The sequence below is a fragment of the Intrasporangium flavum genome, from assembly GCF_001956915.1.
In the GTDB taxonomy this organism is placed as follows: Bacteria; Actinomycetota; Actinomycetes; order Actinomycetales; family Dermatophilaceae; genus Monashia; species Monashia flava.
Genome location: NZ_MLJO01000008.1, coordinates 56439 through 111998, shown reverse-complemented (window position 1 = coordinate 111998; position 55560 = coordinate 56439). Strand labels below are relative to the sequence as shown.

General features: G+C 73.5%; 56 protein-coding genes and 1 pseudogene (1 of these 57 cut by a window edge). 34 read left to right on the top strand and 23 right to left on the bottom strand.

What is annotated here, in order from left to right; genetic code table 11:
* From BIV28_RS07145 to BIV28_RS07135, 3 genes are all read left to right on the top strand, one after another.
* A protein-coding gene (locus BIV28_RS07145; RefSeq protein WP_083707120.1) for an MFS transporter crosses the window boundary here: on the top strand, positions 1-1106 show its 3' portion. It extends 277 nt beyond the left edge of the window; only the last 1106 of its 1383 coding nucleotides appear in the window; the start codon falls outside the window, past its left edge; the stop codon is at positions 1104-1106.
* Complete coding sequence (locus tag BIV28_RS07140) at positions 1103-2308, top strand: cytochrome P450 (RefSeq protein WP_076260537.1); 1206 nt, start codon at positions 1103-1105, stop codon at positions 2306-2308. Before BIV28_RS07145 ends, BIV28_RS07140 begins: the two co-directional genes overlap by 4 nt.
* Positions 2309-2432: 124 nt before the next feature.
* Positions 2433-2819: a VOC family protein gene (locus BIV28_RS07135; RefSeq protein ID WP_076260535.1), complete on the top strand. Its 387-nt coding sequence runs from the start codon at positions 2433-2435 to the stop codon at positions 2817-2819.
* 7 nt (positions 2820-2826) lie between these two features.
* Here the strand turns inward: BIV28_RS07135 and BIV28_RS07130 are convergent, their stop codons facing one another.
* Complete coding sequence (locus BIV28_RS07130) at positions 2827-3390, bottom strand: copper resistance CopC family protein (RefSeq protein ID WP_076260534.1); 564 nt, start codon at positions 3388-3390, stop codon at positions 2827-2829.
* A gap of 5 nt (positions 3391-3395) precedes the next feature.
* Positions 3396-4391: an SAM-dependent methyltransferase gene (locus BIV28_RS07125; protein ID WP_207555826.1), complete on the bottom strand. Its 996-nt coding sequence runs from the start codon at positions 4389-4391 to the stop codon at positions 3396-3398.
* A gap of 31 nt (positions 4392-4422) precedes the next feature.
* Here BIV28_RS07125 and BIV28_RS07120 point away from each other — a divergent pair, with 31 nt between their 5' ends.
* The 5 genes from BIV28_RS07120 to nadC all read left to right on the top strand — a co-directional run bounded on the left by BIV28_RS07120 (position 4423) and on the right by nadC (position 9495).
* Positions 4423-5334, top strand: coding sequence for a Rossmann-like and DUF2520 domain-containing protein (locus tag BIV28_RS07120; RefSeq protein ID WP_076260532.1), 912 nt, complete (start codon positions 4423-4425; stop codon positions 5332-5334).
* Positions 5331-6218: a pantoate--beta-alanine ligase gene (gene panC / locus BIV28_RS07115; RefSeq protein ID WP_076260531.1), complete on the top strand. Its 888-nt coding sequence runs from the start codon at positions 5331-5333 to the stop codon at positions 6216-6218. The genes BIV28_RS07120 and panC overlap by 4 nt, the downstream gene beginning before the upstream one ends.
* A gap of 74 nt (positions 6219-6292) precedes the next feature.
* The gene (panD, locus tag BIV28_RS07110; protein ID WP_076260529.1) at positions 6293-6727 is read left to right on the top strand and encodes an aspartate 1-decarboxylase; all 435 of its coding nucleotides are present in this window, start codon (positions 6293-6295) and stop codon (positions 6725-6727) included.
* A 72-nt stretch (positions 6728-6799) separates the two neighbouring features.
* A complete protein-coding gene (locus BIV28_RS07105; RefSeq protein ID WP_083707119.1) occupies positions 6800-8590 on the top strand; it encodes an L-aspartate oxidase in 1791 nt (596 codons plus the stop codon).
* Complete coding sequence (gene nadC, locus BIV28_RS07100) at positions 8587-9495, top strand: carboxylating nicotinate-nucleotide diphosphorylase (protein ID WP_423221532.1); 909 nt, start codon at positions 8587-8589, stop codon at positions 9493-9495. The genes BIV28_RS07105 and nadC overlap by 4 nt, the downstream gene beginning before the upstream one ends.
* 93 nt (positions 9496-9588) lie before the next feature.
* Here the strand turns inward: nadC and BIV28_RS07095 are convergent, their stop codons facing one another.
* From BIV28_RS07095 to BIV28_RS07085, 3 genes and pseudogenes are all read right to left on the bottom strand, one after another.
* The gene (locus tag BIV28_RS07095) at positions 9589-10578 is read right to left on the bottom strand and encodes a type IV toxin-antitoxin system AbiEi family antitoxin domain-containing protein (RefSeq protein ID WP_076260527.1); all 990 of its coding nucleotides are present in this window, start codon (positions 10576-10578) and stop codon (positions 9589-9591) included.
* A gap of 143 nt (positions 10579-10721) precedes the next feature.
* Positions 10722-11411: a class I SAM-dependent methyltransferase gene (locus tag BIV28_RS07090; protein WP_076260525.1), complete on the bottom strand. Its 690-nt coding sequence runs from the start codon at positions 11409-11411 to the stop codon at positions 10722-10724.
* Between the two features lie 170 nt (positions 11412-11581).
* A pseudogene (locus tag BIV28_RS07085) lies at positions 11582-12376 on the bottom strand (DUF3109 family protein); the annotation flags it as partial.
* Positions 12377-12551: 175 nt separating this feature from the next.
* On the opposite strand from BIV28_RS07085, the gene BIV28_RS07080 reads away from it, so the two are divergent.
* The 6 genes from BIV28_RS07080 to BIV28_RS07055 all read left to right on the top strand — a co-directional run bounded on the left by BIV28_RS07080 (position 12552) and on the right by BIV28_RS07055 (position 17762).
* Entirely contained in the window at positions 12552-13784 is a 1233-nt protein-coding gene (locus BIV28_RS07080) for an ankyrin repeat domain-containing protein (RefSeq protein ID WP_076260524.1), read from the top strand.
* 9 nt (positions 13785-13793) lie between these two features.
* Positions 13794-14453, top strand: a complete 660-nt coding sequence (locus BIV28_RS07075; protein ID WP_076260522.1) for a TetR/AcrR family transcriptional regulator — start codon at positions 13794-13796, stop codon at positions 14451-14453.
* 10 nt (positions 14454-14463) lie between these two features.
* A complete protein-coding gene (locus BIV28_RS07070) occupies positions 14464-15222 on the top strand; it encodes an ABC transporter ATP-binding protein (protein WP_076260520.1) in 759 nt (252 codons plus the stop codon).
* Positions 15219-15953, top strand: coding sequence for an ABC transporter permease (locus BIV28_RS07065; RefSeq protein ID WP_076260519.1), 735 nt, complete (start codon positions 15219-15221; stop codon positions 15951-15953). The genes BIV28_RS07070 and BIV28_RS07065 overlap by 4 nt, the downstream gene beginning before the upstream one ends.
* A gap of 65 nt (positions 15954-16018) precedes the next feature.
* On the top strand, positions 16019-16948 hold the full coding sequence (locus tag BIV28_RS07060) for a Ppx/GppA phosphatase family protein (protein WP_076260517.1): 930 nt from the start codon (positions 16019-16021) through the stop codon (positions 16946-16948).
* A 16-nt stretch (positions 16949-16964) separates the two neighbouring features.
* Positions 16965-17762, top strand: a complete 798-nt coding sequence (locus BIV28_RS07055) for a sugar phosphate isomerase/epimerase family protein (protein ID WP_076260515.1) — start codon at positions 16965-16967, stop codon at positions 17760-17762.
* A gap of 64 nt (positions 17763-17826) precedes the next feature.
* Here the strand turns inward: BIV28_RS07055 and BIV28_RS07050 are convergent, their stop codons facing one another.
* The 3 genes from BIV28_RS07050 to ku all read right to left on the bottom strand — a co-directional run bounded on the left by BIV28_RS07050 (position 17827) and on the right by ku (position 20875).
* Positions 17827-18555 (bottom strand): SDR family oxidoreductase, encoded by a 729-nt coding sequence (locus BIV28_RS07050; RefSeq protein ID WP_076260513.1) that lies wholly within the window; start codon positions 18553-18555, stop codon positions 17827-17829.
* A 36-nt stretch (positions 18556-18591) separates the two neighbouring features.
* On the bottom strand, positions 18592-19818 hold the full coding sequence (locus BIV28_RS07045) for an acetyl-CoA hydrolase/transferase family protein (protein WP_076260511.1): 1227 nt from the start codon (positions 19816-19818) through the stop codon (positions 18592-18594).
* A gap of 109 nt (positions 19819-19927) precedes the next feature.
* Complete coding sequence (gene ku, locus BIV28_RS07040; protein WP_076260510.1) at positions 19928-20875, bottom strand: non-homologous end joining protein Ku; 948 nt, start codon at positions 20873-20875, stop codon at positions 19928-19930.
* A gap of 18 nt (positions 20876-20893) precedes the next feature.
* On the opposite strand from ku, the gene ligD (BIV28_RS07035) reads away from it, so the two are divergent.
* Together ligD (BIV28_RS07035) and ligD (BIV28_RS07030) are read left to right on the top strand one after the other, a co-directional pair.
* Positions 20894-21841, top strand: coding sequence for a non-homologous end-joining DNA ligase (gene ligD / locus BIV28_RS07035; protein ID WP_076260508.1), 948 nt, complete (start codon positions 20894-20896; stop codon positions 21839-21841).
* Positions 21841-22728 carry a non-homologous end-joining DNA ligase gene (ligD, locus tag BIV28_RS07030; protein WP_076260506.1) on the top strand — a complete coding sequence of 296 codons (888 nt, stop codon included), beginning with the start codon at positions 21841-21843 and terminating at the stop codon, positions 22726-22728. Before ligD (BIV28_RS07035) ends, ligD (BIV28_RS07030) begins: the two co-directional genes overlap by 1 nt.
* A 123-nt stretch (positions 22729-22851) precedes the next feature.
* On the opposite strand, the gene BIV28_RS07025 is transcribed toward ligD (BIV28_RS07030), so the two are convergent.
* Both BIV28_RS07025 and BIV28_RS07020 read right to left on the bottom strand, forming a co-directional pair.
* Positions 22852-23184 carry a histone-like nucleoid-structuring protein Lsr2 gene (locus BIV28_RS07025; RefSeq protein ID WP_076260505.1) on the bottom strand — a complete coding sequence of 111 codons (333 nt, stop codon included), beginning with the start codon at positions 23182-23184 and terminating at the stop codon, positions 22852-22854.
* 240 nt (positions 23185-23424) lie between these two features.
* Positions 23425-23697 (bottom strand): hypothetical protein, encoded by a 273-nt coding sequence (locus BIV28_RS07020; protein WP_207555833.1) that lies wholly within the window; start codon positions 23695-23697, stop codon positions 23425-23427.
* A gap of 94 nt (positions 23698-23791) precedes the next feature.
* Here BIV28_RS07020 and radA point away from each other — a divergent pair, with 94 nt between their 5' ends.
* The 3 genes from radA to BIV28_RS07005 are packed head-to-tail and all read left to right on the top strand — an operon-like array spanning position 23792 to position 27316.
* Positions 23792-25222 (top strand): DNA repair protein RadA, encoded by a 1431-nt coding sequence (gene radA, locus BIV28_RS07015; protein WP_076260502.1) that lies wholly within the window; start codon positions 23792-23794, stop codon positions 25220-25222.
* A 55-nt stretch (positions 25223-25277) separates the two neighbouring features.
* On the top strand, positions 25278-26354 hold the full coding sequence (disA, locus tag BIV28_RS07010) for a DNA integrity scanning diadenylate cyclase DisA (protein ID WP_076260500.1): 1077 nt from the start codon (positions 25278-25280) through the stop codon (positions 26352-26354).
* A 59-nt stretch (positions 26355-26413) separates the two neighbouring features.
* Entirely contained in the window at positions 26414-27316 is a 903-nt protein-coding gene (locus BIV28_RS07005) for an HhH-GPD family protein (protein ID WP_076260634.1), read from the top strand.
* 16 nt (positions 27317-27332) lie between these two features.
* Here the strand turns inward: BIV28_RS07005 and BIV28_RS07000 are convergent, their stop codons facing one another.
* Positions 27333-27722 (bottom strand): pyridoxamine 5'-phosphate oxidase family protein, encoded by a 390-nt coding sequence (locus BIV28_RS07000; RefSeq protein ID WP_076260499.1) that lies wholly within the window; start codon positions 27720-27722, stop codon positions 27333-27335.
* A 148-nt stretch (positions 27723-27870) separates the two neighbouring features.
* Between BIV28_RS07000 and BIV28_RS06995 the strand changes: the two genes are divergently transcribed.
* The 3 genes from BIV28_RS06995 to BIV28_RS06985 are packed head-to-tail and all read left to right on the top strand — an operon-like array spanning position 27871 to position 30453.
* Positions 27871-28665 carry an ABC transporter permease gene (locus BIV28_RS06995; RefSeq protein WP_076260497.1) on the top strand — a complete coding sequence of 265 codons (795 nt, stop codon included), beginning with the start codon at positions 27871-27873 and terminating at the stop codon, positions 28663-28665.
* On the top strand, positions 28658-29524 hold the full coding sequence (locus BIV28_RS06990) for an ABC transporter permease (RefSeq protein WP_341350202.1): 867 nt from the start codon (positions 28658-28660) through the stop codon (positions 29522-29524). Before BIV28_RS06995 ends, BIV28_RS06990 begins: the two co-directional genes overlap by 8 nt.
* Positions 29521-30453: an ABC transporter ATP-binding protein gene (locus tag BIV28_RS06985; protein WP_076260495.1), complete on the top strand. Its 933-nt coding sequence runs from the start codon at positions 29521-29523 to the stop codon at positions 30451-30453. Before BIV28_RS06990 ends, BIV28_RS06985 begins: the two co-directional genes overlap by 4 nt.
* 13 nt (positions 30454-30466) lie before the next feature.
* On the opposite strand, the gene BIV28_RS06980 is transcribed toward BIV28_RS06985, so the two are convergent.
* The 8 genes from BIV28_RS06980 to BIV28_RS06945 form a co-directional block, all read right to left on the bottom strand.
* Complete coding sequence (locus tag BIV28_RS06980) at positions 30467-30955, bottom strand: amino-acid N-acetyltransferase (protein WP_076260631.1); 489 nt, start codon at positions 30953-30955, stop codon at positions 30467-30469.
* A 59-nt stretch (positions 30956-31014) separates the two neighbouring features.
* Positions 31015-32232: an LCP family protein gene (locus BIV28_RS06975; protein WP_207555825.1), complete on the bottom strand. Its 1218-nt coding sequence runs from the start codon at positions 32230-32232 to the stop codon at positions 31015-31017.
* A 22-nt stretch (positions 32233-32254) separates the two neighbouring features.
* Positions 32255-33589 (bottom strand): FtsX-like permease family protein, encoded by a 1335-nt coding sequence (locus BIV28_RS06970; RefSeq protein WP_076260492.1) that lies wholly within the window; start codon positions 33587-33589, stop codon positions 32255-32257.
* Positions 33586-34350: an ABC transporter ATP-binding protein gene (locus BIV28_RS06965; RefSeq protein ID WP_076260490.1), complete on the bottom strand. Its 765-nt coding sequence runs from the start codon at positions 34348-34350 to the stop codon at positions 33586-33588. The genes BIV28_RS06970 and BIV28_RS06965 overlap by 4 nt, the downstream gene beginning before the upstream one ends.
* A gap of 202 nt (positions 34351-34552) precedes the next feature.
* On the bottom strand, positions 34553-37171 hold the full coding sequence (locus BIV28_RS06960; RefSeq protein ID WP_076260489.1) for an ATP-dependent Clp protease ATP-binding subunit: 2619 nt from the start codon (positions 37169-37171) through the stop codon (positions 34553-34555).
* A gap of 255 nt (positions 37172-37426) precedes the next feature.
* Positions 37427-38356: a hypothetical protein gene (locus BIV28_RS06955; RefSeq protein WP_076260487.1), complete on the bottom strand. Its 930-nt coding sequence runs from the start codon at positions 38354-38356 to the stop codon at positions 37427-37429.
* A gap of 227 nt (positions 38357-38583) precedes the next feature.
* Positions 38584-39162 (bottom strand): nucleoside deaminase, encoded by a 579-nt coding sequence (locus BIV28_RS06950; protein WP_083707116.1) that lies wholly within the window; start codon positions 39160-39162, stop codon positions 38584-38586.
* Positions 39159-39911, bottom strand: a complete 753-nt coding sequence (locus BIV28_RS06945) for an SAM-dependent methyltransferase (RefSeq protein ID WP_076260486.1) — start codon at positions 39909-39911, stop codon at positions 39159-39161. Before BIV28_RS06945 ends, BIV28_RS06950 begins: the two co-directional genes overlap by 4 nt.
* Before the next feature lie 97 nt (positions 39912-40008).
* On the opposite strand from BIV28_RS06945, the gene BIV28_RS06940 reads away from it, so the two are divergent.
* Complete coding sequence (locus tag BIV28_RS06940) at positions 40009-41112, top strand: hypothetical protein (RefSeq protein WP_076260484.1); 1104 nt, start codon at positions 40009-40011, stop codon at positions 41110-41112.
* Here the strand turns inward: BIV28_RS06940 and BIV28_RS06935 are convergent.
* Together BIV28_RS06935 and BIV28_RS06930 are read right to left on the bottom strand one after the other, a co-directional pair.
* The gene (locus tag BIV28_RS06935) at positions 41109-42413 is read right to left on the bottom strand and encodes an alpha-hydroxy-acid oxidizing protein (RefSeq protein ID WP_076260483.1); all 1305 of its coding nucleotides are present in this window, start codon (positions 42411-42413) and stop codon (positions 41109-41111) included. The two genes, BIV28_RS06940 and BIV28_RS06935, sit on opposite strands and share 4 nt — an antisense overlap.
* Before the next feature lie 26 nt (positions 42414-42439).
* Positions 42440-43255 carry a maleylpyruvate isomerase N-terminal domain-containing protein gene (locus BIV28_RS06930; protein WP_242652813.1) on the bottom strand — a complete coding sequence of 272 codons (816 nt, stop codon included), beginning with the start codon at positions 43253-43255 and terminating at the stop codon, positions 42440-42442.
* Between the two features lie 170 nt (positions 43256-43425).
* Between BIV28_RS06930 and BIV28_RS06925 the strand changes: the two genes are divergently transcribed.
* The 4 genes from BIV28_RS06925 to BIV28_RS06910 all read left to right on the top strand — a co-directional run bounded on the left by BIV28_RS06925 (position 43426) and on the right by BIV28_RS06910 (position 46421).
* The gene (locus tag BIV28_RS06925; protein ID WP_207555824.1) at positions 43426-44376 is read left to right on the top strand and encodes a proline dehydrogenase family protein; all 951 of its coding nucleotides are present in this window, start codon (positions 43426-43428) and stop codon (positions 44374-44376) included.
* A gap of 68 nt (positions 44377-44444) precedes the next feature.
* Positions 44445-45251, top strand: coding sequence for a pyrroline-5-carboxylate reductase (proC, locus tag BIV28_RS06920; RefSeq protein ID WP_076260481.1), 807 nt, complete (start codon positions 44445-44447; stop codon positions 45249-45251).
* Between the two features lie 15 nt (positions 45252-45266).
* Positions 45267-45779, top strand: coding sequence for a GNAT family N-acetyltransferase (locus tag BIV28_RS06915; RefSeq protein ID WP_076260479.1), 513 nt, complete (start codon positions 45267-45269; stop codon positions 45777-45779).
* Between the two features lie 111 nt (positions 45780-45890).
* On the top strand, positions 45891-46421 hold the full coding sequence (locus BIV28_RS06910; RefSeq protein ID WP_076260477.1) for a GNAT family N-acetyltransferase: 531 nt from the start codon (positions 45891-45893) through the stop codon (positions 46419-46421).
* 63 nt (positions 46422-46484) lie between these two features.
* Here BIV28_RS06910 and BIV28_RS06905 read toward each other — a convergent pair whose 3' ends face one another.
* Both BIV28_RS06905 and BIV28_RS06900 read right to left on the bottom strand, forming a co-directional pair.
* Entirely contained in the window at positions 46485-46886 is a 402-nt protein-coding gene (locus BIV28_RS06905) for a YrdB family protein (RefSeq protein ID WP_083707115.1), read from the bottom strand.
* Entirely contained in the window at positions 46883-47551 is a 669-nt protein-coding gene (locus BIV28_RS06900) for a potassium channel family protein (protein ID WP_076260475.1), read from the bottom strand. The genes BIV28_RS06905 and BIV28_RS06900 overlap by 4 nt, the downstream gene beginning before the upstream one ends.
* Positions 47552-47607: 56 nt before the next feature.
* Between BIV28_RS06900 and BIV28_RS06895 the strand changes: the two genes are divergently transcribed.
* From BIV28_RS06895 to BIV28_RS20230, 7 genes are all read left to right on the top strand, one after another.
* Positions 47608-48804, top strand: a complete 1197-nt coding sequence (locus BIV28_RS06895; protein ID WP_076260473.1) for an acetoin utilization protein AcuC — start codon at positions 47608-47610, stop codon at positions 48802-48804.
* 222 nt (positions 48805-49026) lie between these two features.
* Positions 49027-49842, top strand: coding sequence for a hypothetical protein (locus BIV28_RS06890; protein WP_076260471.1), 816 nt, complete (start codon positions 49027-49029; stop codon positions 49840-49842).
* 184 nt (positions 49843-50026) lie between these two features.
* Positions 50027-51379, top strand: coding sequence for an aspartate--tRNA(Asn) ligase (gene aspS, locus BIV28_RS06885; RefSeq protein ID WP_083707114.1), 1353 nt, complete (start codon positions 50027-50029; stop codon positions 51377-51379).
* A 204-nt stretch (positions 51380-51583) separates the two neighbouring features.
* Entirely contained in the window at positions 51584-51784 is a 201-nt protein-coding gene (locus BIV28_RS06880; RefSeq protein WP_013491514.1) for a helix-turn-helix domain-containing protein, read from the top strand.
* A gap of 342 nt (positions 51785-52126) precedes the next feature.
* Positions 52127-52225 carry a 30S ribosomal protein bS22 gene (locus tag BIV28_RS06875; protein ID WP_003792170.1) on the top strand — a complete coding sequence of 33 codons (99 nt, stop codon included), beginning with the start codon at positions 52127-52129 and terminating at the stop codon, positions 52223-52225.
* 310 nt (positions 52226-52535) lie between these two features.
* Positions 52536-53582 (top strand): NAD-dependent epimerase/dehydratase family protein, encoded by a 1047-nt coding sequence (locus BIV28_RS06870; protein ID WP_076260469.1) that lies wholly within the window; start codon positions 52536-52538, stop codon positions 53580-53582.
* Complete coding sequence (locus BIV28_RS20230; protein ID WP_242652812.1) at positions 53579-55462, top strand: 1-acyl-sn-glycerol-3-phosphate acyltransferase; 1884 nt, start codon at positions 53579-53581, stop codon at positions 55460-55462. The genes BIV28_RS06870 and BIV28_RS20230 overlap by 4 nt, the downstream gene beginning before the upstream one ends.
* Positions 55463-55560: the final 98 nt, after the last annotated feature.

The window sequence follows — 55560 nt, the reverse complement described above, 5'->3', positions numbered from 1 at the left end:
ACCTCGCCTACCCGGTCATCCACGGCTTCGCCGCCTACGTCGCGGTCATCACCGTCATCGAGCTCATCGGCGCCGCCGCGGGCGCCGGTCGTGGTGCGTACACGCTCGACGTGTTCTCGCGGGAGGAGCGCGTCCGCTCGCTGGCCTTCATGCGCAGCGCCCTCAACATCGGCTTCACGCTCGGTGCCCTCCTCGGCGGCGTGGCCCTCGCCACGGGCAGCGACGCCGTCATCACGGCCGTGCCGCTGCTCACCGCGGCCATCCTCGCGGTCAACGCCCTGCTCATCACGCGGCTGCCCGATGCCGTCCAGGGCGGCGCCGGCACGGTCCCGCTCGAGGTCGAGGAGGCGCTCGAGCAGCCCGGGGCGGCCGAGGTCGCGGGCACGCCCGCCAGGGGCGGCACCGACGCGCCCGACGCGTCGGGACCCGGGGCACCGGCGTCGGCACCCACACCGGCGTCGGGGCGCGGTGGCGCCCTGCGCAACGTCGGGTTCCTGCTGACCAAGCTGTGCCAGGGCGTCCTGTCGACCAACCAGGTGCTGCTCAACGTCGTCATCCCGCTCTGGCTCGTCGAGGAGACCGACGCCCCACGGGTGCTGCTGGCCTGGCTCTTCGGCACCAACACCGTCCTGGCCGTGCTGCTGCAGGTCGCCGCCGCGCGCGGGGCCGACACGGTGCCGGGCGCCTTGCGCGCGAGCCGTGTGTCCGGGGCGTTCTTCGTCGCGTCGTGCGCCATCGTCGCCGTCACCCACGACACCGTCGGCTGGGTCACGGTCGTGCTCGTGTGGGTCGGGCACGTCACCGTCACCGGCGCCGAGCTGTTCCAGTCCGCCTCCGACTGGGGCCTGACGGCCGAGCTGTCCGACCCCGAGCGCCGCGGCGAGTACCAGGGCGCCGGCCGGCTCGGGCAGACCGTCGGCAACGTGTGGGCGCCCGCGGCCTACACCTACCTCGCGATGGAGTGGGGCGGTCCCGGCTGGGCGGTCATCGGCGGCATCGTCGTGCTCGCCGTCATCGGCATCCACCCCGCCGCCCGGATGGCCCAGCGCCACCTGGTGACCCCCACCTCCCGGGAGGCGCTGCCGTCGGGCACAGTGGCCTCGTGAGCCAGTCCCTCGACCTGTCCGCCGAGGCGTTCGTCGCCGACCCCTACCCGACGCTCGCGCAGCTGCGGTCGGTGGCCCCGATCGTCCGGCACGACGACCTCGGCCTGTGGCTCACGACGACCCACGCCGCCGCCAACGACGTGCTGCGCGACCGGCGCCTGGGCCGCATCTTCCGGCCGCGTGCGGCGTCCGACGACGACCCGTGGACGGTGTTCGACTGGCTGCACGCCGACTCCATCCTCGACTCCGAGCCGCCGAAGCACACCCGGCTGCGCCGCCTCGTCGCCGGCGCCTTCAACCGCGGGCACATCGAGCGGCTGCGCCCACGCGTCGAGCAGATCGCGGGCGAGCTGCTCAGCGGCCTGGAGGCGCGTCTCGACGCCGACGAGCGCGTCGACGTCATCGAGACCTACGCCGAGCCGCTGCCCGTCCTCGTCATCTGCGAGCTGCTCGGGGCACCGACCTCCGACTGGAAGCGCCTGCGCGACTGGTCGCAGGCCATCGTCCGGATGTACGAGGTGGCGCCGTCCGCGGAGGCGCAGGCCGAGGCCCAGCGCGCGTGCGCCGAATTCGCCGCCTACGTCGAGGCGCTCGCGGCCGAACGGGTCGAGCACCCGGGCGACGACCTGCTCACCGCGCTCGTCGAGGAGCGCGACGGCGGCGACCGGCTCTCGCGGCGCGAGCTCGTCGCCACGGTCGTGCTGCTGCTCAACGCCGGCCACGAGGCCAGCGTCAACGGCTTCGGCAACGGCCTGGCGTCCCTGCTGGCGGACCCGGAGCAGCTGGCGGCCGTGATCGACTCGCTCGACGATGACGCCGCGGTCGCCCGGCTCGTCGAGGAGATGCTGCGCCACGACTCGCCGCTGCACCTGTTCGAGCGCACCGCCACCGCCGACGTCGAGCTGCACGGCGTGACGATCCGCGAGGGGCAGAAGGTCGCGGCCCTGCTCGGCGCCGCCAACCGCGACCCGGCCGTCTTCACCGACCCCGACCGCTTCGACGCCGCCCGCGAGCCCAACCCGCACCTGGCCTTCGGCGCCGGCATCCACTTCTGCCTCGGCGCCCCGCTGGCCCGGATGGAGCTGCAGATCTCGGTGCGCGCGCTGCTCCGGCGGCTCGGCCCCGTCCGCGTCGTCGAGGAGCACCGGCGCCCGACGTTCGTCCTGCGCGGCTACGAGCGGCTCGTCCTCGAACGCGCCTAGAGCGCCCAGCGCGTCCGGCGCGTCGACTGGTTCTGACCGCCGGCGTCGCCTGATCGGCCGGGCACCGAGCCCCCGGCGGGCCGCCCGACGTGGTCGACTGGGGGGACCGACCGAGGAGGAGCCGATGAGCGAGCTGACCCCGTACATCTGCGTCGAGGACTCCCGCGCCGCGATCGAGTGGTACTCGCGGGTGCTCGGGGCACGCGTCACCGTCGAGCCGATCGTCATGGACGACGGCCGCGTCGGTCACTGCGAGCTCGACGTCGACGGCGCGCGGTGGATGATGTCCGACGCCTTCGACTCCGCGGGCGTCGCGCCACCCGAGCCGGGCCGCGGCAATCCGGTCTCGCTGCACCTCACGGTGGCCGACTGCGACGCCGTGGCCGCGTCGGCGGTGGACGCCGGGGCCGCCCTCGACCGGGGACCGGAGGACAACCCGGGGCTGGGCCGCGTGGCCGTCTTCCACGACCCGTTCGGGCACCGCTGGTTCGTGCACCAGCCGGAGGCCTGAGCGCCGGCTACGGGCGGTCGGCGTCCTTCGTCGGCCGGCTGCGCAGCACGAGGAAGCCGCCGACCCCGAGCAGCACGCAGGTGCCGACGATGGTGAGCAGGACCGGGACGAACACCGACGACGAGTCGTCGGCAGCCGGATCGGCCTGTCGCACGTGGACGCTCGGCCCCGCGGTGGCGGTCGACCCGTCGAGCCCGACCATCGCGTGGAAGGAGAAGGAGCCGGTCACCGGGTGCCCGTCGTCGGAGGTGACGCGGTAGGTGACCGTGTAGTCGCCGCCGGGGGCGGTCGCCGCGAGCTTCTGGCGCACGATCGAGCCCTCGATGGTCGGGCTGCCCTCGGCCACGTTGCCCGTCGGACCGGTGACCACGATCTGCGTGCCGACGGCGAGCGGCGCCTCGGCGAAGGAGAGCTCGACGGCGTCCGGCAGGGTGTTGACGGCGGCGCCGTCGGAGGGGTTGCTGCGCTCGAGGACGTCGTGGGCCGAGGCGACGGTCGGCGCCCCGACGATGCCGAGGACGACCCCGGCGGCGAGTCCCAGGGCGAGCAGGAGTGAGGGCACACGACGCATGCCGATCAGCGTACGTCGCCGTCGCGGACCCGCTTCACCGCCCACCGGAACCCACCGAAGCCGGCGGGGTCGACGAGCCTCGCCTCCGCCCCCGTGCGCTCGAGGGCGGCGAGGTAGCCGAGCGGGTCCTGGGTCGCGAGCGCGTGCGGCGGGACGGTCGCCGTGACGCCGAGCCGGCGCAGGGCCTCGCGTTGGGTGGGCGTCTCGTCGGCGTCGAGGGTGTCGACGGCGACGTGCGCCGTGACGTCGCACGAGCCGTCGGGCACCGGCGCCGTCAGGTGGCCGGACGCGTAGCCGACGAGCGTGCCGTGCGTTGGCCGGGCGCCGCGGGTGTGGGCGTAGTCGACGGCGACCAGGGTGCCCGAGCGGACCCGTGCGACCAGCCCGGCCCAGGCGAGGTCGCGGTCGCGGCCCACCTCGACCCGGTCGCCCCGCGCCGACGCCGGCCAGTGCTCGAGGGCCCAGTCGAGGTCGGGTCCGCCGAGCGGGTCGCCGAGGCGCTCCTGCCCGGTCGCTGGATCGACGAGGACGACGCGCAGCACGCCGGACGCGTCGACCTCGGCCACCGTGCACGGCACGACGTCGAGCCACTCGTGCGCGACGACGAGGCAGTCCTCGAGGTCGTCGAGCCCCGGCGGGAGCTCGGCGCCGCCGGGGGAGCGGACCCACTCGATGCGCTCGTCGAGGCCGGCCGGCCGGTCGACGACGTCGACGGCCACGACACGCACCGACGACCCCTCATCGGACGCGTCGGACGCGTCGGTCTCGTCGAGGGCCGCGCGCAGCTGCGCCGCGAGCTCGCCGCGCCCCGCGCCGACGTCGACGACGAGCCGCACGGGATGCTGCGGCAGGGCGAGCAGGGCCCGCGCGAGCGCGGCTCCCGGGGGCCCGTGCGTCGCGGTCGTGAAGTGCTCGGCCGGGCCGCCCCCGGACACGTAGAACCCGCGTCCGGGCGCATACAGCGCCGCGTGCCAGGCCTCGCGCCACGGAAGGGCATCCACGGCGCCCGACTGTAGGCGATACCGTGCGCGGGTGAGCAGCCCCACCGGCGACCCCCACGAGCGACCCGCCCGTTTCGACGTCGGCGTGGTCGGTGCCGGACGCGTCGGAGCCGTGCTCGGCGCGGCCCTCGCGCGGGCCGGGCACCACGTCACCGGCGTCTCGGCCGTCAGCGAGGCGAGCCTCGAGCGCGCCGAGCGGATGCTGCCGGGCGTGCCGGTCAAGCCGATCCCCGACGTCGTCGCCGGCGCGCACCTCGTCGTGCTCGCGGTGCCCGACGACGCGCTGGCCGACCTCGTCGCGGGCCTGAGCGCCACGCGCACCTTCACGCCGGGCCAGCTCGTCGTGCACACCTCGGGAGCCCACGGCATCGGCGTCTTCGAGACCGCCCTCGACAGCGAGATCGTGCCCCTCGCGCTGCACCCGGCGATGACCTTCACCGGCACCCACGTCGACCTCGAGCGCCTCCACGACTGCTGCTTCGGCGTCACCACCTACGACGCCGCGCGACCGGTCGGCGAGGCGCTCGTCATCGAGATGGGTGGCGACCCGGTCTGGGTGCCCGAGCAGGAGCGCGTCACCTACCACGCCGCCCTGGCGCACGGGGCCAACCACCTCGTCACCCTCGTCGCGCAGTCGATGCAGCTGCTCGCCGAGGCCGGCATCGAGGACCCGGCCCGCGTGCTCGAGCCGCTCCTGTCCGCGGCGCTGGGCAACACCCTCCAGCTGGGTGATGCTGCCCTCACCGGGCCGGTGGCGCGCGGCGATGCCGGTACCGTGGCCGGGCACGTCGCGATGCTGCGCACGGTGGCCCCGGACATCCACCCGACCTACCTGGCGCTGGCGCGCGCGACGGCGCAGCGGGCCCTGCTCAGCGGCCGCCTCCGGGCGGACGTCGCGGACCCCCTGCTCCACCTGCTGGCCCGCGAGGAGGACCGACCGTGACCCAGACCCCCGTCGTCGCGCGCACGCGTGACGAGCTGCGTGAGGCCCGGGCCCGTCTCGACGACGGCGACGTCGCCGTCGTCATGACGATGGGCGCGCTCCACGACGGCCACGCGACGCTGATCCGGCGCGCCCGCGAGACCCACGCGCACGTCGTCGTGACGATCTTCCTCAACCCGCTGCAGTTCGGGCCCAAGGAGGACCTCTCGCGCTACCCGCGCACCTTCGACGCCGACCTGCAGATCTGCACCGACGCCGGGGTCGACCTCGTCTTCGCCCCGACGCCCGATGTCATCTACCCCGACGGCGACCCCGGCGTGCGCATGTCGGCGGGACCGCTCGGCGACGTCCTCGAGGGCCAGGCCCGGCCCGGCCACTTCGACGGCATGCTGACGGTCGTCGCCAAGCTCATGCACCTGACGCGCTGCACGTCGGCGTACTTCGGGCAGAAGGACGCCCAGCAGCTGCTGCTCATCCGCCGGATGGTCCGCGACCTCGACTTCCCGGTCAACGTCGTGTCGGTCCCGACGGTGCGCGAGGCCGACGGCCTGGCGATGTCGAGCCGCAACACCTACCTGACACCGTCCGACCGCGAGACCGCGCTGTGCCTGTCGGCGGCGCTGCGGGCCGGGGCCGACGCCGCCACCGAGGGGCCCTCGGCGGTACGGCGCGCGGCCCGCGCGGTGCTCGTGCGCGAGCCGCTCGCCCTCGTCGACTACCTCGTGCTCGTGCACCCGGACACCCTCGAGGACGTGCCCGAGTGGTACCGCGGCGAGGCCCTGCTCGCCGTCGCCGGCCGCGTCGGCACGACGCGCCTCATCGACAACCTCCCCGTGCGCGTCGGCCCCGGCGGCGGCGCGCTCGAGGTCTTCTCCCAGCCCTGACGCGTCCGTCTCCGGCCCGCAGGCCGGTCGGCGGTCGTTCGACCGAATCCCCCTCTCCCAAGGACAGATCCACCGTGCAGCGCTTCATGCTCCATTCGAAGATCCATCGCGCCACCGTGACCCAGGCCGACCTGCACTACGTCGGCTCGCTCACCATCGACCGCGACCTCCTCGACGCGGCCGACCTATGGCCCGGCCAGCAGGTCGACGTCGTCGACGTCGACAACGGCAACCGCCTCACGACGTACGCCATCGAGGGCGAGCGCGGCAGCGGCATCGTCTGCATCAACGGCGCTGCGGCGCGGCTCATCTCGCCCGGCGACACCGTCATCATCATCGCCTACGCCGCGATGGACGACGCCGAGGCGCGGACCTTCGAGCCGAACGTCGTCTTCGTCGACCGCGACAACCGCATCGTCGAGACGGGCCACGACCCGGGCGACGTCCCGGACGGCTTCGGCCTGCTGACCTCCGCGGTCACGGAACGGGACCACGCCCACCAGGGCTGAGCCGTCGGCATACGGTATGGGGCACGGCCCCACCACCGGGGCCCCGGCCGACGTCCCAGCGAGAAGGTGCTCATGAACGACAGCGGCATCACGATCCCGCGGCGGCTGCGCGCGCCCGAGCCGGGCTGGACCGCCACGGCCGACGTCATCGTCGTCGGCAGCGGCATCGCCGGGCTGACCACCGCGCTGCGGCTGCGGCGCCGCGTGGACCGCGTCCTGCTCGTGACGAAGACCGTCCTCGACGAGGGCTCGACCGCGTGGGCCCAGGGCGGCATCGCCGCGGTCATGTCGCCCGAGGACAGCCCGGCCGAGCACATCCACGACACCCTCGTGGCCGGCGTCGGGCTGTGCGATGTCGACGCCGTGCGCACCCTCGTCACCGAGGGCACCGACGCGGTGTGGGACCTCATCGCCCTCGGTGCCGACTTCGACCGCGGCGAGGCCGGCGACCTGTCCCTGACCCGCGAGGGCGGCCACCACCGCGACCGCATCCTGCACGCCGGCGGCGACGCGACCGGCCGCGAGATCAGCCGCGCCCTCATCGCGGCCCTCGACCGGGTCCGTGACGACCCCGGCATCGAGGTCATCGAGCACGCCCTCGTCGTCGACCTGCTCACCGACGCCGACCGGCGCGTCTGCGGCGTGACGCTCCACGTCATCGGCGAGGGCCAGGTCGACGGCGTCGGGGCGGCGCACGCCCGGGCCGTCGTGCTCGCGACCGGTGGCCTCGGCCAGATCTACGCCTCGACGACCAACCCGTCCGTCGCGACCGGCGACGGCATGGCCGCCGCCCTGCGCGCCGGCGCCGTGATCGCCGACCTCGAGTTCGTCCAGTTCCACCCGACGGTGCTGTGGCTCGGCGAGGGCTCGCGCGGCCAGCAGCCGCTCATCTCCGAGGCCGTCCGCGGCGAGGGGGCCTTCCTCGTCGACGAGGCGGGGGAGCGGTTCATGCAGGGCCAGCACCCGCTCGCCGACCTCGCCCCGCGCGACGTCGTGGCCCGCGCGATCATCCGCCGGATGCGCGAGACCGGCACCGACCACGTGTACCTCGACTGCCGCCACCTCGGTGCAGAGTTCCTCGAGCAGCGCTTCCCCTCGATCGTCGCCCGGTGCCGCGAGCTCGGCTTCGACCCGGCCACCCAGCTGCTGCCGGTCGCGCCGGCCCAGCACTACGCGTCCGGGGGCGTGCGCACCGACCTGCACGGGCGCACCTCGCTCGAGGGGCTGTACGCGTGCGGCGAGACCTCGTGCACCGGCGTGCACGGGGCCAACCGCCTGGCGTCCAACTCGCTGCTCGAGGGCCTCGTCTTCGCCCGCCGGATCGCCGACGACCTCACCGCGCGCCTCGGTGCGGGTGAGCTGCCGCCGACGGCGCCGGTGCAGGGTGGGGACGGCGACGGCGCCGTGCCGCCCGAGCTCGTCCGCGGCAAGCGGCGCCTCGACGTGCAGCGGGCGATGACGGCGGGGGCCGGCACGGTCCGGTCGGCGGCCTCGCTCGCGGCCACCGAGGAGGCGCTCGCGGCGATCTCGGCCCGTGCCGTGGACGACACCGACCGGCAGGGCGGCCCAAAGAGCTGGGAGACGACGAACCTCGTGCACCTCGGCCGGGCCCTGACCCACGCGGCAGCGCTGCGCGAGGAGACCCGGGGCGGGCACGTCCGCGAGGACTTCCCGGCGCGCGACGACGAGCGCTTCCTGCACCACGTGCACCTGACGCGCGAGGGGTCCGGCCGGCTCGTGGCGACCATCGTCCCGGTGCCGCGCAGCAACCTCGACGGCCTCGACCTCGACGCCGGTGTCGCGGACCGCGCCGCCGACGAGCCTGTGGCACAGACCGATCCACGACCTGAGGAGACCCGGTGACCCACCAGCCCGCCGCAGCGACGGCGTCCGACGGCCTGAGCGGCTTCCCCGAGGAGTGGGCCCGACGCGTCGTCGCGGTCGCCCTCGAGGAGGACCTCGGCCCGCAGGGTCTTGACGTCACGACGCTGGCCACGATCCCGGCCGAGCAGGAGCGCGTCGCCGAGGTCGTCGCCCGGGCACCGGGCGTCGTAGCCGGCGTGCCCGTCGTCGGGCTGGTGCTCGCGGCGGTGGCCGAACGGCTCGACCTCCCGACGCCCACCGTCGAGGTGCTCGCCGACGACGGCACCCGCGTCGTGCGCGGCGACGTCATCGCCCGCGTCTCCGGCCGCACCCAGGTGATCCTCGTGGCTGAGCGCACCGTGCTGAACATCGTCAGCCGCCTGTCCGGTGTCGCGAGCCACACGCGTCGGTGGGCCGACGCCCTCGAGGGCACGACGACGCTGGTCCTCGACACCCGCAAGACGACGCCCGGGCTGCGCTGGCTCGAGAAGTACGCGGTGCGGTGCGGCGGCGGCACGAACAAGCGCATGGGCCTCTACGACGTCGCGATGATCAAGGACAACCACAAGCTCGCTGCGGGTTCGGTGGCCGCGGCCTACGCCCTCGTGCGCGAGCGCTTCCCCGACGTCGACGTGCAGGTCGAGGTAACCACCCCGGCCGAGGCCCAGGAGGCCTACGACGCCGGCGCGCGGTTCGTCATGTGCGACAACATGACGGTACCGGTGCTGGCCGAGACGGTCGCCCTGCTGCGCGCCGCCGGCGAGCCGGTGGAGATCGAGGCCACCGGCGGCATGACCCTCGAGGTGGCCCGCGAGTACGCCGAGACCGGCGTCGACTTCATCTCCGTCGGCGGCCTGACCCACTCCTCGCCGATCGTCGACATCGCCCTCGACCTCGTCGACTGACCTCGTTCGGCGCGACGGCCGGGCTGATCTCGCCGGTGTGGTGCGTGGTTCGCGGCGCCATGACCCCCACGACCACGCACGGGAGTCGCCTCGTCAGGCGGCCCTTTCGTCGACCAGACACCCGACGCCGCAGCGGCGAGGCCGGCCCGGCCAGCCCCGGGCGCGGAAGATCTCGGCGAGGTCGGCTGCAAACGCGCACGGCGTGACGGCGATGTCGGGCCAGCCGCCTCGGACGGTGAGCAGCCCACCGGTCGCTGCCTTGCGATCCCTGACGTTGGCCCGCTGCTGTCCCGTCCATCCGACGTGACCCAGTCGGCCGTCGATCTCCACGAGAACCCGGACCTCGCGGTAGGCGGAGTCACGCGAGCGCGCGCCTGGGGCGGGTAGCTGCCGGATGCCGGTCGGCAGCCCGTGGGCCTGTTCCACGTCACGGACGTAACGGACCTCTGCGGCGCTCTCGGCGCCCTCGCCGATGAGACCGAGGGCCTCGGCGAGGATCCGGCGATGGGGTTGGGTGGGGCGTCCCAGCAGCGCCTCGCCGAGCTCGGCCTCGGTGGCGAGCCGCAGCTGGCACACCTTGGCCAGCAGGGCGATGGCCCGGTCCGGACCGTGACCGAGCGCGAGATCCAAGGCCGTGTGCGGCGCTGTCGTCCGAGGTGGCCAGGCGGTCGGGTGCACCCGTGTCGAGAAGTGTCGACTCCGCCTGACCAGGACACCGGGCAGGTCCTGACCGCTGCGACCCAGCGGGACAAGGACTTCCACGGCACGAGAGGGCACGCCGTCGCCATCAGAACGCATCGTGAGGCCCCAGGCCTCGCCCGCGCTCGTTCCGGTGAGGCAGCTCGGTGGGCCGACCGCGAGGAGGGCACCGACGACCCGGACGTCCCAGTCCCGGCGGCCCGGCGTCGTCAGGTAGACGCCCCGGTGCACCTGGAGCCAGCGTCCAGTCGTGGTGCGCCACTTGATCGCGTCCGGGCTCCAACCCGCGCCGAGCAGTTGACGGCGCGTCACGAGCCCGGCCTGCCCCGTGATGCGCGCCGCCAGGACCCTGTCCGAGAGTCGAGTCTGCGGCGCTGCACCCATAGCGCCAGTCTGTGTCGGCCGCGGATCCGGCCTCGTTCGCCATCCACAGGGACAATTAGGTCGAGCCGACCCGTGCGTGGTTGCGGGTGCCATGACGCCCTTGATCGCGCACGCAGTGCCTGGCGTGGCAGGTCGGGGACGCGTCAGTAGCGGCGGTACCAGAGGTTGACGGCGTAGTCGACGCCGGTGGCGTCGGGGTGCTCGGCCAGGATGAGGTCGGCGTGCTCGGGGGCGAACTCGATGCCGACGACCGCCTCGAAGTCCTCGCGGGAGTCGAGGTCCCACCGGATGTCGAGGCGCTCGCGCGACCAGCCCTGCCGTTCCCAGAACCGCTCGACGGCCCGGGGGTCGTAGCTCGGCAGGGCGCGCCGGAACCACGTGCCGAACGTCGAGCGCGTCGCGTCGTTGTCGATGACGAATGCCGCGCCGCCCGGCCGCACGACCCGGTCGAGCTCGGCCAGGCCCGGCTCGCAGCCGGGCCCGAAGAAGTAGGACCACCGCGCGTGCGCGACGTCGAACGAGGCGTCGGGGACGCCGATGGCGGCTGCGCCCTCCTCGCGGACCGAGGCGTTCGGCAGGCCCGAGACCCGTTCTGCCGCAAGGGCGGCCAGCGGTGGGTGCGGTTCGACCCCGACGGCCGAACGGGCCGTGGTGGCGAACATCGGCAGGTGGAAGCCCGTGCCGCAGCCGATGTCGACGACGTCGCCGCCCGACCAGTCGAGCACCGAGCGCATCGCCGCCTCGATGACGTGGTCGCGGTCGACGCCGAGGTTCTCGACCTCGTAGACGTCGGGGCTCTCCCAGATGTTGGGGGAGGGGATGACCTCGCTCACCGCGAGCCCCGGGTGCGCTTGCGCGACCGGCCGGAGCGGGCCGGCGCCCGGCCCGGGACGGACGGGCGGGCCGTGCCCCCGGGAGCCGCGCCCGACGCGTCCGGCGGACCGCTCGTGCCGGCGGCGGGGGTCGAGCCGTTGGCCGACGGACGCGGCGCGGGCCGCAGGCGCCCGCCCTGGGCGTCGAGCGTGGCCGGGTGGACGAGCAGCGGCAGCAGCTTGCGGACGCCGCGGGCCCGGACGGCCTTGACCTGGGCCAGGTGGGCCTCGGCCCGGATGACGAGCTCGGCGTAGGCCTCGGGCCCCATCAGCTCGACGAGCTCGGCCTCGTTGGAGCGGTACACCGGCTCGCGGCCGACGTGCGCCTCGGGGTTGCCCGAGCAGTACCAGTCGAGGTCGTGGCCACCGGGACCCCAGCCGCGACGGTCGTACTCGGTGATCGTCACCTCGAGGTAGCTGCTGTCGTCGGGCAGCTCGACGGTGCGGAAGGTGCGGCGGATCGGCAGCTGCCAGCAGACGTCGGGCTTGAGCGTGTGGGGCTGGACGCCGGTGAGCACGGCGTGCTGGTGCAGCGCGCAGCCGGCGCCGGCCGGGAAGCCCGGACGGTTGAGGAAGATGCAGGCGCCGTCCACGACCTTGGTCTTGCGGGCGCCGTCCTCCTTCTCGGTCCAGTCGTCCTTGCTGCCGGTGGCCGTGCCGACGGAGTGGTACTGCCACTCGTCCTCGCCGAGGTCCTCGACGGCGCGCTGGACGCGCTTCCAGTCGTCCTTCTCGGTGAAGTGGGCCCCGAGCGTGCAGCAGCCGTCGTCGGGCCGGTCGGCGTAGATGCCGTGGCAGCCGGACCCGAAGATGCACGTCCAGCTGCTCGTGAGCCACGTGAGGTCCAGACGGAAGCGCTGGTTGGCGTCCGCCGGATCGGTGAACTCCACCCAGACGCGAGGCAGGTCAAGGGGTGCTTCGGCCACCGGCACACCTTATGCCGCGCACCCGGGGATTCCCACGACTAGTCTGGCCAGTGGGCGTCCAGGTCGCCTCCGGTGCGCGGGAAGGGGCTCAGCCTCCCTGGGGCTGGCACCTGCACCACGCCGCTGACCTCCTTTCGGCCCGACGCGCACCCCGGGCTCACGAGAGGAGGCCGTCATGGCCCTGTCCCTGCCCGCCAACCCCGACCTCGAGCGGTTCCGCCGCGACGCGCGGGCCCTCCAGAGGGCCGTCCGTTCCGCCCGTCCCGACGCCGTCGATCACGTCGCGCGGCTCCATCCCTCGGGCGCGCCGGACGATCCGACGACCTTCGCCCTGGCCGACGCCCAGCTGGTCCTGGCCCGCACGTACGGGTTCGCGAGCTGGCCCCGCCTCCGGGCCTACCTGCGCGTGGCCGCGCCGCTGACCCGCGACCCGGGCGCCCTCGACCCGACGACCGCGGCCGGGGGAGAGGGCCCGCACCCGGACGGATCGCCTTCTGCCGTGGCGGCGCTCGCGTGCCTGACCTACTCCGGGGACGACGAGCCCGACCGCTGGGCACGGGCCGCCCGGATGCTCGACGCCGACCCGAGCCTGGTGGCGCGTGGCGTCGTCGTCGCGGCCGTCGCCGGTGACCCGGACGCGCTGCGCACCCACCTCGCCGCGGACCCCGCTGCCGCCACCCGTGAAGACGGGCCCTTCCGGTGGCCGCCGCTGCTCTACCTCGTGTACTCCCGTGTGCCGCAACGTGATCCGGTCGCAGCCGCGCGCCTGCTGCTCGACGCCGAGGCCGACCCGGACAGCGGCTACCTGTGGCAGGGGCTGCCGACGCCGTTCACCGCGCTGACGGGGGTCCTCGGCGAGGGCGAGTCCGGTCCGGCCCGCCAGCCGCGCCACCCGCAGTGGCGCGCGCTCGCCGGGCTGCTGCTCGACCGCGGCGCCGACCCGAACGACCGGCAGGCGCTCTACAACCGGATGTTCGGCCGCGACGACTCCCACCTCGAGCTGCTCCTGGCGCGCGGGCTCGGCCGCCCGGCTTCCGAGGTGTGGACGCGTCGTCTCGGCGTGACAGCCGAGACGGTCGAGGAGATGCTGGCCCGGCAGGTCGCCTGGGCCCGTGACCACGGGTTCGCGGGCCGTCTCGACCTGTTCGTGGCCCACGGCCTCGCCGACCCGTCGGTGGCGACGGACCTCCCTCCGGTCCGCGTGCCCGCGGGCCGCACGGCCCTGCACGAGGCCGCGTTCATGGACGACGTCGAGCAGGTGCGTGCCCTGCTGTCCGCCGGGGCCGACCCGGAGGCCCGCGACGCCGTGCACGGCACGCGTCCGTACGAGTGGGCGAGGTGGGCCCGCGCCGACGAGGCGGCCGCCGTGCTGCGCGAGGTGACGACCGGCGTCGCCGACGCGGACTAGCGTGGACGCATGACACCGAGGGCCGAGGGCGCGGCGTCCACGCGCGGCCGCGGGCGGCGTCCGGGCGGCGTCGACACGCGGGCCGCGATCGTCGACGCAGCGCGTCGGTCGTTCGCCACGCACGGCTACGACAAGGCGAGCCTGCGCGGGATCGCCCGCGAGGCCGGCGTCGACCCGGCCCTCGTGCACCACTACTTCGACGGCAAGCCGGCGCTCTTCGCCGAGACCCTGTCGATGCCGGTCGACCCGTCCCGCCTCGTCGAGCGCATCGTCGCCGGCGGGCCCGAGGGCGTCGGGCGCCGTGTCATCGAGACCTTCCTGTCGGTGTGGGAGCCGGGCGAGCGGCGCGACGCGCTCGTGGCGCTCGTGCGCTCGGCGATGACGAGCGAGGACGCCGCCCGGGTGCTGCGCGAGTTCCTCGGCCGGGAGGTCTTCGGCCGGGTCGCCGGGGCGTTCGGCTCGCCCGACGTGCAGCTGCGGGGCGGGCTCGTGGCCTCGCAGATCGTCGGGCTCGTCGTCATGCGCTACGTGCTCCGGATGCCCGGGATCGCCGAGGCGAGCCCGGAGGAGCTCGTCGAGCGGCTGGCCCCGGTCATCGAGCACCACCTGCTCGCCCCCGCGCCGGCGGTCGTGGCCGAGGGCGTTTACACGACGGGTCCCGCGGAGTAGATTTCATCACATGGTGAATAACTCGTCGGGACCCGCGGTCGTCGTGCACGGCCTGCGCGTCGTGCGCGGCAAGCGCCTCGTGATCCCCGACCTCGACCTCGAGGTCCCACCCGGCGAGGTCGTCGGCCTGCTCGGCCCCTCCGGGTCGGGCAAGTCCACGCTCATCCGGTGCATCGTCGGCGTCCAGATCATCGAGTCGGGCACCGTCACCGTCCTCGGCCACCCGGCCGGCTCCGCGCCCCTGCGCGACGACGTCGGCTACGTCACCCAGGACCCGAGCGTCTACGCCGACCTCACGATCCGCGAGAACGTCGCCTACTTCGGCCGCGCGGTCGGCCTGCGCGGCACCGAGCTGCGCGACGCCGTCGACCGCACGCTCACCGAGGTCGACCTCACCTCGCACGCCGACCAGCTCGTCCGCGACCTCTCCGGCGGGCAGGAGTCGCGGGTGTCGCTCGCGGCCGCGCTCGTGGGGCGCCCGACGCTCCTCGTGCTCGACGAGCCGACCGTGGGCCTCGACCCGGTCCTGCGCCGCGACCTCTGGAACCTCTTCCGGCGGCTGGCCGAGGCCGGCCACTCGCTCATCGTCTCGAGCCACGTCATGGACGAGGCCACCCGCTGCGACCGCCTCGTCCTGCTGCGCGAGGGTCGCGTGCTCGCCGACGTCACGCCGGACGAGCTGCTCGCCCGCACCGGGGCCCCCGACGCCGACGCCGCCTTCCTCGCGCTCATCGACGCCGAGGCCGCGCGCGAGAGGAGCGCATCGTGAACGCCGCCCTGTCCTTCGTCACGGCCGGCCGCGTGCTGCGCCAGGTGCGGACCGACCACCGCACCGTCGCGATGATCCTCGTCGTGCCGTGCGTCCTGCTCGGCCTGCTCGCGTGGATCTACAACGGCACGCCGGTCTTCGACAACGTCGGGCCGGCCCTGCTCGGCATCTTCCCGATGATCGTCATGTTCATCGTCACCTCGATCGCGACGTTGCGCGAACGGCAGTCCGGCACGCTCGAGCGCCTCCTCACGACGCCGCTGGGCAAGGGTGACTTCATGCTCGGCTACGGGCTCGCGTTCGGGGCGCTCGCCGTCGTGCAGGGCATCGTCGCGACGGCGTTCGCCGTGTGGGTGTGCGGCCTCGACGTCGCCGGGTCGGTGGGGCTGCTGCTCGTCGTCGCCCTCGCCGACGCCGTGCTCGGCACCGCCCTCGGGTTGCTCGCGAGCGGGTTCGCCCGCACCGAGTTCCAGGCCGTGCAGTTCATGCCGGCGTTCGTGCTGCCGCAGATCCTGCTGTGCGGGCTGCTCGTGCCGCGCGACGAGCTGCCGACGCTGCTGTCGTGGATCTCCGACCTGCTGCCGCTGTCGTACGCCGTCGACGCGATGAACGCCATCACCGACAGCGCCGACGGCTCGGCCGCCGCGCTCCGGGCCCTCGGCGTCGTCGTCGCCTTCATCGTCGGTGCCCTCGCGCTCGGCTCGCTCACCCTGAGCCGCCGCACCCCCTGACCCGTCCGCGGGTCGATGGCCGGACGGCGCCGGTCCGGCCGGACCGGCGCCGTTAGGGTGAGGGCATGCGTCTGGGCGTCGTCGACATCGGGTCGAACACGGTCCACCTCCTCGTCGTCGACGCGCACCCGGGTGCCCACCCGCTGCCGGCCTTCTCGCACAAGACCGAGCTGCGCCTGTCCGAGAGCCTCGACACCGACGGACGCGTCGCGGACGCCGTGGCCGACCGGCTCGTCGCGTTCCTGCACGAGTGCCTCCAGGTGGCCGAGGACCAGGGCGTCACCGACCTCTTCGCCTTCGCCACCTCGGCCCTGCGCGAGGCGCCGAACGGCGAGGCGGTCATCGATCGGGTCCGTTCCGAGACCGGCATCGACCTCGACGTCCTCAGCGGTGTCGACGAGGCCCGCATGACCTTCCTGGCCGTGCGCCGGTGGTTCGGCTGGTCGAGCGGCCGCGTGCTCGTCGTCGACATCGGCGGCGGCTCCCTCGAGCTCGCGGCCGGCCTCGACGAGGAGCCCGACGTCGCGCTGAGCCTCCCCCTCGGGGCCGGACGCGTCACGCGCGAGCAGCTGCCCGGCGACCCTCCCGACCCCGCGGTCGTCCGACGCGTCCGCTCGGGCATCCGCATGACGCTCGGCGAGCACGTGCGCCCGCTGCTGACCGGCGGCGTGCCCGACCGGGTCGTCGGCACCTCGAAGACGATGCGCTCGCTGGCCCGGATCGCCGGTGCCGCGCCCCGCGGCGACGGCCCGTTCGTGCCGCGCTCGATGACCCGCGAGGACCTCCGCGGCATCGTCGAGCAGCTCACCGGCCTGCCGGCCGCCGCCCGTGCCGAGCTGCCCGGCGTGTCCGAGGGGCGGGCCCGCCAGCTGCTCGCCGGGGCCCTCGTCGCCGAGGCCGCCCTCGACCTGCTCCAGGTCGACCACGTCGACATCTGCCCGTGGGCGCTGCGCGAGGGCCTGATCCTGCGCCGCCTCGACCACCTCGGCGGATGACGCCGGCCGTGGCCTCATGAGCATCCGCATCGGCCTGTCGACGTCGTCGGTGTACCCCGGCAACGCCGCCACGGCCTTCGCCACCGCCGACCGCCTCGGCTACGACTCGGTCGAGGTCATGGTGTGGACCGACCCGGTCACCCGCGAGCCCGGCGCGCTGCGGGCTCTCTCCGAGCTGCACGGGTTGCCGATTGCGTCCGTGCACGCGCCGACGCTCCTTCTGACCCAACGGGTCTGGGGCCCCGACCCGTGGACGAAGATCGACCGCTCCATCGACCTCGCGCTCGAGGTCGGTGCGCCGGTCGTCGTGCTGCACCCGCCGTTCCGGTGGCAGAAGGACTACGCCGAGCAGTTCGTCGAGGGGATCGCCGAGCGGGAGGCCGCGAGCGGCGTCCGGCTCGCCGTCGAGAACATGTACCCGTGGCGCACCGCGGGGCGCGAGGTGCTCGCCTACCTGCCGCACTGGGACCCGGTCGAGCAGGCCTACGACAGCGTGACCATCGACCTGTCGCACACGGCCACCGCGGGCTCCGACGCCGCCGCCATGGTGAGCGCGCTCGGCTCCCGGCTCGCCCACCTGCACCTCGCCGACGGCCTCGGCTCGTTCAAGGACGAGCACCTCGTGCCCGGGCGCGGCGGCCAGCCGTGCGCCGACGTGCTCGAGCTGCTCGCCGACTCCGGCTGGTCCGGTGACGTCGTCGTCGAGGTGTCGACGCGCAAGCTGTCGCAGGAGGCGCGTGAGGTCGACCTCGCCGAGGCGCTCGCCTTCGCCCGCCTCGCCACGGCACCGACGCGGGGAGCGAGCCGCATCTGACGGCGGGCTCGTCGGGATCCGCTGGGCTGCAACGGTGCCCGGGTCGATGCCCCGGCCCGGGGCGTCAGGCGGTGTACCCGCGCGGGCGCACGCTGATGCTGTCGACGTTGGCCCGCGGGCCCGCTTCCAGCGCCAGGCGAACCGCCGCGACCACCGACTCGACGTCGAGGTAGCGGGCCGCGTCGTACTCGGCACCCTCGAACGAGACGAGCTCGTGCTGCATGTCGGTGTCGACGCGTCCCGGGTGCACCGACGTGACGCGCACGCCGTTGCCGCGCTCTTCCTCGCGCAGCGCGTCGGTCAGGGCGCGCAGCGCGAACTTCGATGCGGCGTAGGCGCCCCCGCCTGCTCCGCTCGTGAAGCCCGACCCGGAGTTCACGGCCACGACGCGTCCCTCGGCCGCCCGCAGCGCCGGCAGGAGGGCCCGCGTGACGGCCGCGACGGCGACGACGTTGACGGTCAGCGACTCGACCCAGTCGGACGCGGGCGCGTCGGCCACCGTGCCGCTGCGCAGGATGCCGGCCGAGTGGACGAGCACGTCGACCCGCGGGTGCCGGGCCGCGAGGTCCGTCAGCGCCGAGTCGAGGGACCCACCGGGAGAACAGTCGGCGAGGTCGGCGACCAGCCCCTCGGCAGAAGGGAGCTCGTCGACGACGCGGCCCACCGACCCCGCGCTGCGACCGCCCACGACGACGTGGTGCGTCGCCGCGAGGTCGCGCGCGACGGCGAGGCCGATGCCACGGGTGCCCCCGGTGACGACGGCGACGGGACGGGACGCGTCGGTCTGGCTCATGCGGCCACCCTAGGCCGAGCGCGCACAGCCCGCGGCTCAGGCGAGCCCGAGCGCATGCGCCTCCTCCCAGAGGTCGTCGCGCACGCGGGGGTGGGCGCAGTTCTCGATGATGTCGTGGCACTGCTCGCGCTCGCTGCGACCCCAGAGCTCGGCGACGCCGTGCTCGGTGACGAACGCGCTCTGCTGGAAGCTCGTGACCGGCTCGTCGACGAGCGGCACGACGGTCGAGCAGTCGGCCTTGGGGTGCCAGGAGCGCAGGGCGATGAACGACTGGCCGCCGGGGGAGTGCAACGCCCCGACGATGAAGTCGGTCTGCCCGCCGAACCCGGAGTGGATGCGGGCGTTGATCCTCGACGCGTTGGCCTGCCCGAACAGGTCGACCTCGAGCGCCGTGTTGACCGACGTCATCTGCCGCTGCTGCGCGATGAGCCCGGGGTCGTTCGTCTTCTCGGTGCGCAGCATCCGCACGCGGGGGTTGCGGTCGAGCCAGTCGTAGAGGTCCTGGCTGCCGAAGACGAACGAGGACACCAGCGGGTGGTCGGGGTCCAGGGCGCCCTCGGCGTCGAGGGCGAGGACGCCGTCGGAGAACATCTCGGTCCACACCCGCAGGCCGCGCCGGCCCACGAGCGCGGCCAGCGTCGCGTCGGGGACCGCGCCGATGCCGAGCTGCATCGTCGCGCCGTCGAGCACCTTCGAGGCGACGATCTGCCCGATGGCGGCGCTGTCGGCGTCGGGCGGCACCGGCAGGTGCGAGGCCAGCGGCGCGTCCACCTCGACGGCCAGGTCGACGTGCTCGACCGGCACCTGGGCGTCGCCGAACGTGTAGGGCATCCGCGGGTTGAGCACGGCGACGACGAGGCCGCCCCTCGCCCGGCACGCCTCGATCGCAGCCGGCAGCACGTTGACCTCGAGGCCGAGGCTCACCTGGCCGTCGACGGGCGGCGCGCAGTGCACGAGCACGACGTCGGGCGGAAGCGACCGCTTGTAGAGCAGAGGCACGAGCGAGAGCCGCGACGGCACGTAGCGCAGCCTCGGGTGGTGGCGCATCCCCGGTCCGACGAAGCACGTCTCGACGGTGACGCCCTCCCGGTCGGGCAGGCCCTTCGGGGCGTTGAGCGCGTGGAGGACGTAGGCCGGTACGGCCTCGTCGACCGCGGCCAGCGCCTCCAACGGGACGGCCATGTTGCCGCTCGTGACGATGCGCGGGTTGTCCGGCAGGCCACGGAGCCGCTTCTGGAGCTCCTCGACGGTGACGATCTGCACGGTTCCATCCTCCCGCCGGGGTGTCACCGACGGGCCGTGAACCACGCCGTCGCGCCGTGAGTTCGGTCTCGTCCGGTTCTGTCCCGGCGGGCGGTAAGCAGGGCGGTGGTCAGCTGGCCTTGCGGGAGGCCTTCTTCGCCGCGGCCTTCTTCGTCGGCGCCGTCTTCTTTGCCGTCGTCTTCTTCGCCGCGGTCTTGGGAGCGGTCTTCTTGGCCGCCGCCTTCTTCGCCGGCTCGTCGGACGCCTCGGTCGCTCCCGCGTCGGACGCTCCTGAGCCACCGCGCGCTGCCTTGGCCTTGTCGACGCTGCGCTGCAGGGCCGCGAGCAGGTCGACGACCTCGGTCTCCTCCTCGGCGCGCTCCGGCGTCTCCTTGAGCTCGCCGCCCTCGATCTTGGAGGACACGAGCGCCTCGACGGCCTCGGAGTAGTCGTCCTCGAACTCGTCGGGCTCGTAGTCGCCCGACAGCGAGTCGACGAGCGAGGCCGCCATGGCCAGCTCCTTGGTCGTCGCGTGCGTCTCCTCCGAGAGCGACTCGAACTCGGGCGCGCGCACCTCGTCGGCCCAGAGCAGGGTCTGCAGCACGATGACGCCCTCGCGCACCCGGAGCACGGCGAGCGTCATGCGGGTGCGGATGGAGACGGTGACGAGCGCCATCCGGTCGGCCTTCTCCAGCGCGTCGCGGAGCAGCACGTACGGCTTGAGGCCGGTCTTGTCCGGCTCGAGGTAGTAGCTCTTGTCGAACAGCAGCGGGTCGATCTGCTCGGACGGCACGAACTTCTCGATCGAGATCTCCTTGGAGGAGCGCGAGGGAAGGCTCTTCATGTCCTGGTCGGAGAGCACGACCATCTGGCCGTCGGAGGTCTCGTATCCCTTGGCGATGTCCGAGTACGGCACCTCCTCGCCATCGATGGCGCAGACGCGCTGGTACCTGATTCGCCCACCGTCCTTCTCGTGGACCTGGCGGAACTGCACGTCATGGTTCTCCGTGGCCGAGAAGAGCCGGACCGGCACATTCACCAGTCCGAACGACACGGCGCCCTTCCAGATGGCTCGCATGGGAACAAGAATGCACCCATGCGCCCCATGCTCGCGACGCCCGCGTCGGCCATTCCGACCGGGGAGCAGTGGAGGCACGAGGTGAAGTGGGACGGAATGCGCGTCCTCGCCGACGTCAGGGACGGTGCGGTGCGCCTCTTCTCGCGCACCGAGCGCGACGTCACGGTCGCCTTTCCCGAGCTGCACGGGCTGCACGCCGAGTACGCCGACATGCTCCTCGACGGCGAGATCGTCTCGCTGCGCCAGGGCGTGCCCTCGTTCGGCGCGATGGCCGAGCGGTTCCACGTCACCGACGCCCGACGCGCCGCCCGGCTCGCCGAGGAGGCGCCGGTGACGCTCATGGCCTTCGACCTGCTGCGCCTCTACGGCGTCGACCTGCTGGCCCGCCGGTGGAGCGACCGCCGGTCCACGCTCGAGCGGCTCGAGCTGTCGACGCCGCGCTGGCAGACGCCGCCGACGTTCACCGACGGCCCCGCCCTCCACGCCGCGACGCGCGAGCAGGGCCTCGAGGGCATCGTGTCCAAGCGCGTCGACTCCCCGTACGTGCCCGGCGTCCGCTCGCCGTACTGGCTCAAGTCGCCGCACCGCGGCACCGTGTCGGTCGTCATCGGCGGCTGGCGCCCGGAGATCGGCGGCGCCGGGGCGCGCCGGCTCGGGGCGGTGCTCGTCGGCGTGCCCGGCCCGGGCGGGCTGCGCTACCTCGGACGCGTCGGCTCCGGCCTGGCCGGACGCGTCGGGCAGACGCTGCTGCACGACCTGACGCCGCTGGCGTCGGGGGAGTCGCCGTTCCTGACCGAGGTGCCGCGCGAGGACGCCGACGGCGCCACGTGGGTGCACCCCGTGCTCGTCGCCGACGTCCAGTCGCTCGGGCTGAGCAGCCAGGGGCGGCTGCGCCAGCCGGCGTTCAAGGGCCTGCGCACCGACCTCACGCCGGGTGACGTCGACGACCACGCCGAGGGGGAGTGATGGCCTACGAGCCGCCGAAGGTCACCGTGGAGGTTGACGGGCGCCGGATGCGCCTGTCGAGCCTCGAGAAGGTCATGTACCCGGCCACCGGCACCACCAAGGCGCAGGTGCTCGACTACTACGCGCGCGTCTCCTCGGTGATCCTGCCGCACCTGCGCGACCGGGCCGTCACCCGGATCCGCTTCCCGCACGGCGTCGGCGACATGCAGTTCTTCGAGAAGAACCTCCCGGCCGGCACCCCCTCCTGGATCCGCCGCGCGGGCCGCGACCCCGTCTTCCCGCTCATCGACGACCTCGCCGGGCTGACCTACTTCGCCAACCTCAACTCCCTCGAGCTGCACGTGCACCAGTGGCGATACGAGGGCGAGGGCCGCGACGCCGTGGCCCTCAATCCCGACCGGCTCGTCATCGACCTCGACCCCGGCCCCGGCACCGGCCTGCGCGAGTGCGCCCACGTCGCCCTGATCGTGCGCGAGCGGCTCGGGGCCATCGGGCTCGACACGGTGCCCGTGACGAGCGGCAGCAAGGGCCTGCAGCTCTACGCGGTGCTGCCCGGCGAGCACACGAGCGACGCGATCCGCGACACCGTGCAGCAGCTGGCCCAGGAGCTGAGCAAGAAGCACCCGGACCTCGTCGTGTGGAAGATGGCCAAGGAGCTGCGCCCCGGCAAGGTGTTCCTCGACTGGAGCCAGAACGTCGCGGCGAAGACGACCGTCTGCCCGTACTCGCTGCGCGGTCGAGAGGCCCCGACGGCGGCCTGCCCCCGCTCGTGGGAGGAGGTCGAGGTCGGCGCCGAGGGCGGCACCTTCGAGCAGCTGCGGATGGAGGAGGTCGTCGACCGCGTGGCCACGGGCGGCGACCTCGCGGCCTCGATCACCCGCGCCTGACGCGTCGGGGCTCGGGACGCTCGGGGGACGCGTCGGGGCTCGGGACGCTCGGGACGCGTCCGGCCGGGGACGCACGAGGGCCCGGCACCGTGCGGTGCCGGGCCCTGCTGGTGCGACCGGTTGTCAGTGCGCCTTGTCGTAGGCCTCCTGGACCTCGGCCGAGATGCGGCCGCGGTCGGAGACCTGGTGCCCGTTGGCCCGGGCCCACTCGCGCACGGCGGCGAGGTCGCGCTTGGCGCCCCCGCCGCCGCTGCTGCGGCGCTTCGTCGTGGCGCGCGCGCCGCCGCTGCGGCGGGCGTGGCCGACCCACGAGGCGAAGTCGTCGCGCAGCTTCTTGGCGTTCTTGTCGGACAGGTCGATCTCGTACGTCACACCGTCGAGGGCGAACGTCACCGTCTCGTCGGCGTCACCCTGGTCGATGTCGTCGATGAGTCTCACTTCGACACGCTGAGCCATGTTTCTCCGTCTGAGGAAGGGGTTGTTATGGAGGGGAAATGCGAGCCCATCGCTATGGGCAGGATCAAATTACCGCCATCGCGCGGGAAATGCACTTTCCTCGGAGAAAACGGGCCCGTATTGGCCGGGAAATGTCAGTGCGTGACCTTTTCGGTGTCCCCGTCGTTCTGTGCGGGGGACGTGCGCCCGAATGCGATTCGGGCGCTCGCTCTTTCGGGCATTCGCCCGGTCAGAGGCGCATCAAGGCCCGACGCGGTCGGTTCCTGGAGCGTCCGTGCCGCGTGAACCATTGACGGAGTGCGCGGCGTCGGTGGAAATGTCCGTCGCAGTGGTGCCGGTGTCGACCGGCTTTTGCGCCTGCTCATGGGCGCGGTCGTGCTCGGCCTCCCATTTCGCCTGGGCCAGTCGCTCGCGACGGTCTCCCTCGAGAATGGTCTTGATGACGAAATAGAACAGCACGGCCACTCCGACCGTCGGCACGATCGCGAGCACGTAGGGCATGACCGACTCCATGTACCCAGTCTCGCACGCACGGGTGATGGCCTTTCCCGGCGCCGTCGGCGGGGGCTGCGGGCCGTTGTCGGCCCCGGGCCCTACGGTCGTCGCCATGGCTTCGAGGACCGCGACGAGATCGTCCGCGTCGGGGCGGCGTGCCCCCGGCTACCGCTGCGCCGAGTGCGGCTGGACCACCGTCAAGTGGGTCGGCCGCTGCGGCGAGTGCCAGGCGTGGGGCACCGTCGGTGAGGTCGGCGCCACCACGGCCCGCACCGCCCCCGCGTCGGTCGTCGACCCCGCGCCGCGCATCGGCGACGTCGACATCACGCAGGCCGCCGCGCGTCCCACCGGCGTCGCCGAGTTCGACCGCGTCCTCGGCGGCGGCCTCGTCCCGGGGGCCGTCGTCCTCGTCGCCGGCGAGCCGGGCGTGGGCAAGTCCACGCTGCTGCTCGACGTCGCCGCCCGCGCGGCCCGCAGCGGCGCCGACGTCCTCTACATCAGCGGCGAGGAGTCGGCCGCGCAGGTCCGGGCCCGGGCCGGGCGCATCGAGGCCCTCGCCGACACCCTCTACCTCGCGTCCGAGACCGACCTCGGCACCGTCCTCGGCCACGTCGAGGCGCGGGCTCCGCAGCTGCTCGTCGTCGACTCCGTGCAGACCGTCGCCAGCGCCGACGTCGAGGGCCAGCCCGGCAACGTCTCGCAGGTCCGCGAGGTCGCGGCCAGCCTCATCCAGTCGGCCAAGTCGCGCGGCATGGCGGTGCTGCTCGTCGGGCACGTCACCAAGGACGGCTCGATCGCCGGCCCGCGCGTGCTCGAGCACCTCGTCGACGTCGTCGTCCAGTTCGAGGGCGACCGCCACTCGCGGCTGCGGCTCGTGCGGGCGGTCAAGAACCGCTACGGCCCCACCGACGAGGTCGGCTGCTTCGACCTGTCCGACGTCGGCATCGTCGGGCTGCCCGACCCGAGCGGGCTGTTCCTGTCGAGCCGCGACCACGCGGTGGCCGGCACGTGCGTCACCGTCACCCTCGAGGGGCGGCGCCCGCTCGTGGCCGAGGTGCAGGCGCTCGTCGCGCCCTCGCCGCTGCCCTCGCCGCGTCGCACCTCCAGCGGCCTCGACGCCTCGCGCCTTGCGATGATCATCGCCGTCCTCGACAAGCGGGCCGGTGCCCCGGTCGGCTCGCGCGACATCTTCGCCGCCACGGTCGGCGGGGTCCGCATCACCGAGCCGGCCGCCGACCTCGCCATCGTGTGCGCCGTCGCGTCCTCGGTCGTCGACCAGCCGCTGGCCCCCGACGTCATCGCCCTCGGCGAGGTCGGTCTCGCCGGCGAGGTCCGACGCGTCACCGGGCTCGACCGCCGGCTGTCAGAGGCGGCACGCCTCGGGTTCCGGCACGCGCTCGTTCCCGGGGGCAGCCTGGCCGACACCACGGTGCCGCAGGGCATCCGGGCGGTCGAGGTGTCCGACGTGCCCCGCGCCATCGAGGCCATCGGACGCCTCGCCGGTGCCCGGACATCCGGCACGCATGCCCTCGGCACCGTCTAGACTGCGACCGACCGGGGTCGACGCGCTGGGCTCGCCCCCTGCTGACAGGGACGTGATGGACCGGAACGACGAGCTGCTGCTCCGCGCGGCCCTCGCCGCAGTGGCCCCGGGCACCGAGCTGCGGGACAGCCTCGAACGGATCCTCCGCGGCCGCACCGGCGCCCTCATCGTCCTCGGCTTCGACCGGGTCGTCGAGTCCATCTGCACCGGCGGCTTCGCCCTCGAGGTCGAGTTCTCGGCCACCCGCCTGCGCGAGCTGTGCAAGATGGACGGCGCCGTCGTCCTGGACCGCGAGGGCGCCCGCATCGTTCGGGCCGCCACGCAGCTGGTCCCCGACTCCAGCATCGAGACCACCGAGTCCGGCACCCGGCACCGCACCGCCGAGCGGGTCGCCAAGCAGACCGGCTTCCCGGTCATCTCGGTGAGCCAGTCGATGGGCGTCGTCGCGCTCTACGTCGGCGACCTCCGGCACGTCATCGAGGGCTCGCCCACGACGCTCTCGCGCGCCGACCAGGCCCTGCAGACCCTCGAGCGCTACAAGGCCAGGCTCGACGAGGTCACCGGCACCCTGTCGGCCCTCGAGATCGAGGACCTCGTCACGATCCGCGACGTCACCGCGGTGCTCCAGCGCCTCGAGATGGTCCGGCGCATCTCGGCCGAGATCCAGGACTACGTCGTCGAGCTCGGCACCGACGGCCGCCTGCTCAGCCTCCAGCTCGAGGAGCTCGTCGGCGGCCTCGGCAACGACCGCGAGCTCGTCATCCGCGACTACCTGCCGGCCACCAAGTCGGGCCTCACCCTCGAGGAGGCGCTGGCCAACCTCGAGGCCCTCAACTCCGTCGAGCTGCTCGACCTGCCCGCGGGTGCCCGCGCCGTCGGGTTCTCCGTCGTCGGCGACAGCCTCGACGCGCCCGTCAGCCCGCTCGGCTACCGCCTCCTGACCAAGGTGCCGCGGCTGCCGAGCGCGATCGTCGAGCGCCTCGTCACGCACTTCGAGTCGCTGCAGCGCCTCCTCGCCGCCGGCATCGAGGACCTCATGCTCGTCGAGGGCGTCGGCGAGGGCCGGGCGCGCGCCGTCCGCGAGGGGCTCTCGCGCCTCGCCGAGTCGAGCATCCTCGAGCGCTACGTCTGACGGGCGTGACCGGCGCGACCGGCGCGACCGGCGTCCGTGGTGGCGCCTACGATGCCGCCGTGCCCACCCCGCCCTCCTCACCCGTCGCGACGCCGCTGCTCCACGAGCGCGTCAACGCCTGGTACGCCGAGGCCGGCCGGCAGCAGCTGCCGTGGCGTGCCCCTGACTGCAGCCCCTGGGGCGTGTTCCTGTCCGAGGTGATGTCGCAGCAGACGCCGCTGGCCCGCGTCGAGCCGATCTGGCGCGAGTGGATGGAGCGCTGGCCCACACCGGGCGCGCTCGCCGCGGCCGCTCCCGGCGACGCCGTACGCGCGTGGGGCCGGCTCGGCTACCCGCGCCGGGCGCTGCGGCTGCACGAGGCCGCGACCGCGATGGTCGACCGGCACGGCGGCGAGGTGCCGGGCACCCCGGCCGAGCTGCTCGCGCTGCCCGGGGTCGGGGCCTACACGGCGGCCGCCGTCTCATGCTTCGCCTTCGGCATCCCGGAGGTGGTCGTCGACACCAACGTGCGGCGCGTCCTGGCCCGGGCCGTCGAGGGCAAGGCCTTCCCGAACCTCACGCTCAACCGGGCCGAGGCGCGGCTCGCAGCGGAGTCGATGCCGGCCGACCGCGACACCGCCAACACGTGGAACGTCGCGGTCATGGAGCTCGGCGCGCTGGTGTGCGTGGCGCGTGGGCCACGCTGCGGCGAGTGCCCGGTGGCCGACCTCTGTGCCTGGAACCTCGACGGCCGCCCGGCCTACGACGGGCCGCCGCGTCGCGGCCAGGCCTGGCACGGCACCGACCGGCAAGTGCGCGGCGAGCTGCTGCGCCGGCTGCGAGACCGGCACGCCGACCTCCCGCTCGCCGACCTCGCCGACAGCGGCCCCGACGCGGCGCAGGTGATGCGCTGCCTCGACTCCCTCGTCGCCGACGGCCTCGTCGAGCCCCTCGACGGCGACCGCTTCCGGCTCCCCGCCTGACGGGGCCCGCGTCCGGTCAGAGGTTGCCGAGGACCCGGTCGACGGCGATCTCGACGACGACCCGCTGCGGGTTGGGGCGGGGCTCCCGGTAGCGAGCCGCGTAGCGCCGCTCGGCGTCGGCCACGGTGGCCGCGTCGTCGAGGACGCGGGTGCTGCCCTCGAGCGTCAGCCAGTGGCGACCCTCCACCTGGCAGACCGCGGCCCGGCCGCCTCGGGCCGCGTTGACGGCCTTCTGGCTCGTGCGGCTCGTGATGACGCGCACGACGAGGGCCTCTGCGTCCCAGGTGAACCCGACGGGTGTCACGTGGGGTGAGCCGTCGCGTCGCGCGGTCGTCAGGGTGGCCAGGTGCCTGACCCGGAGGAACTCGAGGGCCTCGGGGGACAGGTCGCGCGCTGATCGGGCCATGGGCACACCTCACCACATAGGCCCGGCGTCCGTGTCCGCGCCCGTGCACGTGCCCCCGAACCCCGTTGCCCGGCGTTGGCCGGACCAGTAACGTGGCCCCTCGTGCCTCCGGCCGGGGCGCAGGGGAGCGAGAGGGGGAGCGGGGACCGTGTCGACGTTCTGGCTCCTCGTCCGGGCGGGCTTCCGGCGCCACTCGACCTACCGGCTCGCGCTCCTCGCGGGCATGACGACGAACTCGGTCTTCGGGCTGATCCGCGCCTCGATCGTGCTCGCGGCAGTGGCGTCGGCGGGGTCGGCCATCGGGGGCTACGACGCCCCGACCGCCGTCGCGTTCGTGTGGTGGGGCCAGGCGCTGCTCGGCACCGTCAACCTCTGGGGCTTCCAGGAGGTGGGCCAGCGGGTCCGCACCGGCGACATCGCCATCGACTTCCTGCGGCCGCTCGACCCCCAGTTCGCCTACCTCGCAAGCGATCTCGGACGCGCGGGCATCAACCTCATCGCGCGGGGAGCTCCCGCGCTGCTCGTCGGTGCGCTGCTGTTCGACATGGCGTGGCCGCCCGGGGCGATGGGGTGGGTCGCCGGATTCGTGTCGGTGGCCCTCGCCGTCGTCGTGGCCTTCGCGGGCAGCTTCGTCGTCAACCTCCTCGCGTTCTGGCTCGTCGAGGTGCGGGGCGTGCGCCTGCTCTACATGATCTTCGGCGGCCTGCTCTGTGGCCTCTACGTGCCGGTGCCGTGGTTCCCCGACTGGCTGCGGACCATCGCCCAGTGGTCGCCGTTCCCGTCGATGCTCCAGAACCCCATCGACATCCTCGCCGGGCGGGTGACCGGCGCGCAGGTGCTGCCGACGCTCGCGAGCCAGGTGTTCTGGGCGGTGGTCCTCGTGGTCCTCGGCCAGGTCGTCATGCGGGCCGGCCGGCGCAAGCTGGAGGTGCAGGGTGGCTGACCCGACCACCGTGCCCGGCCCGGTGCACCGCCCGGAGGCCATGGGCCTCACGGGCCTTCGCGAGCGGCTGCGCCCGTACCGCGTCCTGCTCGCCTCGCGCGCCCGGGCCCAGATGCAGTACCGCACCTCGTTCGTCACCGATGTCCTCGGCACCCTCGGCGCGGGCCTGGCCGAGTTCGCCGAGGTGTGGGTCATCTTCCACAACGTCGACGTGCTCGGCGGGCTCGACTTCCCCGCGGCGCTGCTCGTGTTCGCGCTGTCCAACCTCGCGTTCGCGCTGGCCGACATGGTCGTCGGGCACCTCGACCAGCTGCCCACCTACATCCGGGCCGGGCAGGTCGACGCCTTCTACGTGCGACCGCTGCCGCTGCTGGCCCAGCTCGTGACGAGCGACCTGTCGCTGCGCCGCGTCGGGCGGATGTCGGTGGCGGTCGTGGCGCTCGTCGTGGCCCTGACGACGGCCGACGTGTCGTGGTCGTGGGCCACCGTCGCCCTGCTCGTGCTCACCGTCGTCAGCGGCACGGCGATCTTCTCGGCGCTGTTCACGGCCGCGGGTGGGCTGCAATTCTTCCTCGTCGACGGCTCGGAGTTCACCAACGCGTTCACCTACGGCGGGTCCTACGCCGCGCAGCAGAGCCAGCAAGTGTTCCCGAACCTGCTGCGGATCTTCTGGATGTTCGTCGTGCCCACGGCGTTCGTCGCCTACGTGCCGGCCGTGGCGATCCTCCACCTGCCCGGCGACCCGTTCGTGCCGACGTGGCTCGCCTGGTGCACCCCGCTCGCGGCGGTGTTCGCGTGGGCCCTCGCGGCCCTCTGCTGGCGCATCGGCACCCGGCACTACGAAGGAGCAGGCGGATGAGCATCATCGAGACGCGCGACCTCGTGCGCGACTTCAAGCGGACCCGCGCCGTCGACCACATGTCGTTCACGGTCGAGCCGGGCGAGTCGGTCGGCTACATCGGGGCCAACGGCGCCGGCAAGTCGACGACGATCAAGATGCTGACCGGCATCCTCAAGCCGACCTCCGGGCACGTGCGCACGTGCGGCTTCGACCCGATGCGCCAGCGCGTCGAGGTCGCCCGACGCGTCGGCGTCGTCTTCGGCCAGCGCTCCCAGCTGTGGTGGGACCTCCCGCTGCGCGAGTCGTTCACGATCCTGGCCGCCATCCACCGGCTCGACGACGCCCACGCCCGGTCCCGCACCGACCTGCTCGTCGAGCAGCTGGAGATGGGGCCGCAGCTGGGCACCCCGGTGCGCTCGCTCTCGCTCGGCCAGCGGATGCGGGCCGAGATCGCGGCTGCCCTCCTGCACTCACCGGAGCTGCTCGTCCTCGACGAGCCGACGATCGGCCTCGACGTCCTGTCCAAGCAGCGGCTGCGCGAGTTCCTCGTCGCCGAGCGGCGCGAGCGCGGCACGACCCTGCTGCTGACGACCCACGACATGGGCGACATCGAGAGGCTCTGCGACCGCGTCCTCGTCGTCGACCACGGCCGGCTCGCCTTCGACGGCACCCTCCCCGGTCTCGCCGCGACCGTCGGTGCCCAACGGCTGCTCGTGCTCGACCTCGCGGCGCCGACGCCCGACCTCGCGGACGTCCCGGGCGCGACGCTCGTCGGCAGCGAGTCCGACGGCTTGCGCCAGCGGCTGTCGTTCGACCCGGCCACCACCACGGCGGCAGCCGTCCTCGCCCACGTGTCGGCGCGCCACGACGTGCGTGACCTGACGATCGAGGAGCCGGACATCGAGGACGTCGTCCGGCGCCTCTACGCGGCCTCCGGGCGCGCCTGAGGGCGGGAGGCGCTCAGAGGGTGCGGAGCATCCGGGTGTTGCCGAGGGTGTTCGGCTTGACCCGCTCGAGGTCGAGGAACTCGGCGACACCCTCGTCGTAGGAGCGCAGCAGCTCGGCGTACACGGCGTGCGACACGGCCTGGCCCTCGATGGCGGCGAACCCGTGCCGCTCGAAGAACCGGGTCTCGAAGGTGAGGCAGAACAGGCGCCGCACCCCGAGGGCACGGGCGTCCTCGACGAGCTCCTCGAGGATCCGGCCGCCGAGGCCGGTGCCGAGCTGGTCGTCGGCCACGGCGAGGGTGCGGATCTCGGCGAGGTCCTCCCACATGACGTGCAGCGCGCCGCACCCGACGACGCGGCCGTCCACCTCGGCGACCCGGAACTCCTGCACCGACTCGTAGTAGGTGACGGCCTCCTTGCTCACGAGGACGCGTCGCTCGGCGAGCGGTGCGACGAGCGCGCGGATCGCCCGGATGTCGGCGGTGCGGGCGCGCCGCAGCACCGCAGCGGGGGAGGGGTCGGACGCGTCGGACGTGTCTGACGCGTGGGAGGCGTCGGTGCTCACGAGAGGTTCCCGTCGCGGAACTGCGCGAAGAGGCGTCGGGCCTCGGCGCCGAGCACGACGATCGACTGCTGGCCGGCCCACCCGAAGGCGCCCTTGGCGACGCCGCGGCCGACCTTGAGGGGGTTGAGCGTGTGGAGGCCTGCCGTGAACGTGAGGATCTGCTCGGCGTCGAGGTTGCTCCGGCCCACCTTGCTGAAGCTCGTCAGCGCCCGGGGGATGGCGATGGGCCCGGCCAGCTTGGCCTTGATCGCGGACGCGAGGATCACCTCGCCCTGGTGGCGGGACCGGCCGAAGTCGCCGTCGGGGAGGGTCTTGCGCTCGCGGGCGTAGGCGAGGGCCTCGGCGCCGCTCAACGTCTGCGGGCCCGCCTTGATGACGAGGTTCTTGGCGTGCGAGGCCACGACGGTCTTCGGGATGACGATGGGGATGCCGCCCTGCTCGTCGACGACCTTCTTGAAGCCGGAGAAGCCGATGACGACGTACCCCTGCACGGGCAGGCCGGTGACGCGCCGCACCGTGGTGACCTGCGCGGACGGGCCGCCGAACACCATGGCGGAGTTGATCTTTCCCTTGCCGCCGGTCGACAGCGGCACCCAGAGGTCGCGGGCCATGCCCATGACACCGCCGCCGCCGGCGCCGTCCTGACCGATGACCTGGAGCACGTCGGCGCGGGTGCGCTCGAGCGGCTGGCCCTTGCGGGCGTCCGACCCGATGGCGAGGACCCAGCGGGGGCCCTTGGGGCCCAGGGACGGCCGGTCGACGCCGAGGCCGGGCCACCAGCCGCCGACCACCTTCCACGTGGGCCCGACCGCGAGCGTGACGTCGTCGCCGGCCGTGACGACCGCGACGGGGGTGCCCATCCACGACCCGACCGACGCCTTCGCGCCGGCCGGGAGCGCGGCCGGCTTGCGCGCCGCAAGGGCGGCCTTGGCGGTGGGGCTCGCGGCGCTGCCGAGGTCGCCACCGCCGTAGACGCGTTCGACCAGGGCGACGAGGGGAGCAGGTGCGCCGGTGAGGCCACCCTGCGCGGGCGCCGAGGAGGTGCTGCCCGTGCCCGTCGTCGTCGCCGACCCTGCCGTCGAGGCCGGGGCCGAAGCGGGCGAGCCGCTCGGGGTCGACGTGCACGAGGCGAGCAGTGCGGCCGTCGCGGCGGCCGCGACGGCGACGCGCGTGCTGGCTCGGCGGCGCGCGGCGGGGCGGTGCACAGAGGTCACCGCCCCACCGTAGACGACCGGTTCACGCGACGCGGGAGGCCGTCCGAACGAGGGAACGCGAGGCCAGCACCGAGGCCAGCACGACGGCTCCAGCGAGCGCCGACGTCACGACGAACCGCACGACGAGCGCGCCGTCGAGGTGGCTCGAGAAGGGCAGGACCAAGGTGAAGACGAACCCCGCGGACAGGGCGATCGTCACCGCGAGCGGCAGCGCCACCTCGAGGGCGCGCGCCCGGTGCAGGGCGCGCTCACCCGTGCCGGCGAGGGCGAGCGCGCGGTACTGGTCCCGCTGGTCGAGCACCCGGGCCGCCTGCACGACGCCGGTCGAGGTTGCACCGACCACCGTGATGATGGCGAGCGTCACGAACGACCCCGTCGACACGTCGGCCGCGAGGTAGGCCTCGAGCCCGGTCGCGGACGCGTCCACCGAGGTGAGGCTCGTGAAGCCCACGACGACGACGGCGAGGCCGAGGGCCCCCACGGCACGCCACGTGCTCTTCGGGTCATCGGCGATGCGGCGGGCAGCGAGGAGGGTCGTGGCGGTGGGCGCCACCCGGGCGGCCAGGCGCCCGGCGACCATGACGACCCACGGCCCGACCGAGTTGACCGCGAGGATCATCGCCCCGAGCACGAGGACGATGGCGACCCGGTCCGGCTCCTTCATCGGCGTGATGACGAGCAGCCATGCCGCGCCGGCGGCCACGGCCACGAGCACCCGGAGGAGGCTGAGCCGCTTCGGGCTCGTGCGGGCCGCGACGCCGAGCGGGCTGACGGCCACGCGGGCCAGGCTCGACGCGCCCGACAGCACGGCGACGAGGACGACGGCGGCCACGACGAGCCCGGTCTTCCACAGCGGCAGCAACAGCTCGCCGAGCTCGAAGGTGCGCCCCTGGAAGGTCAGCCGTGCCACGAGCGGCACGGCCGCGACGTAGAGGACGACGCCGGCGAGCGCGCCGACCAGCGCCTGCGCGGCCGCCTCGGCCAGCGTCATGAGGGTCACCTGGCCGGTCGTGCCGCCGGCGAGGCGCAGCGCCGCGAGGCGTTGGTCGCGCCGGGCGATGGCCAGCCGCGCCGCCACGCCGCCGAGGGTGAGGATCGGGATGACCATGCACGTCGTGGCGATCCAGGCCAGCGTGACGTAGAGGTCGCCGATCGCCGCCGCGTCGATGGCGAGGCCTCCCACCCGGGCGTCCGGCGGCGTCGCGTTGCGCACCTCGAAGGCGGTGAGGCCGGCGACGCAGACGAGCAGCGCCGCGGTCGCGACGGCGAACGACACGACCGAGAGCACGCCGGGCACCCGGTCCTGCCCGGTGCCGGCCCGGCGCAGCCGCCACCACAGCGACAGCGCGGCGTTCACTGCGCCACCTGCGGTGCGGCAGCAGCGACGGACACGCCGGGCCGACGCGTCGTGCGCTCGACGACGCGTCCGTCCCGGACCCGCACGACCGTGCCGCACCAGGCCGCGACGTTCTCGTCGTGGGTCACGACGACGAGGGCCGCGCCGGTGTGGGCGGCGAGGTCGGTGAGGTGGCGCATCACCTCGGCGCTCGTGTGCTGGTCGAGGGCGCCGGTGGGCTCGTCGGCGAACACGACGCCCGGACGCGCCACCATGGCCCGCGCGATGGCGACCCGTTGGGCCTGGCCGCCCGACAGCTCGCCGGGCCGTCGCTTCTCGAGGCCCGCGAGCCCGAGCGGCGCGAAGAGCGGCTGTGCCTGCCGCGTCGCGACCCGCCGTGAGACGCCGTCGAGCATGAGTGGCAGCGCGACGTTCTCGACCGCGGGCAGCTCGGGCAGCAGCATCCCCTGCTGGAAGACGAAGCCGAAGTCCTTGCGGCGCAACGTGGTCCGCTCGCGGTCCGACATCCGCGCGACGTCGCGGCCACGCCACAGCACCTGGCCGCCGGTCGGGCGCAGGATGCCGGCCAGCACGTGCAGCAGGGTCGTCTTGCCCGACCCCGACGGACCCATGACGGCCACGCTCTCACCGGGGAGCACGGTCAGGTCCACGCCGCCGAGCGCGGGCGGTGTCTGGCCGGGGCTGCGGCCGTAGGTCATGACGAGGTCGCGGGCCACAAGGCCCTCGGAGGCGTTCTGGTCGTGATTCATGGCGTTGCTCATGGCCCCAACCCTCGCCGCGCTGGGTGGCGCGCGTCGTCGGCCGACGGGCCCGACGCGTCCGGCGCCGCTACGACCCGGGTCTGACCCGGGCGCACCCCGGCGTCCGTCCCCGGTCGAGCGACGCCGGGAGGCAGGTACGACGAAGGGGCCGGGGAACGCGTCCCCGGCCCCTTCGGCCGTGTGCTCTACCGCTTCTGCAGGCTCAGCGCTCGCCGCCCGCCACCCCGTGGTCGGGGTAGACGGTGTCGTCGGGCACCGACGGTCCGGCCGTCACGTTGACGCCGAGGGCCTCGTCGAGGGCCGCGCCCTCGGGAAGCTCGGGCAGGTCGTCGGCCGGGCGGTGCGTCGCGTCGGGGTGGGCCATGTCGGAGAAGGTGAACGTCTCCTCCTTGCCCTCGCCCTCGGTGTCGACCTTGATGTACTGGCCGGACGTGAACTCGGCGTAGAGGATCTTCTCCGACAGGGCGTCCTCGATCTCGCGCTGGATGGTGCGACGCAGCGGGCGCGCACCGAGCACGGGGTCGTAGCCCTTCTTGGCGAGCAGGTCCTTGGCCGCCTGCGTGAGCTCGATGCCCATGTCCTTGTCCTTGAGCCGCTTGTCGAGCTTGGCGATCTCGAGGTCGACGATCTGCGTGATCTCGTCCTTGTTGAGGTGCGGGAACACGATGGTGTCGTCGACGCGGTTGAGGAACTCGGGCCGGAAGTGCTGCTTGAGCTCGTCGGTGACCTTCGCCTTCATCCGCTCGTAGTCCGAGCGGCTGTCGGGCCCGGCCGAGAAGCCCATGTTGGCCTTGGAGATGTCGCGCGTGCCGAGGTTGGTCGTCATGATGATGACGGTGTTCTTGAAGTCGACCATCCGACCCTGGGAGTCGGTGAGGCGGCCGTCCTCGAGCACCTGCAGCAGCGAGTTGAAGATCTCCGGGTGGGCCTTCTCGACCTCGTCGAAGAGCACGACGGAGAACGGCTTGCGGCGCACCTTCTCGGTGAGCTGGCCGCCCTCCTCATAGCCGACGTAGCCGGGGGGCGAGCCGAACAGGCGGCTCACCGTGTGCTTCTCGGAGTACTCCGACATGTCGAGCTGGATCAGCGCGTCCTCGCTGCCGAAGAGGAACTCGGCGAGCGTCTTGGCCAGCTCGGTCTTACCGACGCCGGTGGGGCCGGCGAAGATGAACGAGCCACCCGGGCGACGCGGGTCCTTCAGGCCGGCGCGGGTGCGGCGGATCGCCTGGGACAGCGCCTTGACGGCGTCGTCCATGCCGACGATGCGCTTGTGCAGCTCGTCCTCCATGTGGAGCAGGCGGCTGCTCTCCTCCTCGGTCAGCTTGAAGACCGGGATGCCGGTGCTGGCCGCCAGGACCTCGGCGATGAGCTCCTCGTCGACCTCGGCCACGACGTCCATGTCGCCGGACTTCCACTGGGCCTCGCGCTCGGCCTTCTCCTGGCGCAGGCGCTTCTCGTCGTCGCGGACACGGGCCGCACGCTCGAAGTCCTGGCCGTCGATGGCCGACTCCTTCTCGCGGACCAGCGCGGCGATCTTCTCGTCGAAGTCGCGCAGGTCCGGCGGCGCCGTCATCCGGCGGATGCGCAGTCGCGCGCCCGCCTCGTCGATGAGGTCGATCGCCTTGTCCGGCAGGAAGCGGTCGTTGATGTACCGGTCGGCCATGTTCGCCGCGGCGACGAGCGCGCCGTCGGTGATCGTGACCCGGTGGTGGGCCTCGTAGCGGTCGCGCAGGCCCTTGAGGATCTCGATGGCGTGCGGGAGCGTCGGCTCCTGCACCTGGATCGGCTGGAAGCGCCGCTCGAGGGCCGAGTCCTTCTCGATGTGCTTGCGGTACTCGTCGAGCGTCGTCGCGCCGATCGTCTGCAGCTCGCCGCGGGCCAGCATCGGCTTGAGGATGCTCGCCGCGTCGATGGCGCCCTCGGCGGCACCCGCACCGACGAGCGTGTGGATCTCGTCGATGAAGATGATGATGTCGCCGCGGGTGCGGATCTCCTTGAGGACCTTCTTCAGCCGCTCCTCGAAGTCACCGCGGTAGCGGCTGCCGGCCACGAGCGAGCCGAGGTCGAGGGTGTAGAGCTGCTTGTCCTTGAGCGTCTCGGGCACCTCGCCCTTGACGATGTCCTGCGCGAGGCCCTCGACGACGGCGGTCTTGCCGACGCCGGGCTCGCCGATGAGGACGGGGTTGTTCTTGGTGCGGCGGGACAGCACCTGCATGACCCGCTCGATCTCCTTCTCGCGCCCGATGACCGGGTCGAGTTTGCCCTCGCGGGCGGCCTGCGTGAGGTTGCGCCCGAACTGGTCGAGCACGAGCGACCCCGCCGGGGTGCCCTCGCCCTGGGCCTGACCGACGCCGGCGCCGGCCTTCTCGCTGCCCTGGCCACCCTGGTAGCCCGACAGCAGCTGGATGACCTGCTGGCGCACCTTGTTCAGCTCGGCGCCGAGCTTGACGAGCACCTGCGCGGCGACGCCCTCGCCCTCGCGGATGAGGCCGAGGAGGATGTGCTCGGTGCCGATGTAGCTGTGGCCGAGCTGGAGGGCCTCGCGCAGCGAGTACTCGAGGACCTTCTTGGCGCGAGGCGTGAAGGGAATGTGGCCGGTGGGGGCCTGCTGCCCCTGGCCGATGATCTCCTGGACCTGGGCCCGGACCGCTTCGAGCGAGATGTCGAGCGACTCGAGGGCCTTCGCGGCGACGCCTTCGCCTTCGTGGATCAGACCCAGGAGGATGTGCTCGGTCCCGATGTAGTTGTGGTTGAGCAGGCGTGCTTCCTCCTGCGCGAGGACAACCACCCTCCGGGCCCTGTCGGTGAACCGTTCGAACATGTTCTTCTCCTGACTGATCGAGAGACATCTCGATGCTATCCGTGCCCGCTGTCGACGAGCACAACCCGACCAACGCGGCGACGTCGGGTCCTGTTCCCCATCCTGAGTCGGTTGCGCTCAGGTTCGGCCTCTGTTCGCCGTGGGCGAAACGCTGTCCACCCCTCGACCCGCGCCGCAACCGCGCCACGGCGCACTTTCGCGCGCGGTTCGGCGCGGGTGCGGACCACAAGTGCGCCGTGGCGCAGTTTCCGCCTGTCAGGCCGGCTGCGCGAGGTCACCCGGCCGACCCGGGAAGTGGCGTCGCCAGTCGTCGCGGAGCGGGGGCACCGGCATCCCGACCGAGCGCATCGCCTTCGTGATCCGTGACAGCGTCCGAGCCGGGGTCGAGTAGACGTCCCTGGACACGATGACGAGGCGGCGGATGCGTTCGTCGTCGAGGTCCTCGTCGCGTCCGATGTCGCCGAGCCACTGCTCGTCGGACTCCGCGTGGTGGCGCCCGTCGTACTCGATGATGAGCCGGAAGGGCAGGTAGGAGAGGTCGTACCGCCGCAGGAGCCGGCCGTCCGCGTCGAACACCCGGTGGTCGACCTCCGGCTCGGGCAGCCCGGCGAGCACCACGAGGAGCCGGACGCGCGACTCCATCGGGGAGTCCACGCGAGAACGGACGAGCGAGGCGGCGCGCCGCGCCAGCCTCGAGTGCGGACCGCTCTGGTGGCGTGCGCTCTCGACCAGCTCCTTCTCCGTGGTGCGCCCGGCTCGGACGAGCGAGTCCCCGAGCACGACCAGGTCGACGAGACCCAGCACCTGCGCAAGGTCGAGGAACGTCTGGGACGGGCTCGTGACGCGCACACCGCGGAAGGCGACGACGCGGTGTCCGGCCTTCGTCCGGTGGGCGGCGATGCCGACGCGCCGGGTTCGGTTGCGTGGACTGCACACGTGGATGTCCGGATCGTCGGGCACGACGCCGCCCCAGAGCAGGGCGGCGGTGTGGTGCGAGACGTAGCTACCCGGGGTGACGACGGCGAGGGCGGCCAGGACGCGGCCCTCGAGGCCCGGCACGAGGTCGCCCTCCACGTGGACGCCCCGGAAGACCGCCTGGTGGGTGCGTCGGAGGCGGCTGTCCGTCAGGCCGGACGCCAGGGCATCGGGTCGTCGGATCGGCAGCGGTCGGTCGTGTCTCGCCATGAGTCGAGACTGCCCTCGGAGACGGTCGTCGCGTCCGTGCTCTCCACAGGGTCCCGCGGGACCGGAAGTGCGCCATGGCGCGGTTTCGAATGGAATCCGGCAGCGTCGGCGTCTGGAACTGCGCCATGGCGCACTTACCGCGCGGATCGCAGCCGATCGCGCGCCGGAAGTGCGCCGTGGCGCAGTTTCCTCCGGACGTGGCGGGAGAAGGGGTGCGGGCAGGCGCGTCAGGTGGGTGGGTGGCGGTGGGCGAAGCGATCGTGCAGGTCGCGCACCTCGTCCTCGAGCTCGAGCGCGGGGCCGGCGACGACGGCGCCCGGTACGACGTCGGTGATGGCGAGGGCGCGCACCGGGGAGGGCGGCGCGCCCCATGCCGCCCGCCACCGGCCGAGCTGCTCGCTGCTCGCGGCGTAGACGATCCTGCCCAGGCCCACCCAGCCGTGCGCGGCCGAGCACATCGGGCAGTGCTCGCCCGAGGTGTAGACGGTGGCGCTCGCACGCTCGGCCGCCGTCAGGCGGGCGCCGGCCCAGCGGGCGATGGCGAGCTCGGGGTGCTGCGTCTCGTCCATCTCGACGACGTGGTTGTGGTCCTCGAAGAGCACCTCGCCGTCGGCGGACACGAGCACCGAGCCGAACGGCTCGTCGCCGCGCTCGAGTGCCAGCCGGGCCAGCTCGACCGCCCGGCGCAGGTGGCCGAGGTCGGACGCCGTGACGCGCGTGGCGTCGGTGCTCCCGGATGCGCCCGACGCGTCGGTGCCCGCGGACGCGCCCGACGCGTCGGTGTCCTTGTCGTCGGTGCTGCTCATGCGACCCTCCCGGTGACGAGTGCGAACGTGACGAAGGCGCCGCCGTCGGCCTCGAGCATCTGCTGCACCGGCGAGGTGGCCTGCCCCTTGAGCTCGTTGACCGCCCGCTCCCAGAGCAGCCAGTTGGCGCAGCCCTCCGGCTGCGTGCGCGCCGTGACCGAGGTGAACGCGCGGCAGAAGTCCCACTGGCTGCGCAGCCACTCGGCGGTGTGCCAGGCGGCGGTCTCCGAGCCGACGACCTTGTCGACGTGGTCGGGGATCTCGCCGAGCTCGCGCACCTCCGTGGTGAGCGCGGGCGTCGCCACGCCGAGCTGCCCGCCGGGACGCAGGAACTTGGCGACGTAGGGCGGGTAGTGGTCGCCGGTGCCGAAGTACTCCCACGCGTCGATGCTGATGATCGCGTCGAAGGCGCCCCGCCCGAAGGGCAGCTGGTGGGCGTCGACGCGGACCGGCAGGACGCGGTCGGCCACGCCCTCCTTGTCGAAGACGGCGCCGGCCTCGCTCGGGTCGACCCAGAGGTCGGCGGCCACGACGTCGACCCCGTACTCCTTGGCGAGGAACACCGAGGTGGCGCCGAGACCGGACCCGAGGTCGAGCACGCGCATGCCCGGGCGGAGGTCGAGGTCGGCCGCGAGGTCCTCGAGCAGCCAGAGCGGGTGCGGGCCCATGTCGAGGTCGACGAGCCACATGGCGTCGTACTTGGCGGACTTGGGGAAGGCGTCCTTCGTCAGGTGGTCCAGCGCAGGCATGCCCCGATCCTGCGCGACCGGGCGCCGCGGCGTCGAGCCGTTTCGACGGCCGGTCGGCCCGCAACAGGGTGCGACGGTGCGCCAGACTGTGCCCCACATGTCCGACATGACAGGGGAGCAGCTCACCATGCACCGCCTCACACCACCATCCACCCGACGACGAGCCTCGCTCGTCCTGGCGACGGTCCTCGCGGCCGTGGCGGCGCTGCTCGTGCCCGCCGCCAGCAGCACCGCGGCCACCGCGCCGCCGCCGGTCTCGAACATCACCGTCACCGAGCGCACCGCCCACCGGATCGCCATCAGCTACGTCGTCCCGGCGGCCTACTACAGCCCCGGCGGGGGCGGCGTCGTGCGCCTGACCCGCGGCTACACGCCGGCCGCGACGCCGAGCGCCGGCTACGCCGTGCCGGTCACCGGTCGTACCGCCCGCACCACCCTCGACCCCGGCCTCACTCCGAACGTCGCCTACACCCTGGCCGTCTGGGGCCGGGCGAATGGCCAGTACTCCGCCCGACGCTCGGTCACGGTCGTGACGCGTCCGGACGTCGTCACGGCGCTCTCGGGCGTCGCGTCGGTGAGCGGTCCGTCCTACAGCCCCACCGGGCCGCAGGTGCGCCTGACCTGGCGCAATCCCGCGGGGCCGCTCAAGGCGGTGCGCATCGTGCGCAACGTCGGGCCCACCACCACCGGCGGCTCCGTCGTCGTGCTGAGCGGCTCGGCCCAGTCCTACGTCGACACCACCCTGCCCGCCCAGGTGTGCGGCGCGGCCTACCGCACGACGGGGTGCAGCACCGCGCCCGTGCACTACTGGGTCATCCCGGAGTCGACGACGGGCGGCTTCGCCGAGCACTACGTGCGCGCCGACGTCGTCGTGGGCAGCCGCACCATCTCGGGCACGGTGTCGGCGGGCAACAGCGGCATCGTCGCGCTCTGCTGCCAGAACCTCGGCGACGCCGAGGACCTGCCGGTCGCCGACGCCTCGGCCGACCCGGGCGTCGACGGCGGCGCCTTCACGGTGCACGTCCCGCCGGGCGTCTACACCGCGTGCACCTTCGCCGACGCCCCACCGCAGAACGTGTGGGGCTCGTGCTGGAGCACCAACGGCGGCGGCACCAAGGAGACGTGGTGGGAGGTCGGCGGCGACCCGACGCCGACCATCGACCTGCGCACTGCGACGAGCTACACGGGCGTCCGCCTCTAGCGGCGTCCGTCGAGGGCGACGAGGTCGTCGGGCGTCAGCCCGGCGACCGTCGTCCGCCCCGTCAGGGCCAGCTGGAGGTCGAGCTCGGCACGGAGGTTGCGCAGCACCTCCGCCACGCCGGCCGCGCCGGCCAGCGCCAGGCCGTAGACGTACGGACGGCCGACGCCGACCGCAGTCGCCCCGAGCGCGAGGGCGACGAAGGCGTCTGCGCCGCAACGGATCCCGCTGTCGAAGACGATCGGCATCGCAGACCCGGCGCCGCGGACCGCCTCGACGACGCCCGGCAGGGCGTCGAGGGCCGCCACCGAGCGGTCGACCTGCCGGCCTCCGTGGTTGCTCACCCAGAGGCCGTCGACGCCGGCGTCGACGGCACGCAGGGCGTCGTCGGGGTGCAGCACGCCCTTGAGCACGACGGGCATCGTCGTCAGGGCGCGCAGGCGGGGGAGGTCCTCCCACGTCAGGGACGGCCGGCTGAAGACGTCGAGGAACACCTCGACCGCCGCGCGCGGCTCGGCCGACGTGAGGTTGCGACGCGTGTCGCCCGGGTGGTGGCGACTCATCGACAGCAGCGTCGACACAGCGCCCGGCGTCGGCCGCGGGCGGTCCTGCGCCCCAGCGGAACCCGCCGCCGCGACGCGCTCGGCGACGAGGCGTCGGAACACGGGGTCGGACGTGTACTGCGCGATGCCCTCGCCGCGCGCGAACGGCAGGTGCCCGAGGTCGAGGTCGCGCGGGCGCCAGCCGAGGTAGCCGGTGTCGAGGGTGACGACGAGCGCCTCGCTGCCGCAGGCCTCGGCGCGCGACACGAGGCTCTCGACGAGGTCGTCGTCGCTGCTCCAGTACAGCTGGTACCAGTGGCCGGAGCCGCCGAGCTCACGCGCGACGTCCTCCATCGGCACCGACGCCTGGGTGCTCAGCACGGGCGTGACACCCTGCTCCCTTGCGCCCCTGGCCACGGCGAGGTCGGCGTCGGCGTGCGCCATCGACAGGACGCCCACGGGGGAGACGAGGAACGGTGAGGGGTGGCGTCGGCCGAACAGCTCGACGGACTGGTCGCGCTCGCGGGTGTCGACGAGCATCCGGGGCGCCACCTGCCAGCGGTCGAACGCCCGCAGGTTGGCTCGAGCGGTGGCCTCCGACCCCGCCGACCCTGCGACGTAGGCGAACCCGCGTCGCGACATGACGCGTCGGGCGGCCTCCTCGAGCCGCGTGCCGTCGGTGGGGACCTCGGGGCGTCGGCCGAAGGCACCCGCACGGTAGATCGCCGACTGCACGGCGCGACCGAGCCCAGCGTCAGGCATCGGACCTCCTCGTCGTCACGTCTCGCTCACCAGGTCACCGACACCGTGTCACGCCACCAGCGCTCGAGCGCGTCGGCGGGCTCGGCGTCGGTGCGGCTCCACAGCCGCAGGAACAGCTCGACCGTGCCGCCGGTCCACGCCGCGTCGGCGTCGGCACCCAGCGCCTCGACGTCGGTCAGTCGGGTCGTGGTGGCGGGGCGGTCGGGGGCGAGGTCGAGCAGCCACGCCAGCGACGCGTCGTCCGGGCGCACGAGCACCCGCGTCGGGCGCCGGGGCTGGGCACCCTGCTTGCGTCGCGGCACGAAGCCGGTGAGCAGCTCGTCGATGCCGTCGGCCGCGAGGTGCGGGCGCAGCCACGTCTCCTCGGGACGGGGCGCCCGGCCGAGGCGGGCGGCCATGGCGTCGACGGCGTGGACCGTCGTCTCGTGGCACTGCCGCCGCGCCCAGAAGACGCGGGGCGCCGGCGCGTCGTGCAGGAAGGTGAGCGCCTCGAGGTCGTCCGGCGCGTCGACGAGGGCCTGCAGCAGCCCGGTGGCGCCCGCGTCGAACCACTCGAGCACGTCGGCCGCGGCGCGGCCCTCGGCCTCGAACCGCTCCGGGTCGCCCTCCGGGGTGCCGCGCACCTGGCTCGTGGCCCAGCGGTGCACCATGCCCTGGTGCGCGACGAGGTCGAGCACGGTCCAGCCGGGGCACGTGGGGACGGACGCGTGCAGACCGGCCGACCCGGCGTTGCCGCGCAGCACCGTCGAGGCCGTGCCGAGGCCCTCGCCGAGGTCGTCGAAGGTCAGCCCGGACGCCAGCCCGGTGGCAGGGCCCGGCCCGCCGGGGGAGAGGTCGCTCACGGCCCCGAGTCTGCCGCACGGGACCGGTCCGGTGGCGGGCACCGACGGCCGCCGGTGGGCCCGGCGTGGACGGCCGTGGACGGGGCACCCGGCCCGCGGCGGTAGATTTCGGGCGAGGGACGGCCACCGCCGCCCGTCCGTACCGCCCAAGAAACCCCCGGAGGCCCGCCGTGGACGCCAGCGACCTGCTGCGCAACTCCCTCCTGCAGCTGTCCAAGCAGGAGAAGATCCGAGACGTCATCGAGAAGGCGCCGGTGTCGCGCTCGGTCGTCAAGCGCTTCGTCCCCGGCACCGACCGCGCCGACGTCGTCGGAGCCGCCGCCGAGATCGCCGCGTCCGGGCGGCTCGCCACCATCGACTACCTCGGCGAGGACTGCCTCGAGCTCGCCCAGGCCGAGCACACCCGCGACGCGTACGTCGGGCTCCTCACGGGCCTGTCGGACCAGGGGCTGACCCAGGGCGGCCGCGTCGAGGTGTCGCTCAAGCTGAGCGCCCTCGGCCAGGCGCTGCCCGGCGACGGCGACCGGATCGCCCTCGACCACGCGCGCGAGATCTGCACGGCCGCCGAGAAGGCCGGCACGACGGTCACCCTCGACATGGAGGACCACACGACCACCGACCGCACCCTCGAGTCGCTGCGCGAGCTGCGCGCCGACTTCCCGAGCGTCGGCGCCGTGCTGCAGGCCTACCTCTACCGGACCGAGGCCGACTGCCGCGACCTCGCCACCGCCGGCTCCCGGGTCCGGCTCTGCAAGGGCGCCTACAAGGAGCCCGAGTCGGTCGCCTTCCAGGCCAGCGCCGACGTCGACAAGTCGTACGTGCGGTGCCTCAAGGTGCTCATGAAGGGCGAGGGCTACCCGATGGTCGCCTCGCACGACCCGCGCCTCATCGAGATCGCCGGGGCGCTCGCGGGCCAGGCCGGCCGCGACCCGCGGTCGTTCGAGTACCAGATGCTCTACGGCATCCGCCCCGAGGAGCAGCGCCGCATCGCCGACCGCGGCGACCAGATGCGCGTCTACATCCCGTACGGCCAGGAGTGGTACGGCTACCTCATGCGGCGGATGGCCGAGCGTCCCGCCAACGTCATGTTCTTCCTGCGCGGCGTCGCCACCAAGGGCTGAGGCCGCACACCCCGCCCGACCCACCCGCACGACCCACCCCGCCCGACCCACCGGCTGAGGAGGCCACGATGACGACGACCGCGATCTTCGGAGCCGGTGTCATGGGCGAGACGCTCGTGTCCGGGCTCATCCGCTCGGGTCGCCCGGCCGGCGACCTCGTCGTCACCGGCCGGACGCCGGAGAAGGTCGACGCGCTCGCCGGGCGCTACGGCGTGCGCGTGCTCTCGAACGCCGACGCCGCCGACGTCGCGGACACACTGGTGCTCTGCGTCAAGCCGCAGGACATGGCCGGGCTGCTCGACGAGATCCACGACCACGTCGCGCCGGGCAACGCCGTCGTGTCTCTCGCCGCCGGCATCACGACCGAGTACCTCGAGTCGCGGCTGCCCGAGGGCACCTCGGTCGTGCGCGTCATGCCGAACACCCCGGCGCTCGTCGACGAGGGGATGGCCGGCATCGCGCCGGGCAGCCACTGCACCGACGACCACCTCGCCGAGGCCGAGGCGCTGCTGAGTTCGTGCGGCAAGGTCGTGCGGCTCGCCGAGAAGCACCTCGACGCCGTCACCGCGATCTCCGGGTCGGGTCCGGCGTACATCTTCTACGTCGTCGAGGCCATGATCGAGGCCGGCGTCGTGCTCGGCCTGCCGCGGGCCACCTCGACCGAGCTCGTCGTCCAGACGCTCTACGGCGCAGCGACGATGCTCAAGGAGACCCGCGAGCACCCGACCGTGCTGCGCGAGCAGGTCAGCTCGCCCGGCGGCACGACCGTCGCGGCGCTGCGCCAGCTCGACGACCACAAGGTGCGCGCCGCCTTCGTCACGGCCATGGAGGCCGCGGCGGCCCGGTCGAAACAGCTGGCATCCGGGCAGGTCTGAGGGCACTGTGGGGTGATGGCCGACTCTCACCCCGCGATGCATCTGCACACCGTCCGCCCGGACGACTGGGAGTCGCACCGCGACGTCCGACTCGCGATGCTCCAGGACGCGCCCGACGCGTTCTGGTTCACCTACGCCGACGAGGCCGTCTACGACGAGGCCGACTGGCGCGAGCGCATCGAGGGTGCGTGGCTCGTGCAGGCGCGTGACGCGTCGGGCGTGCTGGGCAGTGCCGGCCTGGGTTCCCACTGGGAGCCCGAGAGGGCAACGGTCGCAACGCTTTTCGGGATGTACGTGGCGCCGCGCGCCCGGGGTCGCGGCGTCGGGGAGGCCCTCGTCCACGCCGTGCTCGACGAGGGCCGGCAGCGCGGCAAGTCCGAGGTGGTCCTCGAGGTGACGAGCAACAACCCCGCCGCGCAGGCGCTCTACGAGCGGTGCGGCTTCGTCGTGACCGGGGCGACCCATCCGCACCCGCGCCGCGGGGAGCTGCACGAGATCGAGATGGTCGCCCGCCTCGACGTCGGTTGAGACGGTCCGGAGCGGGTACGGGCGGGTCGGCCGAGGGCGGCCGGGGCGCGGGACCAAATGTTCACGCCCCCGCGGGTGCGCGCCGTCGGGGCTTCGTGCGAAGGTTGCTCCATGACCGAGATCACCGTGCGCCCCCTGGGTGAGGACGACTGGCAGGACTACCGATCGGTCCGGCTCGCCGCCCTGCGCGAGTCGCCCGAGGCGTTCGCGGCCTCGATCGACGAGGAGGAGGCCTACGACGAGGATCTCTGGCGCGACCGCATGCGCCGCTCGGCCCGCCTCGTCGCCGAGCGCGCGGGCGGCGCGGTCGGCGTCGTCAGCATCGGCACCGCCAAGGGCAGCGAGGACGCCTCCGCCGGTGAGCTGTTCGGCCTGTGGGTGCACCCCGAGGCCCGCGGGTCCGGTGTCGCCACGACGCTCGTAAAGGAGGGCGCGCGCCTGGCCACCGAGCGCGGCCAGAGCCACCTCGTCTACTGGGTCGGCACCGAGAACGGCCGGGCCGTCGCCTTCGCGAGCGGGATGGGCTTCCGTCCCACCGACTACCGCCGCCCGATGGGCGTCGTCAGCGAGGAGGACGGCGAGGAGGAGATCGCCATGGTGCTGCCGCTCGGCGACGACCGCAGCCCCACCCTCCACCTCTGAGACCGCCGGCCCGTCCACGGGCGGGCGCCACCGCTGCGACGCGTACCCACGCCGACGCCGACGTCAGCGCGGCGACGTGCGGCGCCCGAACGGGGCGGTGACCGCCCACAGCAGCCCGAGGGCCAGCGCCCAGCCGGGGCGGCCCGAGAGCACGAGGCCACCGACCGCAGCCCCGAAGAGGACCACCTCGACGCCGAGGCGGGCCGGGTCGTCGAGCCGCCGCGATGCCCGCGGCGCGACCCAGCGACCCCAGACCGCGGCGGCCAGCACGGGCAGCGCGGCGGCCATGAGCACGCCGACGACGACCGCTACCGGCGACCCGACGGTCCAGCCGCCGACGCCGAGGGCCGCGAGCATCCCGAGCTCCGAGGCGAACCGGCCCGCGCCGACGACGAGGCCCGGACCCGTCATCGCGGCGGCCGGCGGGCCCTCCGGCGCGGGACCGCGGCCGCGGACGTGGCTCACGGACGTGCCGCGAAGCGCTCGATGAGCTCGGTGGGGCCGCTGACGATGAGCATGTGGTGCGCCGAGATCTTCGTCTGCGGCACGGCGTAGGTGAAGTCCTCGCTCGGCGCCTTGACCCCGACGATCGTCACCCCGTATTTGCGGCGCACCTGGCTCTGCTCGAGCGTGAAGCCGATGGTCTCGCTCGGCGGCTTGAGCTTGACGATGGCGAACCCGTCGTCGAACTCGATGTAGTCGAGCATCTTGCCGTTGACGAGGTGAGCGACGCGTCGGCCCGAGTCGGCCTCCGGCGAGATGACGTGGTGCACCCCGATGCGGTCGAGGATCCGCTTGTGCTCGGGGGAGAGCGCCTTGGCCCAGATCGAGGGCACCCCGGCGTCGACGAGGTTGGCGGCCGCGAGCACCGAGGACTCGACCGAGGAGCCGATGCCGACGATGGCGATCTTCGGGCTGGCGTCGCGGATCATCTCCAGGGCCGAGGAGTGCGCCATGTCGGCGTGCACGACCTTGGCCACCTTGTTGACGTACGACTCGGCGATCCCGTTGTCGCGCTCGACGGCGATGACCCGGTGCCCGAGCCGCGTCAGCTCCAGGGCGACGGCGGAGCCGAAGCGTCCGAGTCCGATGACGATGACGTCGTCGTCGAACAGGCGGTTGCGGGCCATGTGAGATACCTCTTTCGCGGGACTCGCGCCTCCTCGGACGCGATAGCGTCTCAATCATGCCAAGTCAGGCTCGGGTCGTCTGGGACTCCTCGTTCACGCGCTACGACTTCGGGCCGACGCACCCCATGGCACCCGTGCGGCTCGACCTCACCGCGCGGCTGTGCGACGCGCTCGGCGTCTTCGACGCGCCGGGCGTCGAGGTCGTCGGCGCCGACGTCGCCCCCGACGCACTGCTCGAGACCGTCCACGACGCCGACTACGTGGCAGCCGTCCGCGCCGCCTCCACCGACCCGACGACGGCCGACGAGGCGCACGGGCTCGGCACCGAGGACGACCCCGCCTTCCGGGGCATGCACGACGCCAGCGCCCGCGTCGTGTCGGGCACCGTCGACAGCGCGCGGGCCGTGTGGGAGGGCAGCGCCGAGCACGCCGTGAACTTCACCGGCGGCCTGCACCACGCGATGCCCGGCGCCGCCAGCGGCTTCTGCGTCTACAACGACATCGCCGTCGGCATCCAGTGGCTGCTCGACCACGGGGCCGAGCGCGTCGCGTACGTCGACGTCGACGTCCACCACGGCGACGGCGTCGAGCGGATCTTCTGGGACGACCCCCGGGTGCTGACGATCTCGGTGCACGAGTCCGGCCGGGCGCTCTTCCCCGGCACCGGCTGGCCGAGCGACATCGGCGGCAAGGGCGCCGAGGGCAGCGCGGTCAACGTGTCACTGCCGCCCGGCCTCACCGACGCCGGCTGGCTGCGGGCGATCCACGCGGTCGTGCCGGCGGTCGTGCGCTCCTTCAAGCCGGACGTCCTCGTCACCCAGCACGGCTGCGACACCCACGCCGAGGACCCCCTCGCGCACTTCGCGGTCACGGTCGACGCCCAGCGCGCCGCGGCCGACGCCTTCCACCGCCTCGCGCACGACGTCTGCGACGGGCGCTGGGTGGCCCTCGGTGGCGGGGGCTACGAGGTCGTCGACGTCGTGCCGCGCACCTGGACGCACCTGACGGCGATCGCGGCCCACGCCCCCATCAAGACCTCCGTCGAGGTCCCCCAGCACTGGCGCGACCACGTCGAGCGGGTGTTCGGCCGCCCCGGGCCGCGCCGGATGGGCGACCTCACCGCCGAGGACGGCCCACTCTGGTGGCGGTCCTGGGAGATGGGCTACGACCCCGCGAGCGAGGTCGACCGCGCCGTCATGGCCACCCGGTCAGCCGTCTTCCCGCACCACGGACTCGACATCCACTTCGACTGAATTCTTGGCGCCTGCTTCGCCCGGCGCGTGCCGCGGCGCCCTTCAGGCGTCGCCTTCCTCCGCTTCGCTCGCTCGTTCCTCGCTCGCTTCGCTACGTCCAGGCGACGCCGGCGCCGCGGCTGAGCCATCTGCGCTCGCTCCGCTCGCTCGTTCCTCGCTCGCTGCGCTGCGTCCAGGCGACGCCGGCGCCGCGGCGGGCTGTCCGGCCCTAGGATCGCGCGAGTGTCCGACGCCGACTCCTCCACAGCCGCGAGCTTTCCCGACCGACCGATCCGCGTGGTGCGCACCGGGACCACGCCGCCCACGGCGCAGCTGGTCCTCGCCGCGTTCTTCGTCGCCCTCGCCGTGGGTTGCGCCGGCTGGCTGGTCTCGACGATCGCGCCCGACCTGGCGATCCGCGCCAACCCCGTCACCATCTCCGACGGCCAGGTCGACGGCTCCTGCCACGTCAAGAGGGCCCTGGCCGACTGCTCCGTGACGCTCACCTACACGGTCGACGGCCGGACGCACGTGGTCCCGCGCGACTACTTCTGGGTCGACATCGGCGGGCACGACTACTCGACCGACATCATCGTCGCGGGCGACGACCCTTCCAACGCCACGGCGTCCGTCGCCCTCGAGAAGCTCCCGAACCGGGTCCTCACCGCAGTGGGGTCCCTGCTCCTCTTCCTCGGGTGCGCCGTCGTGCCGGTGCGCCACTACCGCCGCTCCCGCCGGGCGCGCGAGAGCTACGACACCGAGCAGGTCCTGCGCTTCGTGGCGGTCCCGGTCGTCAGCGTCCAGGACGTGTTCCTGCGCGGCAAGGCCTACCGCTACACCGCGCCGGACGGCAGCGGACCCAAGCTCTCGAGCCTCATCACCGAGGCGGAGGTGGCCCCGTACGGGCTCGCCGACGGGCGTCTGCTCGCGGCGATGGCCGAGGGGCAGGACCCGATCCTGCTCGACCAGGGACTCACGCGGCTCGACCTCACCGACGAGGAGAGGGCCCGGATCGCCACGGCTGCAAGCACTCTCGTCACCAGGCCCGTCAGGCACTGAAAGTCGGTGGTCACCCGGCACGTCGTCGGCGTACCCTTTCCGGCACGGCGACGACGGGCCTGACGATCCTGAGCCGAGCACGACAAGAGGCCTCCGCACTCCTGCGGCGGCGAAGGTGTGGTGGCACAGCGACATTCCCCATCGCCCACACCTCCGGGGCACGAACCCACCGGAGGTGAACGGAATGCAACCGAACCCATCGACCGTCACGACGCCCGTGACACCCACTGCTGCAGGCGAACCCGGCCCGTCCCGCGTCCTCGCACGCGACCTCGCGAGCGTCGGCGACGGCCGCGCGGCCGTCCTCATGGGCTGGGTGCACCGGCGCCGCGTGCTCGCCAGCGTCAGCTTCCTCGTCGTACGCGACCGCTCGGGGCTGGCCCAGGTCGTCGTGCGCGAGCCCGAGGCCCTCGCGGCCCTGGCGTCGGTGCCCGAGGAGACGACGGTGCGCGTCACCGGACGCGTCAGCCTCAACCCGGCCGCGCCGGGCGGGGCCGAGCTCGTCGACCCCGTCCTCGAGGCCCTGACCGAGCCGGCCACGGCGCCGCCCGTCGAGCTGTGGCGACCCACCTTCGGGGCGGGACTGCCGACGCTCCTGGACCACGCCGCGGTGACGTTGCGGCACCCTCGGCACCGCGCCGCCTGGGCCATCGCCTCGGCGTCGATGCGCGGGTTCCGTTCTGCGCTGGGCGAGCTCGAGTTCACCGAGATCGCCACGCCCAAGCTCGTCGGCACGGCCACCGAGTCCGGGGCCAACGTCTTCACCGTCGACTACTTCGGTCGCACGGCCTACCTGGCACAGAGCCCGCAGCTGTACAAGCAGATGCTCGTCGGGGTGTTCGAGCGCGTCTTCGAGGTGGGGCCGGTGTTCCGGGCCGAACCGCACGACACGGTGCGCCACCTGGCCCAGTACACCTCTCTCGACGCCGAGCTCGGCTTCGTCCGCGACCACCGGGACGTGCTCGCGGTGCTGCGTGCCGCGGTCGCCGGCATGGTCGAGGCCGTGCGGGCCGACGCGTCCGAGGCCGTCGCGACGCTCGGCATCGAGCTGCCCGTCGTGCCGGAGCAGATCCCGGTGGTCCACTTCAGCGAGGCGCTCTCCCTGGTCGGCGCGGACCCGGACGAGCCCGACCTCAGCCCGGCGCACGAGCGGGCGCTCGGGGCCTGGGCGCTGGCCGAGCACGGTTCGGACTTCCTCGCCGTCGAGGGCTACCCCATGGCCAAGCGACCGTTCTACACGCACCCGCAGCCGGACGACGAGCGGTGGAGCAACAGCTTCGACCTGCTCTTCCGGGGCCTCGAGCTGACGACCGGCGGGCAGCGCCTGCACCGGCCCTCGGACTACGCGGCCGCCCTCGAGCGCACCGGAACCGACGCCTCGGTCCTCGCGGGGTACCTCGACGCGTTCGCGCACGGGATGCCGCCGCACGGCGGTTTCGCGATCGGTCTCGAGCGCTGGGTGGCGCGCCTGACCGGGGCCGAGAACGTCCGCGAGGTGACCCTGTTCCCGCGCGACCTGCACCGTCTCGAGCCCTAGCACGAGGCCGTCCGGGACGGGCGGCAGGCCTCGGAATCACAGATCCCTCTCGGCGCGCCTCCTTGCCTTTCCCAGCCGGATTTCCCCGTCCACTTCCCCTCCAGTCACATCTGCCCCTAGTGTTGCTTCTTGCACCTGCGTGCAGTTTCGCCGGAGGGGAAGCCGGCGACGCGCGGATGCACCAACAGAAGATCGGGGTATCACATGTCGAATGAGCGCCAGCTCGCCGAGGTGCGGTTCCTGACCGTCGCCGAGGTCGCCTCGATCATGCGCGTGTCCAAGATGACGGTCTACCGGCTCGTCCACGGTGGGGAGCTCCCCGCCGTCCGGGTCGGCCGCTCCTTCCGGGTTCCGGAGGATGCGGTGCACAAGTACCTGCAGACGTCGTACATCGACACCGCGTGACACCAGCGTCACACCGCACCAGAGGGCGGTCCGGGCCACTCGGCCCGGACCGCCCTCTTGCGTCGGCCCCGAGCGCGTCGGCCCCGAGCGCGTCGGCCCCGAGCGCGTCGTGCCCAGGACGGGGAGTCGCGCCCCGGACGGAGCGGGCGGAACGCCGTGACGCGTGCCCGGCGCACTGCTCGAGCTGAGCCTGTCGGACGCTGCTTTTGGGTTCGGCGCCACGCACACGCTAGGCTGTGAAGCCTGTTCGGCTCGTGACACATCGACTGCACTGCACGTGACGGTGTGTCGACGCAGGTCGACACGTTCGTCAGCAAATCCAGTCGCACGACAAGGACAACCATGGGCTCTGTCATCAAGAAGCGCCGCAAGCGGATGGCGAAGAAGAAGCACCGCAAGCTGCTGCGCAAGACGCGTCACCAGCGTCGCAACAAGAAGTGAGCTGACTCCTCCGGGAGTGCTCCGTCGCGGGTCCGTCCCGCGGCGCCGTCGACCCTCGCCCGACCTCGGGTGGGGGTCGTTCGCGTCTCCGGGCCGTCTCCGGTCACGGTGGGGGAGCGGCGGGCGGCGTCCCGACCGCCCCGATCTCGGGCGGGCCGCCCGCGGTGCGACGAGACCCACACCGCGTCGCGCGGCGCGGACGGGGGCCTGCTGGGTAGGCTTTCCAAGGACGAGGGAGCCGGCGCTCCGGCGCCCGGGCCCGACCGTCGCACCCGCTGCTGACCGCCGCACCCGAGGACTGGAGGAGCCGATGGCCAAGGTCGTTCTGGTGACCGGCGTGTCCCGGTACCTCGGCGGCCTCTACGCGCGGCGCCTGTCCGCCGATCCCGGCATCGAGCGCATCCTCGGCGTCGACGTCGTGCCGCCTCGGCACTCGATCGGTCGCGCCGAGTTCGTCCGCGCCGACATCCGCAACCCGATGATCGGGCGGATCATGGCGCAGGCGAAGGTCGACACCGTCGTGCACATGAACGTCATCGCGACCCCCAAGGACACCGGTGGCCGCATGACGCAGAAGGAGATCAACGTCATCGGCACGATGCAGCTGCTCGCCGCGTGCCAGAAGTCCGAGTCGGTGAGCCGCCTCGTCGTGAAGTCCTCGGCCGCGGTGTACGGCTCGTCGCCGCGCGACCCCGCGATGTTCAGCGAGGACATGAGCCCCAAGACGATGCCACGCGCCGGTTTCGGCAAGGACTCCGTCGAGGTCGAGGGCTACGTGCGGGGCTTCTCCCGGCGCCGTCCCGACGTCGAGATCACGATGCTGCGCCTGGCCAACGTCATCGGCCCGAGCATCCACACGGCGCTCACCGACTACTTCGCCCTGCCGGTCGTGCCGGTGCCGCTGGGCTTCGACGCCCGCTTCCAGTTCCTCCACGAGGACGACGCGACGGCCGCGATGATCCTCGCGACCACCGGCCCGGCCGTCGGCATCGTCAACGTCGCCGCCGACGGCTTCCTCACCGTGACCCAGTGCACCGCCATCGCGCGTCGGCCGATCCTGCCGGTGCCGCTCGCCGCGGCCGGGATCTTCGGCAGCGTCGTGCGCCGCAGCGGCCTGGCCGACTTCTCCCGCGACCAGCTGACGTTCCTCGCCTTCGGCCGCGGCCTCGACACGCACCGGATGCGTGACGTGCTCGGCTTCGAGCCGCAGTACACGACGCGTTCGGCCTTCGAGCACTACGCCCACCACCTGCGCCCGGCCGTGCCCGGCGTCGACGGCGTGTCCGACGCCGTCACCGACGCCGCCGGAGGCACGGCCGCCGCCATCGCCCGCGTCCTCGACAGGATCCAGCCGTGAGCCCCGCCCGCCAGGAACCGGACACCCCGACCGAGCCCACCGGCGCGACCGAGGCGGCGTCGACGCCGCGCCCGCCCGAGAAGAAGAAGGCCGCCGGGAAGACCACCGCCAAGAAGACCGCCAAGAAGACCGCCAAGAAGGCCGCCACGAAGAACGCCGCGACCGCGACGCGCGCAGCCGCGAAGACCTCGAGCACGACGACTCCGGCGGCCAAGAAGGCGGCTCCGAGGTCGCCGAGCTCCTCGCGGCCGAGCCGCGGCGCGTTCGCCGCCGGAGCAGCGCGGGCCTCGGGCGAACGCCAGCGGCGCTCGGGCACGCCGCTGCTGTCCGGCGGCACCGTCGAGTCCGTCGAGCCGCTCCAGCCCGTAGACCCGGCCGAGCCCGCCGCGACCGCGGCCGAGGACCTCCTCGAGCCGACCGACGCCCCCACGCCCACCGCCGAGCACATCGCCGCCGGCGACACTCCCACCGATGACACCCCGACCGGCGTCGAGGAGCCGAAGGCCGCGCCCGCGCCGCGCACCCGGCCGAGCCGGGCCGCGATCCGCGCCGGCCGCACCGAGTCGGCCTCCCGGGCCGCCCACCCGACCGCCGTCCCCACCGGCGAGCCCGGCCCCGGCGAGCGCCCCCGCGGCGCGGCCGCCGACGCGTCCGGCACGTCCGGTGCGGGTGCTCGCGACGGCGCTCCGACCACCGAGCCCACCCGGACGCCCCCGGCGCGCACGCGTCCGCCACGCCGGGTGCCGCTGCCCCCGGCGTCAACCCCGGCATCGCCCTCGCTCGAGGAGGTCCGCGAGCGGGCGCGGCTGCGGGCCGTGCCGCCGATCGAGGAGCCCGAGGCCGGCGACGTCACGGCGGAGGGGTCCGACCTCGCCAGCGCCCTCGGCCTCACCGGGCTGCAGTCCAAGGCGGAGAAGCTCGTCGGGGCCGTGCTCGAGGCCGCCGAGTTCAGCAGCGAGTCCCGCCCCGGCCCGGCCGAGCTCGTCGAGCTCGCCGTCAACGTCCTGCGCGCGGCGGCGACCTCCGCCGGCCTGCCCGCCGAGGAGGTCGAGCGGCAGGTCGCCGAGACCCTCGCCTACCTGCGGCGCCGGATCACCGGCGACTACACCGTCGACGAGTTCGGCTTCGACGAGGACTACACCGTCCACGTCCACCTGCCGCTGCTGCGCCCGTTCTACCGGTCGTGGTTCCGGGTTGAGGTGCGCGGCATCGAGAACATCCCGTCCGTGGGCGGCGCGCTCGTCGTCGGCAACCACTCCGGCACCGTGGCGATGGACTCGCTCATGACCCAGGTCGCGGTGTACGACGAGCACCCACAGCACCGGCACCTGCGGATGCTCGGCGCCGACCTCGTCTTCCAGCTGCCCTTCGTCGGCACCATGGCGCGCCGGTCGGGCTCGACGCTCGCAGCCAACACCGACGCCGAGCGGCTGCTGCGCGGCGGCGAGCTCGTCGGTGTCTGGCCCGAGGGCTTCAAGGGCGTCGGCAAGCCGTTCAGCGAGCGGTACAAGCTCCAGCGGTTCGGCCGCGGCGGCTTCGTGTCGGCGGCGCTGCGGGCCGGCGTGCCGATCGTGCCGGTGTCGATCGTCGGCGCCGAGGAGATCTACCCGATCCTCGGCAACATGCCGGCGGTCGCGCGCCTGCTCGGGCTGCCGTACGCGCCGATCACGCCGACGTTCCCGCTGCTCGGGCCGCTGGGGATGATCCCGCTGCCGAGCAAGTGGCTCATCGAGTTCGGGCCGCCCATCGACACGACCTCGTTCGGGCCCGAGGCGGCCGACGACCCGATGCTCGTCTTCGACCTCACCGACCAGGTGCGCGAGACGATCCAGCAGACGCTCTACAGCCTGCTCATGCAGCGCAAGTCCGTCTTCCTCTGACGAGCGGTTCGGTGCCGAACGCGTCGCCGAGGCGCGAACGCGTCGGTGCACCGCCGCGGTCGGCACCGAACGACTCGTTCGATCGTCGGGGTCGGCGT

Bases quoted from the DNA above. Each gene is read 5' to 3' on its own strand.
- BIV28_RS07135 (WP_076260535.1), top strand. From the start codon at position 2,433: ATGAGCGAGCTGACCCCGTACATCTGCGTCGAGGACTCCCGCGCCGCG.
- ligD (WP_076260508.1), top strand. From the start codon at position 20,894: ATGCGCCCCATGCTCGCGACGCCCGCGTCGGCCATTCCGACCGGGGAG.
- disA (WP_076260500.1), top strand. From the start codon at position 25,278: ATGGACCGGAACGACGAGCTGCTGCTCCGCGCGGCCCTCGCCGCAGTG.
- ligD (WP_076260506.1), top strand. From the start codon at position 21,841: ATGGCCTACGAGCCGCCGAAGGTCACCGTGGAGGTTGACGGGCGCCGG.
- BIV28_RS06960 (WP_076260489.1), bottom strand. From the start codon at position 37,171: ATGTTCGAACGGTTCACCGACAGGGCCCGGAGGGTGGTTGTCCTCGCG.
- BIV28_RS07080 (WP_076260524.1), top strand. From the start codon at position 12,552: ATGGCCCTGTCCCTGCCCGCCAACCCCGACCTCGAGCGGTTCCGCCGC.
- BIV28_RS06895 (WP_076260473.1), top strand. From the start codon at position 47,608: ATGCCAAGTCAGGCTCGGGTCGTCTGGGACTCCTCGTTCACGCGCTAC.
- aspS (WP_083707114.1), top strand. From the start codon at position 50,027: ATGCAACCGAACCCATCGACCGTCACGACGCCCGTGACACCCACTGCT.
- BIV28_RS07000 (WP_076260499.1), bottom strand. From the start codon at position 27,722: ATGGCCCGATCAGCGCGCGACCTGTCCCCCGAGGCCCTCGAGTTCCTC.
- BIV28_RS06955 (WP_076260487.1), bottom strand. From the start codon at position 38,356: ATGGCGAGACACGACCGACCGCTGCCGATCCGACGACCCGATGCCCTG.
- BIV28_RS06870 (WP_076260469.1), top strand. From the start codon at position 52,536: ATGGCCAAGGTCGTTCTGGTGACCGGCGTGTCCCGGTACCTCGGCGGC.
- BIV28_RS06875 (WP_003792170.1), top strand. From the start codon at position 52,127: ATGGGCTCTGTCATCAAGAAGCGCCGCAAGCGGATGGCGAAGAAGAAG.
- BIV28_RS07020 (WP_207555833.1), bottom strand. From the start codon at position 23,697: ATGGAGTCGGTCATGCCCTACGTGCTCGCGATCGTGCCGACGGTCGGA.
- BIV28_RS06985 (WP_076260495.1), top strand. From the start codon at position 29,521: ATGAGCATCATCGAGACGCGCGACCTCGTGCGCGACTTCAAGCGGACC.
- BIV28_RS07105 (WP_083707119.1), top strand. From the start codon at position 6,800: ATGAACGACAGCGGCATCACGATCCCGCGGCGGCTGCGCGCGCCCGAG.
- BIV28_RS06910 (WP_076260477.1), top strand. From the start codon at position 45,891: ATGACCGAGATCACCGTGCGCCCCCTGGGTGAGGACGACTGGCAGGAC.
- BIV28_RS07070 (WP_076260520.1), top strand. From the start codon at position 14,464: ATGGTGAATAACTCGTCGGGACCCGCGGTCGTCGTGCACGGCCTGCGC.
- BIV28_RS06965 (WP_076260490.1), bottom strand. From the start codon at position 34,350: ATGAGCAACGCCATGAATCACGACCAGAACGCCTCCGAGGGCCTTGTG.
- ku (WP_076260510.1), bottom strand. From the start codon at position 20,875: ATGCGAGCCATCTGGAAGGGCGCCGTGTCGTTCGGACTGGTGAATGTG.
- BIV28_RS07130 (WP_076260534.1), bottom strand. From the start codon at position 3,390: ATGCGTCGTGTGCCCTCACTCCTGCTCGCCCTGGGACTCGCCGCCGGG.
- BIV28_RS06935 (WP_076260483.1), bottom strand. From the start codon at position 42,413: ATGCCTGACGCTGGGCTCGGTCGCGCCGTGCAGTCGGCGATCTACCGT.
- BIV28_RS07055 (WP_076260515.1), top strand. From the start codon at position 16,965: ATGAGCATCCGCATCGGCCTGTCGACGTCGTCGGTGTACCCCGGCAAC.
- BIV28_RS07050 (WP_076260513.1), bottom strand. From the start codon at position 18,555: ATGAGCCAGACCGACGCGTCCCGTCCCGTCGCCGTCGTCACCGGGGGC.
- BIV28_RS07060 (WP_076260517.1), top strand. From the start codon at position 16,019: ATGCGTCTGGGCGTCGTCGACATCGGGTCGAACACGGTCCACCTCCTC.
- BIV28_RS06880 (WP_013491514.1), top strand. From the start codon at position 51,584: ATGTCGAATGAGCGCCAGCTCGCCGAGGTGCGGTTCCTGACCGTCGCC.
- BIV28_RS06950 (WP_083707116.1), bottom strand. From the start codon at position 39,162: ATGAGCAGCACCGACGACAAGGACACCGACGCGTCGGGCGCGTCCGCG.
- BIV28_RS06900 (WP_076260475.1), bottom strand. From the start codon at position 47,551: ATGGCCCGCAACCGCCTGTTCGACGACGACGTCATCGTCATCGGACTC.
- BIV28_RS06915 (WP_076260479.1), top strand. From the start codon at position 45,267: ATGGCCGACTCTCACCCCGCGATGCATCTGCACACCGTCCGCCCGGAC.
- radA (WP_076260502.1), top strand. From the start codon at position 23,792: ATGGCTTCGAGGACCGCGACGAGATCGTCCGCGTCGGGGCGGCGTGCC.
- BIV28_RS06940 (WP_076260484.1), top strand. From the start codon at position 40,009: ATGTCCGACATGACAGGGGAGCAGCTCACCATGCACCGCCTCACACCA.
- BIV28_RS07025 (WP_076260505.1), bottom strand. From the start codon at position 23,184: ATGGCTCAGCGTGTCGAAGTGAGACTCATCGACGACATCGACCAGGGT.
- BIV28_RS07095 (WP_076260527.1), bottom strand. From the start codon at position 10,578: ATGGGTGCAGCGCCGCAGACTCGACTCTCGGACAGGGTCCTGGCGGCG.
- BIV28_RS07075 (WP_076260522.1), top strand. From the start codon at position 13,794: ATGACACCGAGGGCCGAGGGCGCGGCGTCCACGCGCGGCCGCGGGCGG.
- proC (WP_076260481.1), top strand. From the start codon at position 44,445: ATGACGACGACCGCGATCTTCGGAGCCGGTGTCATGGGCGAGACGCTC.
- BIV28_RS06945 (WP_076260486.1), bottom strand. From the start codon at position 39,911: ATGCCTGCGCTGGACCACCTGACGAAGGACGCCTTCCCCAAGTCCGCC.